Annotated in this window: 44 protein-coding genes and 1 tRNA gene; 27 read left to right on the forward strand and 18 right to left on the reverse strand. The window is 48.2% G+C overall.

What is annotated here, in order from left to right; genetic code table 11:
• Positions 1-180 precede the first annotated feature (180 nt).
• On the forward strand, positions 181-837 hold the full coding sequence (locus H7F08_RS08850; RefSeq protein WP_193640352.1) for a hypothetical protein: 657 nt from the start codon (positions 181-183) through the stop codon (positions 835-837).
• The gene (locus H7F08_RS08855) at positions 834-1,016 is read left to right on the forward strand and encodes a hypothetical protein (RefSeq protein ID WP_193640353.1); all 183 of its coding nucleotides are present in this window, start codon (positions 834-836) and stop codon (positions 1,014-1,016) included. Before H7F08_RS08850 ends, H7F08_RS08855 begins: the two co-directional genes overlap by 4 nt.
• 67 nt (positions 1,017-1,083) lie before the next feature.
• On the opposite strand, the gene H7F08_RS08860 is transcribed toward H7F08_RS08855, so the two are convergent.
• The 4 genes from H7F08_RS08860 to H7F08_RS08875 are packed head-to-tail and all read right to left on the reverse strand — an operon-like array spanning position 1,084 to position 3,225.
• Positions 1,084-1,296: a hypothetical protein gene (locus H7F08_RS08860; RefSeq protein WP_193640354.1), complete on the reverse strand. Its 213-nt coding sequence runs from the start codon at positions 1,294-1,296 to the stop codon at positions 1,084-1,086.
• Positions 1,297-1,355: 59 nt separating this feature from the next.
• Positions 1,356-2,072 carry a hypothetical protein gene (locus tag H7F08_RS08865; RefSeq protein WP_193640355.1) on the reverse strand — a complete coding sequence of 239 codons (717 nt, stop codon included), beginning with the start codon at positions 2,070-2,072 and terminating at the stop codon, positions 1,356-1,358.
• Between the two features lie 8 nt (positions 2,073-2,080).
• Complete coding sequence (locus H7F08_RS08870; RefSeq protein ID WP_193640356.1) at positions 2,081-2,839, reverse strand: hypothetical protein; 759 nt, start codon at positions 2,837-2,839, stop codon at positions 2,081-2,083.
• A 5-nt stretch (positions 2,840-2,844) separates the two neighbouring features.
• Entirely contained in the window at positions 2,845-3,225 is a 381-nt protein-coding gene (locus tag H7F08_RS08875) for a hypothetical protein (protein ID WP_193640357.1), read from the reverse strand.
• Positions 3,226-3,529: 304 nt separating this feature from the next.
• Between H7F08_RS08875 and H7F08_RS08880 the strand changes: the two genes are divergently transcribed.
• The 20 genes from H7F08_RS08880 to H7F08_RS08975 all read left to right on the forward strand — a co-directional run bounded on the left by H7F08_RS08880 (position 3,530) and on the right by H7F08_RS08975 (position 21,479).
• Complete coding sequence (locus H7F08_RS08880) at positions 3,530-3,754, forward strand: hypothetical protein (RefSeq protein WP_193640358.1); 225 nt, start codon at positions 3,530-3,532, stop codon at positions 3,752-3,754.
• 285 nt (positions 3,755-4,039) lie between these two features.
• The gene (locus H7F08_RS08885) at positions 4,040-4,645 is read left to right on the forward strand and encodes a DNA N-6-adenine-methyltransferase (RefSeq protein ID WP_193640359.1); all 606 of its coding nucleotides are present in this window, start codon (positions 4,040-4,042) and stop codon (positions 4,643-4,645) included.
• Between the two features lie 71 nt (positions 4,646-4,716).
• Positions 4,717-5,016 carry a hypothetical protein gene (locus H7F08_RS08890; RefSeq protein WP_193640360.1) on the forward strand — a complete coding sequence of 100 codons (300 nt, stop codon included), beginning with the start codon at positions 4,717-4,719 and terminating at the stop codon, positions 5,014-5,016.
• Positions 5,017-5,074: 58 nt separating this feature from the next.
• Entirely contained in the window at positions 5,075-5,407 is a 333-nt protein-coding gene (locus H7F08_RS08895) for a hypothetical protein (protein ID WP_193640361.1), read from the forward strand.
• Between the two features lie 83 nt (positions 5,408-5,490).
• A complete protein-coding gene (locus H7F08_RS08900) occupies positions 5,491-6,072 on the forward strand; it encodes a hypothetical protein (protein WP_193640362.1) in 582 nt (193 codons plus the stop codon).
• 153 nt (positions 6,073-6,225) lie between these two features.
• Positions 6,226-9,042: an autotransporter outer membrane beta-barrel domain-containing protein gene (locus tag H7F08_RS08905; protein ID WP_193640363.1), complete on the forward strand. Its 2,817-nt coding sequence runs from the start codon at positions 6,226-6,228 to the stop codon at positions 9,040-9,042.
• 159 nt (positions 9,043-9,201) lie between these two features.
• The gene (locus H7F08_RS08910; RefSeq protein WP_193640364.1) at positions 9,202-9,480 is read left to right on the forward strand and encodes a hypothetical protein; all 279 of its coding nucleotides are present in this window, start codon (positions 9,202-9,204) and stop codon (positions 9,478-9,480) included.
• Between the two features lie 51 nt (positions 9,481-9,531).
• Entirely contained in the window at positions 9,532-9,762 is a 231-nt protein-coding gene (locus H7F08_RS08915) for a hypothetical protein (protein WP_193640365.1), read from the forward strand.
• A 13-nt stretch (positions 9,763-9,775) separates the two neighbouring features.
• Positions 9,776-10,369: a hypothetical protein gene (locus H7F08_RS08920; protein WP_193640366.1), complete on the forward strand. Its 594-nt coding sequence runs from the start codon at positions 9,776-9,778 to the stop codon at positions 10,367-10,369.
• 11 nt (positions 10,370-10,380) lie between these two features.
• Complete coding sequence (locus tag H7F08_RS08925; protein WP_227487846.1) at positions 10,381-10,656, forward strand: hypothetical protein; 276 nt, start codon at positions 10,381-10,383, stop codon at positions 10,654-10,656.
• Positions 10,657-10,712: 56 nt separating this feature from the next.
• On the forward strand, positions 10,713-14,087 hold the full coding sequence (mobF, locus tag H7F08_RS08930) for a MobF family relaxase (RefSeq protein ID WP_193640367.1): 3,375 nt from the start codon (positions 10,713-10,715) through the stop codon (positions 14,085-14,087).
• 78 nt (positions 14,088-14,165) lie between these two features.
• Complete coding sequence (locus H7F08_RS08935; RefSeq protein WP_193640368.1) at positions 14,166-14,354, forward strand: hypothetical protein; 189 nt, start codon at positions 14,166-14,168, stop codon at positions 14,352-14,354.
• 2 nt (positions 14,355-14,356) lie between these two features.
• Positions 14,357-16,450: a type IV secretion system DNA-binding domain-containing protein gene (locus H7F08_RS08940; RefSeq protein ID WP_193640369.1), complete on the forward strand. Its 2,094-nt coding sequence runs from the start codon at positions 14,357-14,359 to the stop codon at positions 16,448-16,450.
• Positions 16,451-16,510: 60 nt separating this feature from the next.
• Positions 16,511-17,011, forward strand: a complete 501-nt coding sequence (locus H7F08_RS08945) for a hypothetical protein (RefSeq protein ID WP_193640370.1) — start codon at positions 16,511-16,513, stop codon at positions 17,009-17,011.
• Positions 17,012-17,102: 91 nt separating this feature from the next.
• Positions 17,103-18,938, forward strand: coding sequence for a type IV secretion system DNA-binding domain-containing protein (locus H7F08_RS08950; protein WP_193640371.1), 1,836 nt, complete (start codon positions 17,103-17,105; stop codon positions 18,936-18,938).
• 3 nt (positions 18,939-18,941) lie between these two features.
• Positions 18,942-19,751: a hypothetical protein gene (locus H7F08_RS08955; RefSeq protein WP_193640372.1), complete on the forward strand. Its 810-nt coding sequence runs from the start codon at positions 18,942-18,944 to the stop codon at positions 19,749-19,751.
• A 115-nt stretch (positions 19,752-19,866) separates the two neighbouring features.
• A complete protein-coding gene (locus H7F08_RS08960) occupies positions 19,867-20,064 on the forward strand; it encodes a hypothetical protein (protein WP_193640373.1) in 198 nt (65 codons plus the stop codon).
• Positions 20,065-20,152: 88 nt separating this feature from the next.
• The gene (locus H7F08_RS08965) at positions 20,153-20,533 is read left to right on the forward strand and encodes a hypothetical protein (RefSeq protein WP_193640374.1); all 381 of its coding nucleotides are present in this window, start codon (positions 20,153-20,155) and stop codon (positions 20,531-20,533) included.
• A 482-nt stretch (positions 20,534-21,015) separates the two neighbouring features.
• Entirely contained in the window at positions 21,016-21,267 is a 252-nt protein-coding gene (locus tag H7F08_RS08970) for a hypothetical protein (protein ID WP_193640375.1), read from the forward strand.
• A gap of 29 nt (positions 21,268-21,296) precedes the next feature.
• A complete protein-coding gene (locus H7F08_RS08975; RefSeq protein WP_193640376.1) occupies positions 21,297-21,479 on the forward strand; it encodes a hypothetical protein in 183 nt (60 codons plus the stop codon).
• A 72-nt stretch (positions 21,480-21,551) separates the two neighbouring features.
• Here the strand turns inward: H7F08_RS08975 and H7F08_RS08980 are convergent, their stop codons facing one another.
• The 4 genes from H7F08_RS08980 to H7F08_RS08995 all read right to left on the reverse strand — a co-directional run bounded on the left by H7F08_RS08980 (position 21,552) and on the right by H7F08_RS08995 (position 24,248).
• A complete protein-coding gene (locus H7F08_RS08980; protein ID WP_193640377.1) occupies positions 21,552-21,998 on the reverse strand; it encodes a hypothetical protein in 447 nt (148 codons plus the stop codon).
• Positions 21,999-22,063: 65 nt separating this feature from the next.
• The gene (locus tag H7F08_RS08985; RefSeq protein WP_193640378.1) at positions 22,064-22,714 is read right to left on the reverse strand and encodes a hypothetical protein; all 651 of its coding nucleotides are present in this window, start codon (positions 22,712-22,714) and stop codon (positions 22,064-22,066) included.
• Positions 22,715-23,088: 374 nt separating this feature from the next.
• Positions 23,089-24,072 carry a site-specific integrase gene (locus H7F08_RS08990; protein WP_193640379.1) on the reverse strand — a complete coding sequence of 328 codons (984 nt, stop codon included), beginning with the start codon at positions 24,070-24,072 and terminating at the stop codon, positions 23,089-23,091.
• Positions 24,073-24,163: 91 nt separating this feature from the next.
• Positions 24,164-24,248: transfer RNA gene (locus H7F08_RS08995), tRNA-Leu, on the reverse strand.
• A gap of 55 nt (positions 24,249-24,303) precedes the next feature.
• On the opposite strand from H7F08_RS08995, the gene H7F08_RS09000 reads away from it, so the two are divergent.
• Positions 24,304-24,909, forward strand: coding sequence for a nucleotidyltransferase (locus tag H7F08_RS09000; RefSeq protein ID WP_075322897.1), 606 nt, complete (start codon positions 24,304-24,306; stop codon positions 24,907-24,909).
• A 41-nt stretch (positions 24,910-24,950) separates the two neighbouring features.
• Here the strand turns inward: H7F08_RS09000 and H7F08_RS09005 are convergent, their stop codons facing one another.
• From H7F08_RS09005 to H7F08_RS09020, 4 genes are all read right to left on the reverse strand, one after another.
• On the reverse strand, positions 24,951-25,871 hold the full coding sequence (locus tag H7F08_RS09005; protein ID WP_193640380.1) for a DMT family transporter: 921 nt from the start codon (positions 25,869-25,871) through the stop codon (positions 24,951-24,953).
• A gap of 89 nt (positions 25,872-25,960) precedes the next feature.
• A complete protein-coding gene (locus tag H7F08_RS09010) occupies positions 25,961-27,034 on the reverse strand; it encodes an NADH:flavin oxidoreductase/NADH oxidase (protein WP_024894423.1) in 1,074 nt (357 codons plus the stop codon).
• Positions 27,031-27,759, reverse strand: coding sequence for a dienelactone hydrolase family protein (locus H7F08_RS09015; RefSeq protein WP_193640381.1), 729 nt, complete (start codon positions 27,757-27,759; stop codon positions 27,031-27,033). The genes H7F08_RS09010 and H7F08_RS09015 overlap by 4 nt, the downstream gene beginning before the upstream one ends.
• A gap of 54 nt (positions 27,760-27,813) precedes the next feature.
• Positions 27,814-28,422 (reverse strand): TetR/AcrR family transcriptional regulator, encoded by a 609-nt coding sequence (locus tag H7F08_RS09020; protein ID WP_193640382.1) that lies wholly within the window; start codon positions 28,420-28,422, stop codon positions 27,814-27,816.
• A gap of 127 nt (positions 28,423-28,549) precedes the next feature.
• Here H7F08_RS09020 and H7F08_RS09025 point away from each other — a divergent pair, with 127 nt between their 5' ends.
• Positions 28,550-29,785: a hypothetical protein gene (locus tag H7F08_RS09025; protein WP_010638610.1), complete on the forward strand. Its 1,236-nt coding sequence runs from the start codon at positions 28,550-28,552 to the stop codon at positions 29,783-29,785.
• A 1-nt stretch (position 29,786) separates the two neighbouring features.
• Here the strand turns inward: H7F08_RS09025 and nadC are convergent, their stop codons facing one another.
• Genes nadC through H7F08_RS09055 form a run of 6 tightly spaced genes read right to left on the reverse strand, consistent with a single transcriptional unit; the run spans position 29,787 to position 37,839 of the window.
• Positions 29,787-30,614, reverse strand: a complete 828-nt coding sequence (gene nadC, locus H7F08_RS09030; RefSeq protein ID WP_193640383.1) for a carboxylating nicotinate-nucleotide diphosphorylase — start codon at positions 30,612-30,614, stop codon at positions 29,787-29,789.
• Positions 30,611-31,978 carry a Na+/H+ antiporter NhaA gene (nhaA, locus tag H7F08_RS09035; protein WP_193640384.1) on the reverse strand — a complete coding sequence of 456 codons (1,368 nt, stop codon included), beginning with the start codon at positions 31,976-31,978 and terminating at the stop codon, positions 30,611-30,613. The genes nadC and nhaA overlap by 4 nt, the downstream gene beginning before the upstream one ends.
• A 2-nt stretch (positions 31,979-31,980) precedes the next feature.
• Positions 31,981-34,803, reverse strand: coding sequence for a valine--tRNA ligase (locus H7F08_RS09040; protein ID WP_193640385.1), 2,823 nt, complete (start codon positions 34,801-34,803; stop codon positions 31,981-31,983).
• Between the two features lie 9 nt (positions 34,804-34,812).
• Positions 34,813-35,889 carry a hypothetical protein gene (locus H7F08_RS15490; RefSeq protein ID WP_226831114.1) on the reverse strand — a complete coding sequence of 359 codons (1,077 nt, stop codon included), beginning with the start codon at positions 35,887-35,889 and terminating at the stop codon, positions 34,813-34,815.
• Positions 35,890-35,903: 14 nt separating this feature from the next.
• Entirely contained in the window at positions 35,904-36,329 is a 426-nt protein-coding gene (locus tag H7F08_RS09050) for a DNA polymerase III subunit chi (protein WP_193640386.1), read from the reverse strand.
• Positions 36,330-36,339: 10 nt separating this feature from the next.
• Positions 36,340-37,839 (reverse strand): leucyl aminopeptidase, encoded by a 1,500-nt coding sequence (locus H7F08_RS09055; protein ID WP_010638618.1) that lies wholly within the window; start codon positions 37,837-37,839, stop codon positions 36,340-36,342.
• A gap of 109 nt (positions 37,840-37,948) precedes the next feature.
• Between H7F08_RS09055 and lptF the strand changes: the two genes are divergently transcribed.
• From lptF to H7F08_RS09070, 3 genes are all read left to right on the forward strand, one after another.
• On the forward strand, positions 37,949-39,082 hold the full coding sequence (lptF, locus tag H7F08_RS09060; RefSeq protein ID WP_193640387.1) for an LPS export ABC transporter permease LptF: 1,134 nt from the start codon (positions 37,949-37,951) through the stop codon (positions 39,080-39,082).
• Positions 39,069-40,142, forward strand: a complete 1,074-nt coding sequence (gene lptG, locus H7F08_RS09065) for an LPS export ABC transporter permease LptG (RefSeq protein ID WP_010638620.1) — start codon at positions 39,069-39,071, stop codon at positions 40,140-40,142. The genes lptF and lptG overlap by 14 nt, the downstream gene beginning before the upstream one ends.
• 134 nt (positions 40,143-40,276) lie before the next feature.
• Positions 40,277-41,863: a dynamin family protein gene (locus tag H7F08_RS09070; protein WP_227487847.1), complete on the forward strand. Its 1,587-nt coding sequence runs from the start codon at positions 40,277-40,279 to the stop codon at positions 41,861-41,863.
• The last annotated feature ends 146 nt before the right edge of the window (positions 41,864-42,009 follow it).

A 42,009-nucleotide genomic window follows, 5' to 3' on the forward strand; every position in this document is an offset into this window, starting at 1 on the left:
GCCAAATCCAGGGCACGGGGCTATCGCACCCACAAGAATTTTATTAACATGGCTTACCTCGTACTGGGTAAGCTGGATCTCAAGCTACCCACTTAAAACAGCGAGGAACCCAAGCCCTTTACTCTTGCGGCATAATCCACCACGGGCGGGAAACCGCCCATTTTGCATGAGAATGAAACCATGGAAAGTTTAGATGATATAAATATTTTTGAATTTTTGGCTTCAAAGTATCCAGACGAAACCGTAAAAGGGCACCGCCAGCAACTTTATGCCGCTGCTTTCGATATTGCGCAAAAAATGATTAATTATGAAAAATTGACAAGATTAGATGGATTAATTATGCGCGATGCTTGGGAATGTTCACGCACGGGACACCAGAATGTTATGTGTGGGGCATTAGCGGATGCAATCGAATTTGAATATCCGTATTTTGAACATGTTCAATCAATTATTAATTCAGACGGATTTTTAACAAAAAAAGAGTTGTGGCATACAGCCCGCATGCGCAAAAAAGAAATCATGGTTTTTCGTGGATGCTCTACAAAAGAGCTAGAAAATGACGAATTTGGATACTCTTGGACACTTGATAAAGAAGTTGCCCATTTTTTCGCGGATGCGCATGATGGCAAAGTTGTTACCGCTAAAGTATCCGGGTTATCGCATTTTGCCGTTTGGATGGATACCGCTGAATCTGAAATGATTATAACCGGAATAGATGAATCAGACATTTTATCTATTGAAAATACAAATTATCAGATAACAAACATGGAATGGACTAAACGCAAACATTTGACACCATTGCAACAAATCAAAGCAAAAAAAGGACTAACAGCATGACAACTGAAACAGAAAAACCAAAACGCGGACGCCCTCGCAAACACGAAGACTTAAAAGCAGCCCGCCGTGCAGCATCAGCAGCTTTTCGTGAGAGACAAAAAGCACGAAAGGAAGCGCCGGAAGTGCAGAGTAAAATTATTGATCTGTCTGTTTTGCCGGTATGGAAAGTAAAAAAATGAATGTTCCAAGCGCGTCATGGCTAAGTCATTGTTTTATATGACGCGTACTATTAGTAAGGGTGGTTTTTTACAACATCTCGCAGGACGCCGCCTTATCCACAAACTCCACAGCCTTGTTTACAGTTTTGCTACGCAAACCAGCCAGCGCACGCGCCAGCTTACTGCAAACAACCCGCGCGGCCATGGGGTTTTGTTGAACCCCGTTGCGCGGGCAAGGGTTGTGGATTTTGCCGCTACGCTTGGATAAGGCTTTATCGTGCCGTTTTCTTTTTTTCGGCATGCCATGCATAAAAAAGCCCCGCAAAATTACGGGGCAACATGGGATGACTACACATACAATCACAGAAAATGCGTTGTAATCAATGCACCGACAACCACGCCAACGATAAATATTGCCGAACCGCCAATCGTGTTAAAATAAAAGTTCACCGCTTTATGCTTCGCCAGCGCCAAATTTGCCGCTTCATTCGCACGCTGTACCCAGAGTTCTACCCCTTCATCTTTGCGAATCTCAATCTTCCGCGTCAAATCGGCATCCAGTGTCGATGCTGCCTGTTTTAACTTTTCCGCGCCTGCATTGGCTGAATCGACAATCATATTTTTCAAAATACCGATAAATTCACCACCGCTTTTGCCAAGGATTTCCCGAACTTGCCCGTTAAAGTCCTTCGATGCTAACAATAACGCATCCTGCATTGTTTTGGGCAATTTTTGCACATCTTCATGTACCAGTTTTGCAGCATCACCAGCCGCAAAAGCCGCCGCCGCTGAATCGATGACGCTACCAACCAGTAACCATGCAATGTCATCATCGCCAGTAATTCCTACCTTACCGCCCGCTTCAATGAGTTTTTCGCGCCATTCCGCAGGCAAACCTTTCAATGCTTGCGCTTTCAGTGAATCATGAAAAAACACCGTATCAACACGATCATCTGTTTCAACCTGAACCATCTTATCGACGTTTTCAGATTCACTATCCACCGCATCCCCGCCCATTGCGGGCGGGATGTTGTTTTCGATACCTTGTTCCAGTGCATCTAGTATTTCATCTGACATAAATCACCTCACTTCACATCAAAAACAGAAACGGATTCAAGCGCAGGAAGCAACCATTTATGCTGCAGAATAACTCGCTCCCCAAGTGTCAAAGGTGAATCCCTGCCAACTAATGCAGTAAAACGGCCATTAAATCCCAACACTTTGAGAGCTAAATCAGGCGGCAAAATCGCCGGAATGACAATTTCAGGAATATCAAACTTATCCCGATTACCGGAAATCACCCAATCGAACTTATCCGGTGTACCTTGGAAAGCCGGATAAACGATGCAGCGGTTTTCTGCCGCCATTAGCCCCAACAGCCCCCCGTTCAATGAACGCAGCGCATTGCGTGTACCGACTGCCTGATGCCCCAATGAATAAAACGCGAACGGTTCAAATCCGATAATGCTTGCCGCATCGACAATTGCCGGTGCCAACTCTTCCAGAGTATCCCCTGCACCACTTGGCAAGTTGATGACAACATCCTGAACACCTTCATCAGCCAAGTTGCTCAACTTATCGACAAAACCCATAACGGCTTCATTGCTTGCCCCCGCACGGTTCAAGTTTTCCGCTTCAACCTTGATCAGTCCCGCGAAGCGTTCCGCAATGTCAACGCCCTTATCGCCTTCAATCACAGCGACATTACGTCCAATTTCCAAAAGATGATCCACCAACAAGGCGGACAACATGGATTTACCCACACCGCCTTTATCGCCATGACTAAAAAACAGACGATTGCTGCTTACTGCTTCATTTACTACTGCCAATTCACTTTTGCTCATGTCAATTACTCCTCATCTTCCATCGTTGAAACATCAATACCAAGCGCTTTCAATCGCGCAAGCCTGTCATCTTTTGAACCATCGCCAATCTTTCTTGTAACGCTTGGCAACGGCCTTCTTGTGCCCGTATTCCCATGAGTATGTTCAATTGCAACATTGGATGTAATTGTGGACATAGTGGATTTCTTAACTTCCCGTTCCGGTAGTGGCAATTGTTCACACGGTTTGTATCTACCATGATCCATGGCTTTGCATACCGTCCAAAAATACTTTTCATTGGCATTAAATAAAGCCGCCAATTGCCCCCAAGTCACCCCCGCATCTCGTGCTGCTTTTATAGCATCACGATAACTTGCAACACGCGCTGATAACTTTGTGCTTTCCATTTTTTGCCTCCTTTACTGTCCTTCTCATCCTATACAGTTATCAGTCAAAAATATTCTTAACATTTCCATGATATTTCCCTAGAAAATCCCTAATATCTTCTCTTGTACCTCATATATTCATAATAAACCCTTTTCTTTCCTCTACGAAACATCTCATAAACACCTAACAATTTCCTAAATAAACCCTTATTTAGTATTTTAGTAGGGAAAAGTCAGGTTAAAAATAGGGGTAAGACGCACACCTTCGGTATGCTACTACAACACACAAACCCACCTGAAGGTTTGTGTCGCGGCGCGGCCATTGATGAGCAAACTTTTTATGTTTGGAGCATCCATTATTCAGGTTCCGCGTTTCATTTCCGGCAAACTTATTTTCATGGGTGCCCGTATTTCACGGCCTGCCGTTCATTTTCCGGTGCCCTTCATTTCCGGTTCACTCTCTTTTTTTACGATGCCCTTACTTTTCCGTCATGCCGTTTCCATTCATGCGTTTGCCCGTCATCCCAAGCGCCGCATAATTTTAGGGTAGGCGTTCATTCTGGTTATATTCATTCTTACATAACCAAACACCCAAGGATGAATGTATATATATAATGTCATCCCCGTTTTTATGTTCCCGCACCCTATCGCAAACGAACACATATATATAATGTCATCCCTGCATCCCGCATAAAGTCATAATCGTTATCTGCATCAATAAGTTATTCATCATTTCATTGAATCATCCTGTATCCATTCATGCGATCGTTTTCATGTGCCGTCATTTTTTTTGACATATCGCTGTAAGAGATAGAACCGCACAAAAGGAGCGTTCATGATGGCATTTGAATTACTTACCGAAGATTTATCTATTCCCTCACAAGCGCAAAAGCAGGTGCATGTTGCACAAAGCACAGGCAATAACGAATGGTACACACCCCCTGAATTTCTTTTTGCCGCCCGCGCAACCATGGGCAGCATTGATCTTGATCCAGCGTCATGCGCAATCGCCAATGAAAATGTAAAAGCCACCAAATATTTCACCGAAACCGACAACGGCCTTATTCATCAATGGCATGGCAATATTTGGCTGAACCCCCCGTATGCACAACCGCTCATCAGCCAGTTTTGCGAAGCGGTAGCGTATAAATATGAATCCGGCGAAATCCAGCAAGCGTGCGTACTTGTAAACAATGGAACAGAAACCAAATGGGGGCAACGGCTTTTATCGGTAGCTAATGCAATTTGTTTTCCATCATCCAGAATTTGTTTCATTCGGCCAAACGGCAGCAAAAAGGGCACCCCATTGCAGGGGCAGATGATTGTTTATATGGGCACCCGTACAAAAGAGTTTGCCGCCAATTTTGAGAAATTCGGGGTTGTATTACCGATTGCGCGTTTCGAAAAGAAAGTTGAAAAAGAACAGTTGGCATTTTTCTAATAATATTTTTGACAGAGTGCTGTAAGGAATGGAAGCAGTAAAACAGTAAACCCAAACATGGAGATTTAAAGATGGAAAAGGAAAGTCAGGAATACGTTGAAAATTTGAGGCAGGCAGCAAAAGAGTACAACGATCGCAAAAAGAGGTACACGCACCCATCCGGCGCGTTTGATCGTGCAGGCAGATGGGAACCCGATGAAGATGAGCGGCAGGACTGTTGCGATGATGTGCGGGAACCATCGCGGGCTTACCCATATTCTTTAATGGTTCATTGCCGCACCATGGAGCATGTCGCCAATTTGTATGATGTGGATAAGGCGGATTTGCAGCAGCAAGTGCGGAAACATGAGCAATTGGAAATGGAGCGTTAATTAATTATTGCGGGCGGTATTCATTTACCGCCATTACACAAAAAAAGGAGCATGAACAATGAATGAAGAAGAAGACAAGATATTTAAACCTGATCCAGAAAAGTTCGGCAATGACAAAGCGCTCTATGATCGTATGAGTTTAATGTACGAGCGTTGCGGCGTAACTGAAAAAATGATTGCTGATGGTAAAAAGGATGCGGAATTATCGAAAAGCAATCCCGCTGCTTACAAACAACTGATGGAATCAAGACATGGCAAGGATTGGGATAAAAACGACGATGCAGACATACCGATGCGCAGGGTTTGTACGGATTTTGTGAAGCAAACATGGGAAACCGTTGGTAAGTCATCATTTCGCTTTGAAAAAGGAGGTGATGAACACGAAAAATAAAATCATCAGTTTTTTTGACACATCGCAGTAGGTTATGTAGCACAGTAAACAAACTTTCTTTTCTATTTATAGGGGTAAACATCATGAACAAATCAGGTTTTATTTTCGCACCACTTTTTGTTATCGCAGCCGGTACATTGGCTACATTTGCACATGCGGGCACGATTACAGTGTCTAATTTTTCCACACCGGAACGCACAGCGGTAATTCTCGGGGCGGCTGAAAAGCAGGTTTTGACGGACAAAACGGGTACTATTTCAGCGGTTTGCGGTAATCGTAAGATGGGCATCCCGCCTTTTTTCAATTTCGAGCAGGACAACAACTTTTTGTTGACGAGTTGTGCAAAAGGGCTGGTGGTTAAAGTAACTAATGTTGGTTACAAAAGCAGTCAATACAACAATGCTTTTAAAATGCGGATGTTGCCTGCAGGTGCGCGGGAACCGAGTACTGCCACGGTTTCCGACTTTTCAGCGCCGTACCGTGTCACAGCAGTAGTAAACGCTCTTAAAAAAGTAGTTTTTGCAGATGGCCGTGTGGGAACCATTACCGCATCTGGTGATGGTGAAAACATGCATGTAACGAATGCATATGCTGTCCCCGCCGATCAAAGCGTAACATCCGTGTATAAGGGTAATCGCATGAATGGCGTTAAAACATCCAATTAAAACATTTTCACATCATCACCAAATTCAGGGGCTTCGCGCCCCTTTTTTTATGTCTGTTTCATCGTTCTGTAATTTTTCCTCTATTTTTTTTTGACAGATAACTGTAGAGGATGAGGGCAGCAACGGGCAGCCCATCAACACGAGGATTTAGATATGAAAAAGCAGATGAAGATTAAAGCAATTATTGCGGCGGTTGCATTGGCGGTTTCGCCGGTTGCACTGGCTACTACGAATTACACAGGAACAACTAATGTCAGCAGCACGGTGACATTAGCAACCGGCGACACGATTACACAACCGAGCGAATTTGTGATGGGCAGTGATTCAACGCTTACAGATAATGCAGCCAACAGCACAAATGATGGCGTATGGAATTTGGGAACGGTTAAGGATTCATCGTCTGATTTTGACGCAACAATTGCACCGGGTGCGGCAGGTATGGAAGCATCTGGCGGAACAGGCGTTTTGTCGAGTGCAACCAGTGCAAACCCCGGAAACCCTCTAGGTATGGGTTTGAATATAACGAACGAATCACCGAACACCGGCACTGAAAACTTTTATGATGTAGGTGATCAATCACTGGAAACAGCCAGTTTAGCGATCAACGAAAGTGCTGATGCGCTGGTTGATATGTATATGGGTGTGAATCCAGATGATACGCAATACAATGGGAATACGGATGAAACCTTGGAAACATTCGGTTTTTCAGCAGCATCTGCAGCTACCGGCGCACTGATCATGAGTAATACGACATTGAATATTGATTACACATTAGAACTTGAAAATGATAGTCCTGATGTTGTGCTTGATCCTGCGGATGATAGTAATAGCAGTGACGATACATCAACAATTAACTTGAATTCTGGCACCACGCTTCAGCTTGCTACCGTTAATTCTGGTAATGCATCGTCTTTATCGCTTTATGCAAGTCCCGGCACGACACTAGATTTTAACGCAGATTCTGGTAATTCAGTAGTTTACGGGCCGGAAGACGAGAACGGCGGCGGCGGACTTGATTTTACAGCAGCAGGCGACGGGGTTGATTTGCCCGTGTTCGGGAATGTAGATAATGGCCCCGCAGGCATCGTTAATCTTGATCTGGAAGGTTTGAACTTTGTCGGTGAAGACGGGGGTAGTATTGCGTTATCTGCTGAAATCGGCGCTTCACCGACAACCGGACAAGTGGTTACGCCTACCACTGCAGATGAAATACCGGAATTGACAGCAAATCTTGACGATGTGGTAGATAACGGTGATACGGGTAATCTTACTGTGCATGATGATGTAGGAAACAGTGTTTCTACACCGAATATCAATGTCAACGCAAATTCAGCGCAATTTGGCGGAGGCGTAGATATTGAAGGTGACGGTATTTTGTTTGACGCTAAAAACAGCGAATTTGGCGATAGCTCAAATGTGTTCGGCGGTGCGGACACTACCGCAAATTTAACGGATGATAGTGGTGGTTCATTGTTTGTTGACGGAGGTACAGTCAATATCAATGATATTAATTTGTCTGGATATAACGACGTTGGTTTGGAAGCCAGCGGCGGCAACATCAATGTATCTGGCAGTAACAACGTTTCGAACTTGTACATGCAAAACGCGGAAAGCAGCGGCGCATACACGGGTAATGTTGTGCCATCACCGAATTTGACGTTTTACATGACGCCGGACGCTATATCCAGCATTTATGCTGCAGACGGGTACAGCATCGAAAGTGGCAATGTGTTGATCAATGCAGCTACAGGTAAATACAGCGCCGGATTATCCAGCCCGTTTTTACAAAGTGCATCTGGTGTAAGCAATACTTTTAACCCTACGGCTGTTTATTATGTGTATAATGGCGCGGATAGCAGCAAAATTGATGGTTTTGGCGCATCAATTTATTCAACCAGCGATTCAGAAAGTGTGTGTTTGGGTGGCGATTGCGGTACTACCACACCGACGCCTGCACCATCCAGTCCATCCACACCATCTACACCTACACCTACACCTACACCTACCCCTGCACCGATTCATGTACAGGTTGTAACGCCGGTTCAAGAAGCAAACAATACGCTTTCGAACACGCCCGCACTTTCGATTAAACAAGCGCATGACACGCAAAACGCGATCATCAGCACCGGAATTGTTGGCGGTGGGCCACGCGGACTTTGGGTAAAAGGCTTAGGCGGATTTTCATCGCAGGGTAATTATTCCGGCGCTAATTATGGTTTACTGGCAGGTTATGGGGTGTCAGTCGGAATGCAAAAACGGGATGTGGCTGGTATTGCGTTTAGCACTGGCAATGCAGCGATCGGTACGAATTCCAGCAATTACACTTCTGGAACGGACTACGGTTTGTGGCTGTATGGGACATATTATCCGAACGCTAGTAAAAACTGGAAAATCACCGGTACGATTGGTGGCGGGCTGTTATCGAACACGATTGATACTACAGCACTTGGATTGCCCCAAATAGCCCATTTTGGCGGAAGTTTTGCGGGCGCGGAAGTGCGGGCAAGCTACTGGAAAAATCTGGATGGTTTTGTATTAAGCCCGCGTTTATCAGTTGGCTATGATCAATCATGGACGAATGGTTACACGACGCATGGCGGAAGTTTTCTGGATGTGCATGTTGCATCACAATCAAGCGGCCAGTTCATGATTTCACCGGCTGTATTGATCGGTAAAAAATTCAATTACCGGACAACTGCGGGAAACCATACATTATTCCCACAAATCCGTTTGGGAATGGTTGAAAATATCGGAGCGAATCCATCATCCACAGTATCCAGCGGGCAAGATGTGGGGCAGATCGAAGGTTTGCAATACCCGCACACGCAAGGGATGGCAGAGGTTCGGTTAAATATCATTTCTCACACGCAATATACAAAAGGGCTTTCCGCGAATGTTTCAGCCAAAGAATTGTTCGGCGGCGGAGCATCAAGCACGGAATTCGTCGCGGCTTTGAAATATCGCTGGTAAACCATCACATATCATCACCAATTGGGGCAGAAATGCCCCTTTTTTTATGCCTGTATTTCATTCAAACCAAATCATGCGCAAATTTTTGACAGATAACTGTAATAGATGAGAGGCAGAAAATCGTTTCTCACCTTTTTTACATGATCAGGAGATATTCTAATGGAAGCAATAGCAAGTAAGAAAAATTCAGCAGGAAATGATGTTGTCATTGTTCAAATCGACAAAAACAAAGACGAAGGTCCAAGCGTTATTCGTGTCGCAGAGATTAATCAAGGGAAACATAAAAAGATCATCGATTTTACTTTTCACGAAAGCCGTGGCGACAAATCCCGCCGCGATGCAATTAAATGTGCTGGACGTGTTTTAGATGTTGTAACGAAACCATCTGATAAAACCGCTGAATTCACTTTTGAAAAAGGCGACGGCAACGAGCGTTAAACTTTAACCTTACGGGCGGTTCATCGCCGCCCCAATTCTCAGGAGGACAACATGATTTTTACATACACACCAGCAGGCACTAAACGCTTACTTTTGAGCGAATGGTACGCATTGGAAAAATGGCCGCATCATTGCCCGACTGATCGCAATCATAGGCATTTTATTGTGTATCAGGGCAAACGCGCATATCGTTGTGGAATGGCAATAGATGCATTATCGGCTCAAGTTTCGGCGATGGTTTTTACAGCAAAACCTTTCATCATCAAACCAAACATTAAATAAAAGGAGATATATCATGGCTAAGAATTATAAAGGCGAAACACTCACGGAATCCGAAAAATATGTACAACCGTGCGTACCAATCGAAGTATCAAAAGGTGTTTTTATGTCCAGAGATGCAGTCTGGACGCGTGCAAAAAACATCATAAAAACTCACCCGCGAATGGATGGATCAGGGCATTTACTGCAAAAGAACCCCGACGACAGGTTTAAAGCGCCTGATTTAAATGAGATGATTTCTTATGTAAAAGCTGAATTAAAGAAGCAAAACATCAATCCCGATAAATGCCGCATCGAGCCACTCATTCAAAGTTGCTTACCGAAGCTAGTAGGCCGCAAAGATTGGCATCACAAAAAGGATTTTGCGGAGAAAGCAAAGCGCAAAGAACGCTTGAAAAAAGAAGCGTTGTATAAAGCCAAAAGGATGCAGCAAAGACAGTCTAAACCAGCGCAAAAAGTGGAAAGGGAACCGGTAAAGAATGAATCGCCATTTCCTACGCTAACGCTTAAAAGTAATCTAAGACAGGAAACACGGGTGGTTACTGTAACTGTAAAAAAGGCGCGTAATTTTCATTATCCGCTTGATCTACCATCAGGCGGTGAGAAATGAGGATCGCGGACATGGAGAGTTATGAAAAAGGTTTGCAAAAAATAGCGGATATGGAAAGTTATGATGCACAAGCAGATCGGGATTTAATAGCAACTGTTTTGCTGGATGCCGTTGAGCAATCGTTTAAACCGCACGAATACAAAGCGAGGCGTTGGTTAAAGACTATATATGCAGAATCTTTACTGATTTTGCTAGATATATCGCCCAGTTCAGCATTGCAGCATTTGTCTAAAAAATGGCAAAAGATTGATGCAGATTATCCAACACCCGGCCAGCGGTTACATTAAATAGCCAGTTTTTTTGACAGATCGCTGTACATAATGAAAGGTTAGGAGGATTAAACATGAGCGTAAAAGAAAGCCATTTGTCCGGTTCGGCAACAACTATTGTAAAGTATGTGGAAGAAGAAAAAGAGGCGCATCGCACAAAATCCGGCGAAGAATACACAACCGGTTACTATTCAGAAAATAATAAAGTGCAATCGATGTGGATCGGTAAAGGCGCAGAATCGCAAGGGCTTTCCGGTGCTGTTAAATCGGAGGATTTGGAAAAACTATTGTCCGGCACAACGATGGATGGCGAAGACATAAGTAAACGCGGCGGACACGATAAAGAACGCCGCATGGGTTCAGATTGGACTTTCTCAGCGCCGAAAGCCGCATCAATAATAGGCATTGAGGATGAACGCGTAAAGCAGTGGATGCTTGAATCAACAGCCGAAGCCATTGAAGAATATTACGCGAAAGAGATGACATATGCCCGTTTGGGAAAAGGCGGAGCCATTTCAGAATTCAGCGAAAACATATCCGCAGCCGCTTATTTACATGAAACAGCGCGTGCAGCCGATGGCACGATTGATCCGCAGCTTCATGTCCATTGCGTTGTGCCGAACATGGTTCAAAGATCAGATGGTGAGTGGGTATCTCTACGGGCGGATTATGGGCAAAACAACAGCAAGGTTTATACATTGGGCGATGTGCAAGTAGCCAAGCTCATGCAAAAAATGCAGGCAGCGGGCTATGAACTGGAAACCCGTCTTGAAAGAGATGATAAAGGTATTGAGCATTTATCGTTTGGCGTAAAAGGCATTTCAAAAGAAGCAGAAGATGCCTTTTCAGGACGCAAAAAACAAATCAATACTTACCTTGAAAATAACGGTATTGATCCCAAATCTGCAACACGCGCTCAAAAAGATGCGGCGGCACTAAATACCCGCGCAGATAAAGATAAGAATGTTGATGCGGTAAATTTAAAGTATCAACAAAGACAGCGTGCGCGTGATGCAGGTTTAGATTTATCCGGTATCAGAGCTAATGCTGATCATCGTGAAAAGAATAAAAATGAACAACAGAACGAAAAAATAACGGGTAAGGATGTGGTTAAATCCGCGATTAAGCATCTGGCGGAGCGTGATGATGTATTTTCCCGTTCTGATCTACTGGCGGAATCTATTAAAGCCGGTGCGGGTTCGGTGGATTTAAAAGACATTCATAAAGCCATTGATGATCGCACAGGCGGTTTAATTCGGGCGGCGGATGTGGACAGGGACGGAACCGGTAAAAATGAACAGTATTTTACGACAAAATCAGCTGTTTATCGTGAAGCCGAAATCTTACAACGAGCAAAAGACGGACAGGGTAAAGCAGAAGCCATTATTGAGACTCAGCATATTACGCGGAGTCAGGAAAATCGGGGAGTTGGAGATGTAAATGATGTTTCATTCACAGTACAGGAGATCGAAGATGGAAAACGAATCAGCAGTAAACAGCAAACCAGAAATAAAATCAGCAGTCTTGAAAAAACTTCAACACTCACCGGACACCGCTTGCGCAGTCTGTCAGAACGCGGTTTGGATGCGCACGAAATCGGGCAAAGTACAGGTGTTTTGTCAGATCATGCACAGCCTGATAGATCAGGAGATCACGATTTGCGACGGGCAACTGATGACGAACGAATAGCCGGAATATTGCAAAAACAGGAGGATAAACAGGGTTTTAAATTTAGCCAAGGGCAACGGGAAGCGGTTGCTCTTGCACTCACAACAGATGCCAGACATGCGGGCGTTGTGGGTAGTTCAGGTGCGGGTAAAACAACCAGCATGAAAATTATTGTGGAGCAATATAGGGAAGCGGGTTATCAGGTGATTGGTGTTGCACCAACCGCCAAAGCAAAAAGGGAATTGGAAAGCGCAGGATGTGATGAAACCATCACACTTGCATCTGCATTACTGAAAAAGCGTGATGCAGAAGATACGCAAAAACGCATATATATAACCGATGAATCCGGCATGATCAGCAGTAAAGATATGGACAAATTTATCAGGAAAGTAGACAACGAACAAAATGCCCGTTCGTTTCTTGTTGGTGATCCGTATCAAATTGATGCCGTGGAAGCGGGTACGCCGTTTGCACAATTACTGGAAACGGAAAGTATTCCATACGTCAAAATTGATGAAGTACAGCGGCAACGGGCAGCACCCGAACTCTTAAAAATTGCTCAAGCCTATGCGCGTGGTGATGCGGAAACCGGTTCTGAATTGGTGCGTCCGTATGTTACACAAGTGAAAGTGGAAAAAGGACAGGATAAAGATGTGGAGTTAGCCAAAGTTGCGGCTAACAGATATTTGCAGATGACACCGGAACAGCGTGAAAATGCCTATTTCATCACAGATACCAACAAAAAGCGTCAGGAAATAAACGGACAAATCCGCGATGGATTAATCAATGAAAAAGCATTGGGTGAAAAGGCTGTAAACATTTCTGCACTGGATAAACTGGATTTAACGGCAGAAGCGGCAACCAGATCAGAAAAGTACACCGCAGGCAAACAAAATCCTGACGCACAAGTTATTGTTGAATTTAATAGGGAATACATGGACAAAGACACGCTGGTATCCGCTAAAAAAGGTACGCAATGGAATGTGCTTGAAACAGATGGCGGGAAGTTGACATTGCAAAGCCGCGATAATCCCGATGATTTGCTGAAAGTTAATCCGGCAAAAATCAACATTTCAGCTTTCACCGAAAGGAATATGGAATTACGGGATGGTGATCAGGTATTTTTTCGTAAAAATGATAAGGAAAGAGGCGTGATCAACGGTACTAGCGGAACCGTTGTTATTGATGACAAAGGGCAGGCTGCAGTCAAAACCGACACCGGCGAAACGGTAGAGATTGATCAACAAAAGGCCGAAGCTCTGGATTACAATTACGCAGTAACCACCCATGCGGTACAAGGCGGTACCCGCAAAACATCGATTCCTGTTTTTACCGCTGGCGGTTCTGTATCTGCAAAATTATTTTATGTAGCAGTTACGCGTGAAACGCATGAGCTTGAAGTAATAACCGATGACACAGATAAAATGCTTAAACAAGTCAGTAAATATGTCGAAAAAGAATCGGCTATGAAAGCAGCTAAAGCCAAAGCGCCTGAAAGTCTGGAAGAAATCCAAAAGGCACGAATGGCGGCAGGTAAAGAAATCGGAAGCGTTGGCGATCTGGCACAAGTCCGTGCGTCTGGTAATGCACAAAATGCAGAATTGCCATCGCAAACGCAAGCAGCTGAAAAAGAAGCGGATAAAATGTCAGGCATTGCACAAAATGGCGATGCGCATGATTCGCAAAACAACAGCGAAAATGAAACGCCGGAGCAGAAATTACAAGAGCAAACCGAACAACAAGAACAGGCACAAGAGCCAGAAATGGAAATGAGTTCGTAAAATTTTGACAGATAGCTGTTAGTCATGAGGCGGGATACTTTATTTCATCCACCACACCCGCCCAAAAGGATAACCACCATGAACATAATCGACAAAATCAAATCACATTTCATAAAGAATGAAAGCATTATTAAATGGGCACGCCGTACGGGAAACGCAAAAAAGATTGAAAAATTGTACAATCCTGCCAATCCATCGCCGGAAGATAAAGAATATCTTGATCGCCTACACAATAACAATAATGACGGAAAAGAACGGGGTGATTAATCATGGCTACTACATTAAAAAGATACAGTGGCCCAAATGATCCGCGTTTCGCTACCGGTTCAGGCTTTCTTGAACTAATCGGGATCGGCGGCATAGGCGGTACATTATTAGGCTATGCAGGCGCATGGGAAAGTATTGCACTCGTAAAAACAGGCGCGTTATTAGCCCCAAAGGCAATTTTAGAGGCCGTTCGCATCGCCGGATTAATGCCGCCTGATTATATGCCATACCTTGCTGCAGGGGCGGGAATTGGAGCTATTGCGGGTGCGGTTGCAGGTTATTTTATTGGTGATTTAAAGCAGGAAATACATATCAGAGGCCGTCAGCTTGAAACCATAAAACAAGCCGCAAAAGCGTTAAAACCCCGCAAAAAAGCAACAACCGGTGTTTCTATTCATCCTCAAATTCCGATAAGTGAGCAGCAGGAGTGTAGGCACTTTCTTTTGTTGGGTGGATCAGGATCGGGTAAAACATCGATCCTTTGGCCAATGATTAACCAAGCCGCCAACCGTGGCGATAAATGCCTTATTTTTTCGTTTAAAGGCGATTTTCAGCAAAAAGGGGATTTTCCGTTTACACTTTTAGCGCCGTGGGATTCACGATCTGCAAAGTGGCAGTTAGGGCGTGATATTCGTACGCGTTTGCATGCGGAATCGTTAGCAAAAACGCTGATTCCGACGCCTGATCGTGATCCAATTTGGGCACAAGGCGCTCAGGGACTTTTAACTGCCATAATTTCCGAAGTACAGTCAAAATATGGCGAAAAATGGGGGTTTTATCGGTTAGCTCAAGCATGCAGCATGGCTTTATCAGATTACGATTCATTAGTAAATACGGTTATGAATGAATCGCCTTTAGCCAGATCGTTTCTTATGGGAAAAGATTCAAAAACTACCGCAAGTTATCTTGCACAAATGGCGTCAAACTTATCTGACATTATTAATCTTGGCGTAGCAGATTTTAGCAATCGCGGCCAGCCGTGGAGTGTGCGGGATTGGTTGGCGGGTAAAACGCCAAACGCCGCAATATTGGGTTATTTGCCGGAATCAGAAAATTTATCGGCTGCTTATTGCTCAAGCATTATTGAGCAGACTGTAAAACAAATTCTTTCTTTTCCTGATGCATTGCCGGAAGCACGCAGGATGTGGTTATTTCTGGATGAGGTGCCACAAGCCGGTAAAATCCCAAGCATTACCAGCGCATTAGAAGCCGCCAGATCGAAAGGTTGCAGAGTGGTTTTAGGCATGCAAGGCGTTGCCCAATTGGAAGAACATGGCTATTCAAAAAACACGCTCAGGATTTGGGCGGGACAATGTGGTGTCAAAATTGTTGCTAATCTTTCAGATCCAGATGATCAAAAGTGGGCAAGCAACCTTTTAGGAGACAGAGATTTAGAGCGGTATCAGGCCAATATTTCTGTAAATAATAATGGCGGGAATGGTGGCAGTAGCGGGCAATCGGGCGGCTATCAAAGAGCAACAGAAGCAGTGATGCTTCCCGCAAGTTTTGGTACTGATCTTTACGTTGATGAAAGTAAAAATGGTGGCCCGCAAGCTTTAATTTTGACATCCAAAACCGCAGCTATCATCAAATGGCCTTTTCCCGAAATCCACGAACAGCGCCACGCATTTTGTGAGGCGTCATGGATGCAGCACGGTTTCCAGCGCCCAAGATGGGGCAAAACGCCGCCCATGGTTCAGATGCCCGAAGATATGCCGAAAAAGTCAGCAAATACGCAGCAAAACAAGGCAAAACAGGATGAAGTGCAGCAGCAAGATGACATTACTTATATGTCATCTAATCCGCAGCCACAGATTCAAGATACAGAAGATGCAGGCAGCATTTTAGAAGATGCCATATCAGATCATGCAATTTCAGCGGCTTTGGATGCAGCATTAACAGGCGGTGCAGGGCAGCTTTTTGAACTCATGAAAGGGGTTTCGGAGATCGCTGGAAATTCGGGCGGCGGCAATGGCGGGGCGAACTTTTTACCAAAGTTGCCCCAGAATCAACAACCGCGCCGAAAGCAGGAAGACGAATACTTTCAAAAACGAGATGCAGCCGAAGCAGACGATGAAGAAGAATCCGAACCGTGATCAATAAAATGTGCGGTTTTTTTTTGACAGAGTGCTGTAAGAGATGGAAGCAGTAAAAACATGAAGCATCACGAACGAACAGGAGTAATTGATATGGGCATTTTGGACGAAATTGAAAGTGAAAACGTAAAAAGCACGGTAGCGGGAAGTATGCTAGATGGCGTTGAACAATTAAAAACGATGGTAAAAATAGAGCGTTTTGGGCTTTATTCAAACATTGGGTTTATTATTCTGGCGTTTGTTGCTGGCGGTTGGGTATTGCCGTTTGCACCAGTGGTTGCGCCTTTTACTTTCAACGGCACCTTATCCGGCGCTGGCGGAAAACTGTCCGCAAAAGCGCGAAAAAACTTGTGGTTAATTTCATATGCGCGGGGTTTACAAACAGCATCAATTTTAATGATTGCGTTGATGATTACATGCTGGTTGCTTGGTTTTAATGTAAATCACACGGCTGGCGATATTGGTATTTTTGGCACGGCTGGAATTATGCTGTTCATGATTTACCGGAATATTCGTGCAGGAAGCACTTACAAAAAGTTGATCAAGATTATGCGGGAATAGCAGGCAAACATCGCCTGAAATTTTGACAGATGACTGTAAAGAATGAAGCAGTAAAGCACATCACATCACGAACGAACAAGGAGTATTAACCATGTTTAAGAGCATTTTATCGAAAGCAAAAGATGTTGCGGGGCAGGTAATCACGCAAGAAAACATTGATAAAGCAAAAAGTGTTGCATCCCAAGCTGCACAAAAAGCCCAAGATGCTGCACAAAAAGCCAGCAAGACGGTAGCAAATAAGCATGCAATGCATATTGCAAATAGTCATGTTTCGCACGCTTTATCGCAGAGCGTTGGGGCTAACATTCATCGCGGAACAGTCGTGATGGATTGCACAACGCCTGATATTGTTAGTCGCTTGAAAGCAAAAATGACAGATAAAACAATCGCAATTGGTGGAGTGCCCATTTCTGACGCTGACGAACAACAACATTTTTTATTGTGCGGTGCGCCAGGTACCGGCAAAAGCGTTGAAATTAAAAAAGCGCTTCGTGCAATTCGGAAGCGTGGGCAAAGGGCAGTTGTTTACGATGTAAGCGGCGAATTGGTGAGTTTGTTTTATCGTCCGGGGATTGATCATATTCTCAATCCAATGGATCAGCGCGGCGAAGTTTGGAACCCATGGTTGGATGCTGAAAGTTTTGAATACGCCGCTCTTGCTAAGTCCTTGATACCAGACGCAAAAGGCAACGCTGATGCTTTTTGGACGGAGAGCGGCAGGGCTACTTTTGAGGCTTTGCTTATGCAATGCCCCGATCTTGATTCAATAGTAAGTACAGGACTTTCAGCCCCATTGCCGGAACTTGCCGGATTAGTTGCTGATGCAGGCTTTGCAGGGATGATCGGCCCTGAAAAAACATTTCAGTCCACCCGTTCAACGCTTGCTGTTTATTTGCGGGCATTAGCTCTTTTGCCGAATGTCAAAAGGGATGATTCACAAGCGTTTTCTATCAGAAATTGGCTGGAAAAAGATGACGGCAGTTGGCTGTTTTTGAGTGTTCCATCACGCGCCCGTGAATCTTTGCGGCCTTTGGTTTCAATGTGGCTTGATACCGTGGTACGACAGGCCATGGGTATGCCGCCCGATCCCAACCGCCGCATTTTTTTAAGTTTGGATGAGTTGCCATCTTTACAGCGGATTCCAAGTCTCGCACCGGCTTTAGCAGAAGGCCGTAAATTCGGACTGTCAGCAATTATTGGCGTGCAGGCGTTTGGACAACTCGCGGAAATTTACGGTAAAGAATTGGCGTCAGCTCTTTGGGGTTTGCTTAAAACGCGGTTATATCTTCGCATTGCTGATGCAGAAACAGCCGAAACCGTCAGTAAAGAAATTGGCGATCAGCAATTGAAGCGCGAAACCAGCAGTTCCAGTAATAGTTACAGCAACAGCCATGGTGGCCAAGGCGGCGGTAGTAGTTCTGAAAGCAGCAGTACATCAGAACAGATCGTCATTGAACGGGCGGTACTTCCATCACAAATTGCCGGTTTGCCTGATCTTTACGGGTATTTACGGACTGGCGGAAGTTCCACAGTTGCGCGGGTAAAAGTAGATTTTGACGGCCTTCCGCGTAAAGGCGATCAACCGGAATTTGTCCATCAACCACAGCGGGCGTTGCCCAAATATCAGGCACCCGATCAAGAAACGGGCACTGTTTCGGATACAGCGGCGCTTGAAAATACGGATGCGCGTATTGAAACGCCAACCGTTCAAAATCATGAAGCATCAACACCAACACAGGAGACACAAAGCATGGAAAGTTTAATGCAGCAATACAGCAACAGTATTACCAACGAAACCCGCAATTTTTGTACGGAATACGGCGATGAGTTCTTAGCATCACTGACTGACGAAGATATTGATGCTTTCGCTGATGTGCTCGTTTCTAAAGTCGAAGCCTTACACGATCTCAACGCAATGGAGGGCTAACCCATGGAACAGCAAAACATTTTAGAAGAACAAGCCCGCCGTGCCGCTGAAAATGCCCGTAAAATTGAGCTTTTAGCACAACAAAAGTTTGCCGAAAAGATGCGGGAAGCTGATCAAAAACGGCAGGCGGATTATTCGAGGCAACGTCAAGAAGATGATCGCCGGAAAGCAGAAGCCGCGCAGAAAAAAGATCGTGAACAGCAGGAATTACGAGCAAAAGCGCGGGAAGAAGCCAAGAAACAGGCTATGGAAATGCTGAAAAAGGAGCGTGAAAAAGCGAAAGAACGGCTTGCTGAAAAAGCCAAAGATGGCGAAAAGCAGGATGATAAGCAAATGCATGGTTCATCCAGCGGGCTTACGATGCGGCCATCGTCCGGTGATAAAGATCGGGATAATCTGGAAATGATGGTTGAAATGGATCATCCCGGCTTAACCGATGCGCAAAAAGCCGCAGTTCAGCAGCGGTACGGTGTCCAAGGCGGCGAAGGCTTTCAGAATCGTGAATCCCAGAGACAGAAAGAAGCCGAAGCGCGGGAATCACGCAAAACGCCCGCAGATAAAGCCCAAGATGCGGTGTGGTTTAAGCAGGGTGTATCTTACGATGAACGCCAACGTCGTGAAAGTGAGCGCGATAAAAAGCGGATAATGCAAATTGAACAAGCTAAAGTTCAGAAAATTCAGGCGCAACAGCAGCAGAAAGTAACATCAAAAGCGCCTGAAAAAACGGTTGAAAAAGCGCCACCGCCTAAAGTGCAGAAAGCGCCTACCAAGTTTCAGTTTGAACAAGAGCAGGAGCCACAAAGGACGCATTGAGTGTAAATAAAAGGGGTTGGCGTTGCTATGGGCGCATTGGCTTGTAAAAACGCCGCTTTAATGAGTGGGTGCCCTGTTATTGATGGGGTGCCCTTTTCAAGAAGGAGATTGATTCATGGATTTGGCAGAAGATGATCAAGAGGAAATGCGCATTAAAAAGGCGCGTATGCGTAAACAAAAGCGTCAACAAATAACGCGGGAATTCATGCAAATGATGCAGGATTCGGCAACAGAAAGTGCGGCGGAAACGGTTCGATGGATTGGAGGGATTGCGGTTTTTATTGTTATCATGTGTTTAATTGTGCCGCATTAAAATTATAGGTTTTTCGTTGTTCGTGGTGTTATTGGGGGCTGATGGTTTCGCCCCTTTTTTGTTGGGTGGATGCTTAGGATTTGGGTGGATGCTAAATATTTTTGTTAATGCTTCGAAGTACGATGAGAAAAGGAGCCGCTGGCGCGTCTCTTTTCTCTGCACTTCGCAACAGCAGCTATCGCCGCCGTTGCTCGATGAAAGCCTGTGCCCAACCAAAAAACAAAAAGCAAAAGCTGTACATGAAACAAAAGCGGCGGGCTTGCGCCCTTGCTTTTTTATATTGTGCCTATGCAGGGCAGCGATGGGCTACGCCATCGCGCCCATGCCCGCAAATTTGTGCCAGAATAAAAGCCGCAAACAACAAAAATGTGCAGGATTCCGAATTTGTGCCCATATCCTGATCGGTACCCTATCCCATGCCGCTGTTCACCAAAAAACCAAACAAGGGCGGAAATTGTGCCTAAAATAACCCCAAAACAGCCCCAAAATCCATTAAACCGCCATACAAGCCCCACAACGCATTTTATTGTGCTTCTGGTATGGTAGGCTATCCCGTATCGTTTTAATGCCGTACAGAGCTTACATGGCGGCAATTTTTTCAGGCAAGGCATCAAAAATCATGATTTCCCAACTTTCCATGGCTGGACAGCGGATAAATCAATAATTGTGCTCTGAACATCCGGTGATTCTTTTCGTGCCTTTTGCCGTTCCCGATAAGCCGCTTGTGCTGCTTTAACCGCTTCTTTTCGCGTTGCATATTTACGCGGGCGTCCAACTTTGGGCTTCCTTGATTTATATGACTCGTACTATTAGTAAGGGTGATTCCCCATCGCCAATAAACCATCGAAAACCATCAAATAATGCTTTGCACATCAATATAAATACTGTATAGTAGTAATCAGAGAAACAAAGCAGTATAACTTGTTGCTCATTGTTAAAGGAGATGCACCAATGTTTGAATTTATCCTTGATTTAATCCGTCGCCATATTTTTATTGCTATGGCCTTACCGTTTGCCATTGTACTTACAGGGCATCTCTTGACAGCCCATGATTTTAATGATGAAAACGCGGTATCGCAAATCGCTACACTTATGCATAAGCAGGATGAAAACGGCGGTATGCAGACACAGAGTTTTACGCAGATTGCAAATCAAATGAATGATAAAATTCGTTCGATTATGCCAGAGCGAGATGATTATTGATGATTGACGAACAAAAAGGAGTGTAAATAATGGGTAAATTAACGGAATACAGGCGATCGCAGATCAGGGAAAACGCAAGGACATTTCGGCAAAAACAGATGGATAAGGGGTTAAATCAATATTCATTTTGGCTGACGGATGAACAGGTGCGGGCTATTCGGAAGTGGTTAAAGAATGGCGATGGGGCAGAGCTTCCATCGCCGGATGATTGATCGTGATTAAACCGTGAATGGGTGATGAAATGTATGTATCTTTAGAACAAATGGGGCAAATGCCCCTTTTGTTTAATTCATCGAAAGGTTATTTGATGTGCTTGGGGCTGTTTCTCCACTGAATTCCGCATCCAACTCTGCAGATACCGCATCAATTTTTTGATTGGTTCTACCATTGATTTCTTTATCGGCAGAAAACTGATCCTGCTCTGCATAAATCTGTTCTTCCGTAACGCCACGGTTCAATAAAGACAGTTTGCGAAATTCTGCCGATTTTTGCCAACCCTTACGTTTTTGGCGCTCCTTAAAAAAACGTTTTCTGGTAATAGCTAATTCTTCGCGGGTATTTTTGAGTTCAACCGCAATGGCTAGTGCCGCGTTATGGGAGTAGTCCACTTGCATCTCGGCAACATCGGCATCATGACGCGCACTACGCACAGCCGTATCCGCATTTTGCTGTTTATTCCGTGCCTGTTGTGTCCCAATTTCCTTACCTACCAAAAAATCCATAATACCCATTTTGTGCTCCTTAGCGTGTGTTTGGAAATGTTTGTTATGACCGAAAAGTTGTATTTAGTCTCTTTTCAATCAATAGAAAATAAATATTTAAATACATTAATGCCGGTTACAACTGGATGATATGTCAGTAGCAACAAATCTATTTCCTTATTCTCATTGCAATACTCATATTTACTTTGTATTTCTCTTGTGTAGAGTTTACCAATATCTCCATATATCAATTTACCAAGACATTGGTTGTCGTTTTGTGGATTAATAAGATACGATCCAATTGTCGCATCGATAATTATTCTATCTTCAATCGTGATCCAGGCATGTGCGCTGATTACGGGCATATTTACCTTTTCATCCATTGGGATTTGCGTTGTACCTTGAATATAATTAAGAAGCGGTGCTTCAAAATAACTTTTCCCATCATATTCTATACTACCTAATGTTATTGTTGAATTGATATGCTCTGTTTGTAAGTATTCGTAAATTAACATATGAATTCCAAAACAGTCTGTTCTAAATTTATTGACCGGAGAAAAACCGAGTTCTTTATATTTATCAAAAGTTCGGTATAATGTGTTAACTATTATTGAAGTTTCTTCATCAAGTAATTCCTGAAAGCCTGTGGATATTGTGTATTTTTTTAAATTGTCTAATTGGTAACCAAGATCGCAGGTTTTCTGTTGCGCAGCCTTGAATTCGCTTGAATACTGATATGTTTCCATTATGTGCTTCCTTATTTATTGACATGATCTATGCACAATTTAATCTTTACGAATTAACAAACCTTAAAAATTCGTAACATCGAATATATAAAGTTGATACCCTGAAATGTTAGGAGGTTCGTTTGATTCAATAACCATTGATATTGGATTTATTATTCCCTGATTATTCTGTATGAGCTCTTCTGGGCAAAACTTGCAATCGGGAAATGATTCCTTATTCGTCAATATCCAATTATGCGCTTCTTGTTTAGTGTTAAACATCATAGGTTCCCCTGATAATGTTCCAACAGCACCATTATTCTTGTTGCATGTTATTATCCACACCATTTTTACCGTCCTTGTAAATGTTATAACAGAATTCAACCTGCAGTGATTTACCCCATCCTTTTTGCCAAATCCTCAGCCTTCAGGTGCGTGTACCGCTTGAGCATCTGCAAAGTTTTATGTCCTGTTATAGCACTGACTTCCACAGGATTAAAGCCTTTCTCAAACAGTCTGCTGGTGGCCTCATGGCGGAGATCGTGAAAATGTAAATCCTCGATATCCGCCCGTTTGCGTGCCGCAGCAAACGAATGGGAAATGTCTGCACCCGGAAACACTTTATCGCCGGTATCGCGTGGTAATGCTTTCAAAACAGCAAGGGCACGACTGGATAATGGAATAAACCGATCTTCGCCATTTTTGGTGTCAAAGAGTTGTGCGGTACATTTTTCAAAATTTACATCTTTCCATAGCAGTTTTCGTATCTCACCCCGCCGCATGCCGGTTTCCAGAGCAAATAATACAATAGATTTTAATGACGGGGCACATTCGGCTAACAGCTTCTTTTCTTCAATGAGAGACAACCGCCGATCCCGTGCTTTGCCCGGTGATGGTTTTCGTACCGCTAACACCGGATTCCGCAAACCTTCCATGCGCCACTCTTTCATGGCGACCGTGTACAGATTGGAAATGATGGCAAGTTCAAGACGAACAGAACTCACGGAAAGTCCTTCTGCCAAACGACGATCGCGATATTCAGCTAAATCAGCCCCGCGAATTTGCGACAAATACAGCTTGCTGATCTTGTCTGTTTTGAGTTTGCCGATGCGGTACAATTCAATCTTGCCGGATTTCTTCAAGATGGAAACTTCTTTGCCGTATCGATCAAGTGCCTCGGAAAGCGTTGTACTATCCGCTTCCGCCATGTCGATCCATGAACCGCGCAACATTTGCGATTCAATGGTAGCAGCCCATGTTTCCGCTTCGCGTCGTGTACGAAACATCTTATTCTGTTGGGGAAACCCCTTGCGGGTAATGCGAACTTGCCAGCCTATGTGTTCGCCTTGATCGTCATATCGTGGACGGATGGATGCCATATTTCATGCTCACTTTGTGCCGATGAAAACCTATCTTACACAAAATTTACACGCAAATTCAAATTTCACAGCCCATCTTTCCGTAAGTATTTGGTGCGAAAGGGGAGACTCGAACTCCCACGCCGTGCGGCGCTGGAACCTAAATCCAGTGCGTCTACCAATTCCGCCACTCTCGCTTACGCGCTATCTTATGCGGAATAGTCTCTGGCGACAATCATCGGAGTACCGAGCATGAGCAAGTCACAGCAACCCCATCGTTTACGCCGTTTGCTGGCTGTGGAGTCGGCGCGGATCATGGCGGAGGAGGGCGTCGTGGATTTTCGGGTGGCCAAGGAAAAAGCGGCGCGGCGTTTGGGTGCGGGGGGGGATGCTCAGCACCACTGGCCGAATAATAGTGAGATAGAATCGGAATTACATGCCCGCCTGCAGCTTTTTCACGGACCTGCCCATGCGGTGGATTTGCGCGAACTGCGCGAGCGGGCGCTGAAAGCCATGCAGTGGCTGGAGGTGTTTCAGCCGCGTCTGACCGGCCCGGTGTTGAATGGTACGGCTACGCGCCATGCGGCAATTACCCTGCATTTATTTGCGGATGCCCCTGAGACGGTCATTTTCTTTTTGATGGACCAGAAAACACCTTATGAAGAAAGCTGGCAGCGCCTGCATTTTGGCGATGCCCCGGCGCAAGATTATCCCTGCCTGAAAATTGACTACGCAGACACGGAGATTCGTCTGGTCATTTTTGCGCTGGATGAAGACCGGCGCAGTCCCGCTTCGCCTGTGGATGGAAAACCGGTGAAGCGTGCGACTGGTCAGCAATTGCGCAAAATGCTGGAATAAGAGCAGACGCGAAAAGGACTTTAACATCCAAAATTTTCGATTTATTCCTGACCCGTTGGCAAAATAGCGTTTTCCTGTTCACGGGGGCGCAGGTGTTGCCAGCTGACCAAAGCCAGTGCGACAAAAATGCAGACCATTCCCACACCTTCCCAGCCTCCCGGAGTTTCTCCCAATTGCAGCCAGGCGGCAACGACGCCAATCAGCGGCGCTGCCAGGGTGCCCATGCCCGCGATTCCCGAGGGCAGTTTCTGCAAGGCGTAGGCCCAGAGAAAATAGGCCAGAGCAGTACCGGGAATAGCATTATAAAGCAGGGCACCGACAAATACGGGTGTCCAATGAACCGTCAGCGGGTCAATAAACAAGGTCATGGCAATCAGCCCGAGTCCGCCGAAAATGGTTTGCCACAAAGTACTGTTGAATAAATCCATGTCGGGGGGCGCATAACGCTTTTGCCAGAGGGCGGAACTGGCCCACAAAATGCCCGAAATCAGTGCAATCACGCTGCCAGTCCATTCGCCGTCGAAACTCCAGGGCTTCAGAATGGCAATCAGACCCAACAGGGCCAATAGCACGGCGGGCCATTGTAATCCGTGCAATTTCTCGCCGAGTAGAGGCCAGGCAAACACAATCAGCCAAAGCGGCATCATGTAGACCAGAATGGCCGTTTTTCCGGCGCCGCCGTATTCCAGCGCCCAGAGGGCAAGCCCAATAAAGCCGGTGGTTTGCAACAGGCCGAAGGGAATGATATAGCGGGCTGAGGGCATCCGCAGTGGTCTTTTCAGCCAGATGATCAGGGGAATCAGGACGATGACACTTAGCCAAACGCGCAGAGTGGCAAACAGCAGGGGTGGGCAGTCGCTTATGGCGACTTTCATGACGACCCAGTTATATCCCCAGATTATGGACAACAGGGCCAGTGCAGCCAAAGGCCAGAGTGTCACCGGTTTTTTGGGGGAAGGCATCAGGCTGTGGCTCCAGAATGTAAAAACCGGGATGGCAACCCATCCCGGCGATTCACTTAACCCCTCCCTGTGGAGAGATAAGCGACGTTTTAGCGCAATTTGGCCCGATCGTATTGTTCTGGCCAAGGCAAGTCTACTCCCAGTTCCCGGGCGGCGTGCAGGGGCCAGTAAGGATTGCGGAGTAATTCCCGGGCAAGGGCGATACCATCGGCTTGTTCTGTAAGCAGAATATGTTCGGCCTGCATGGCTTCGGTAATCAGTCCGACGGCAACAGTGGGTAATCCGGTTTGTTCGCGTATTTGTTGTGCGAAGGGCGTCTGAAAGCCAGGGCCAGCCGGAATGACCGCATCAGGGGTCATTCCGCCGCTGCTACAGTCAATAACGTCCACAGCTCTTGCCTGCAACTGCTTGGCCAGGGCGACGGATTGTTCCAGATCCCAGCCACCGGGTACCCAGTCTGTGGCCGAAATGCGAACCCACAGAGGCAGATGGTCGGGCCAGACCGCGCGCACGGCATCGGTGATTTCCAGGGGCAGACGCATCCGGTTTTCGAGGCTGCCACCATAGGCGTCATCCCGATGATTACTGATGGGCGAAAGAAAGCTGTGCAGGAGGTAACCATGGGCCATGTGCAGTTCGAGAACTTCAAATCCGGCATGGAGCGCTCTTTGTGCAGCAGCCACAAAGTCCTTGCGGACCTTTTCGATATCCTGAGCAGTCATGGCCTCGGGTACCGTGTGAGCCGGACTGAAAGGCAGCGGGCTGGGGCCATAAGGTTGCCAACCCTGTTCCGCATCAGGCGCGATAGGTGCGCCGCCGGCAAAGGGGGCCTGAGTAGAGGCCTTGCGTCCGGCATGGGCAATTTGTATGGCAGCTACGGCCCCCTGTTTTTTCATGAAGCGGACGATGGGTGCCAGAGCTTCGGCTTGGGAGTCGTTCCAGATACCCAGATCGCGCGGAGAAATGCGACCCTCGGGACTTACAGCGCTGGCTTCGGCCATGACCAGTCCGGCGCCACCCACCGCGCGGCTGCCGAGGTGAACCATGTGCCAGTCACCGGCTACCCCGTCCGGGGTGGAGTACTGACACATGGGGGCGACGACAATGCGGTTGCGCAGCGTGATGCTGCGCAGGGTCCAGGGTGTGAACAGTTTGTGACTCATGCCTGCCCTCCAAGATGCTGACTGAAATGATCCATGGTAAGGCGCCAGCCTTCGGCGGCAGCTTCGGGACGATAGCTGTCACGCGGGTCGGCAAAAAACCCGTGGGGAGCACCGGGGAACAGCGTAAGGGTATAACGCTTTTTGGCGGTGCTGAGGGCTGCGGCAATGCGTCCATGTTCTTCCGGGGTGATGGATTGATCTTCGGCCCCGTAAAGGAGTAGCAGCGGGGCGCGCATCTGCTCGACCAGATGCAGGAGCGGTTGGCGTCCGGCCGGATCCTTATCCGGGGCAATGCCACCGCCATAAAAGGCGACGGACGCGCCGATTTTGTCGGCATGTACGGCATTGGCCATGAACGCAAAGCGGCCGCCCATACAAAAGCCGACAGCGCCGATGGCGTGCTTCATGACTTCGGGACGTTTTTGCAGTTCGGCAATGGCCAGCCCCGCTTCCTGCATGGCCAGATCATCTTTCAGGGTTTTAAGGTGCGCGATGGCATTTTCAAAGTCGGCATATTCGTACACCTTGCCATGATACAAATCGGGGACGATGGCGCAGTATCCCGCCCTGGCAAATCGTTCGGCTACTTCCTGAAAATGGCTGTTTACGCCAAAAGCTTCAATAAATATGACGACGCCAGGATGCGGGCCGTTGCCGCCGGGGCGGGCGTACCAGGCGCGGGGACCATTTTCCAGTTGTAGCCATTCGGAATGAATTTCAGACATCACTCTACCTCCTTATTCGAGCATGAAAAAAGGGAAGGGGGGATTGTTACGGGATCAGACCGCTAAAGACTGAATATAAACTTGTAGTTGCCGGAGGCAACGTTGGTAGGCGTCGATGGATTGGGCGTTTTTGCCCAGCCCGACACAGCCTTCAATGGAAGCAACAACATAAAGGGCGATATCCTCGGGATTCGAGTCCTGACGTACCTGACCTGCGGATTGACCTTCCTTGAGTGCCTGTGTGACGACTTCTACCCAACGTTCAATGATTTTTTGCAGACCCTGCCGAAAGGATTCATCCAGAGGACTCATTTCCTGAATCAGGTTGTTGAGCGGGCAACCATAGCGAATAACGGATTCATCCGCTTGGGAAATTTTCTCTGCGATGAGATTGTACAGACCAATGATGGGATTATCGTGTTGGGCGAGCATGGTAAACCAGCGCTCTTCCAGTTGCGGCCCGATCACTTCTTCAATGACCGCGAGCCCGAGATCGCGCTTGGTACCAAAATGATGATAAAGCGCCCCTTTGCTTACAGAAGTGTTGGCGAGGATACGCTCCAGACTCGCAGCCTGAAAGCCGGATTCCAGAATTTCGTGGTAAGCAGCATCCAGAAGATCGTTGCGGGTCTGTTCGGGATTACGCGTTTTACGTTGGCTCATAGTCATCATAAGCTTGGAAGATACCGACCAAACGGTATCTTGTCAATAAAGCATACGTCCGGTTTGGGAAAATGAGTTCAGCGCGTTAAACTGACAAGCAGTGTTTGAAGGCGAATCGGGGTGGTGGATGAAAGCATCAATAGATTTTCAGCGGCAGGGTGACAAGCAGAATTCGGCTTTTTTTGAAGAATGGTTAGGGCGCCTGTTGGAAGATCGCGATCGCCAGGGGCTTACGGAAAATATTGGCCGCATCGATGCGCTGATGATTACGGTAGAGCCGGGACATTCTGCCGCTTATGTGCATGAATTGTGTTTGATGACGCCTTACAATTATCTGGTCACCCTCGAAACCGATCAGCATTCCACCCACATTCTCCGCATTGATATGAATGCGCCCGATGTGTTGGTTCGTGAAGTGAAAGATCCCAATCTGCATGGTATTTTCCGCAGCCTGAACGAGGTGTATCCAGTGGGGGCCAAGCGTCCCAACTCGCGATACATGGGAGAAGTCTTTCAGGTCAAAAATCTCCATGAAGTAGTTGCCGTACAAAAAAACCGCGAAGTTCGGTTTTTTAATCAGGAGCAGGTGCGGCACCTGGAGTTGCCGGGCAATATGGTTATCGTCAAACCTTCTCCCTATACCCACAATATTGTCGGTTACTGGGAACGGCCTGATGATGACATCCGCGTTTATTCCCTCGGCGTGTCTTCCATTCGCGATGATATGCAGGTGGCTTTTGAACAAGCCAAAGTGTTACGAGAACAACTGGGTCTGGAGCAATTACTGCTGCCCATCGATCATCTGGCAACCCGGGTATACAGTCAGAACCGGGAAGCCGCCATTCTCGAATATCTGACTCTGTCCAGTTATTACTACTGGGGTTCTTACGATATTCCCGACCAGAACTCTTCTACCAATGTTACCAAAAGCGTGCATTATGAAAATGTGTTGAATAGTCCTGCCAAGGTGTTTACCGCTGCCAATCATCCTTATTTTTGCAATCATTTGATTGGTCAGCCTTCGCCCACCGAGGCCTTTGTGCGTAATTTTGGCCCCCGCCTGCATCACATTGCCGTGGGCGTGCAAGACGGACGTACCCAGGATCAGATCAACATTGATTATGTGGTGGACGCTCTGCGAAATTGCGGGCAGAAGTTTCTGTTGCAGGTCATCGGTTCGGAGCAGGAAGGCTTGAAACAGATTTTTTCCAGTGCTTCCGAGCACTCTTCCCTGATTATTGAATACGTGCAGCGTTTTGGTGGATTTCAGGGGTTTTTCACCAAGGAAAATGTCGCTGACCTGACCGCTGCTGCGGGCGCCGATGAGACGCTGCGCAGCCTTGATGCAGAAGCCCGCGCCTGAGCTAAAAATAGCGCAGGGATAAATCCAGGCTCTGTAAATTCCGGGTAAGGCTGCCGACAGAGATAAAATCGACGCCGGTAGCGGCCACAGCGGCTATGTTGTGGATGCCCATATTCCCCGAAGCTTCCAGAGGAATTTTTCCGGCCACTCTCTGCACGGCCTGGCGCAGGGATTCCAGCCCGAAATTATCGAGCAGGATCATGTCCGCCCCTGCCACCAAAGCTTCTTCGAGTTGTTCCAGATTTTCCACCTCAATTTCGGTGCGGGTCAGGGCCGGAGCAAGGGACCTGGCAGCACTCAGCGCCGCCGTAATGCCACCACAGGCGGCAATGTGATTTTCCTTGATGAGAATCCCGTCAAACAGCCCCAGCCGATGGTTGTGCCCGCCACCCACACGCACCGCATATTTTTGTGCCTGACGTAAGCCGGGTATGGTCTTGCGGGTGTCCAGCAGGCGGGTCCTGCTGCCCTTCAGCAATTCTACAAAATGATGCACGGCCGTTGCGGTGCCCGACAGGGTCTGGAGAAAGTTCAGGGCGCAACGCTCGGCGCTGAGGAGGGCGCGGGCTGGGCCTTCGAGGTGGCACAGCACCTGATCGGCGGCGACGGCGCTCCCTTCAGCAACCTCCCAGTGTAGCTTCAGTTGCTTGGAAAGTGCCGCAAACGTGGCCGTGGCGTAGGGTTGTCCACAGAGAACCCCCGGCTCACGACTGATGATGCGGGCCTGGAGTGTCTGCGCTTCGGGAATGAGTGCAGCGGTCAGATCACCGCTCCCGAGGTCTTCGCGAAGGGCCTGTTTGACGACATCTATGAGGTCTTCAGGAATCATTCCAACTCCTTGGTTTTGCTGCCTACCCAAAACAGCCAGATTAATCCTGCGCAGGCGGCAGTCAATGAAGCCAGTAAAATGCCCAACTTGGCTTCTTCTACCAGCAATGCATCTTTAAAGGCCAGGTCACTGATAAATAGAGACATGGTGAAGCCGACCCCGGCCAGACCGGCAGCACCAAGAAGATGGGGCCAACTCACCCCGCTGGGCATGCGGGCCATTCTGATTTTGATGGCCAGCCAGCTTGCCAGGGAAATGCCGACAAATTTCCCGAGCACCAGTCCCAGAAAAATACCCAACGTGACCCGGCTGAGCAGCATTTCAATGCTGATGTGGGCGAAATTGATGCCGGCATTGGCCAGCGCAAAAATGGGAATCACGGCAAAAGTTACCCAGGGCTGGAGGCGATGTTCCAGATGTTGTTGCGGGGCAATGGCCTCGGCACTGCTGTGTTCAATGCTTTGAATGATGCCCGCGAGCTTGCCGTTGACCAGCGGATCAAGCCGTTTGCTGTGAATGATGGTATCGCGCAGGTTTTCACTGCGGGCGCTGAGGGTGTCCGCCAGTTGGTCAGGACGAACCCGTCCCCGTGCAGGGATGGTGAAGGCGAGCAGAATGCCGGCGACCGTGGCATGAATGCCGGAGAGCATCACAAAATACCAGAAAGGCAGCCCCAGAATCAGGTAAGGCAGAACTTTGCGAACGCCACTCTGGTTAAGCAGAATCAAGGCCAGCAGAATCAAGCCGGCGATGATCAATGCCGAAACATTCAGTGATGGCGTGTAAAAAATAGCAATGACCAGTACTGCGCCAAGATCATCGGCAATAGCCAGAGCGGTCAGAAATACAATCAGGTTACGCGGGATCCGCCAGGCCAGTAAAACCAGGATGCCAATGGCAAAGGCAATGTCTGTGGCCATGGGAATTCCCCAGCCTTCGGCGGCAGGCCCGCTGGGATTGATTTGGTGATATATCAGTGCAGGTACCAGCATCCCGCCCCCTGCGGCAATAATGGGCAGGGCTGCGTCCCGTAGGGAAGATAATTCTCCTACCAGAAATTCCCGTTTTAATTCCAGACCGACCACAAAAAAGAACACGACCATCAGTCCGTCATTGATCCAGTGGTGCAGACTCTGGTCGAGTATCCAATGACCCCAATGGATGCCGAAATGATTTTCCCAAAACAGGTGATAGGACTGATGCCAGGGGGAATTGCTGAGGAACAGGGTCAGCAGTGTCGCGACAATGAGAATAATTCCACCTGCTGTCGCGCGTCGCAAAAACTGCTCGAAAGGCGAAAAGACCTTGCCAAAGAGCAGTTCGAGGGGGTAGTAATGTGTTTGGCGAGACTCGGAATCCGCCATGTTCAGAGCAACTCCAGTCGTGCTGCCTGTTCCTCCAGTTGCTGCAGGGCCGCTTCAATTTCCCGCAAACGCTCTTCTTCCTTGGCGACGACTTCGGCGGGAGCACGGCTACGAAAACTTTCCTGGCCCAGTTTACCGAGGGTTTTACCCCGGTCGGATTCCAGACGTTGCTGTTCCTTGTGCAAACGTGCCCGCTCAGCACCCACATCTATGACCCCGGCCAGAGGGACCAGGACTTTCAGATCTCCCAGCAGTTGCAGAGCGGCCGGGGGGGCTTCTTCGCTGTCTGACAGCCATTCCAGACTGATTAAACGGGCCAGGGCAAACAGCCAGTGTTGGTAGTGCTCTGCACGGGTACGATCCCGGGCAACGCCGCCTTGCAACAAAACTGGCAGTAATTTGCTGGGCGGGATGTCCATCTCACCACGAACGGAGCGTACGGCGCGAATGGCATTGATGAGCCACTCCGTATCGGCATCGGCCTCGGGATCCACACGTTGCAGATCGGCTATGGGGTAGGGCGCTACAGCAATGCTGCTACCGCCTTTGTCGAGCATGGGTGCAATGCGCTGCCAGAGTTCTTCACTGATGAACGGCATCACCGGATGCAGCAGACGTAAACCGGCTTCCAGTACCCGCAACAGGGTGTTGCGGGTTCCGCATTGCTGCGCCGCCGTAAACGGGCTGTCTTCACGCAGCACCGGTTTGCAGAGTTCAATGTACCAGTCGCAGTAATCATTCCAGAAAAATTGGTACAGTGCGTGGGCAGCATCGGCAAAGCGATACTGATCAATGGCGGTGTTTACCGTTGCTTCACAGTGCTGCAGGCGTCCGATAATCCAGCGTTCCGGGGCCATCAGTTCTCTCTCGCCGTGCAGCAGGCTGATTTCGGGAACCTGCATCATGGCAAAACGCGCGGCATTCCAGAGTTTGTTGCAGAAATTACGGTTACCTTCCACGCGTTTCAAATCAAATTTGATGTCCCGACCCTGGGTGGCCAGAGCAGTAAAGGTAAAACGCAGGGCGTCAGTTCCGAAGGCGGGAATCCCCTCGGCAAATTCCTTGCGCGTGGATTTTTCGATTTTGGCAGCCATTTGCGGCTGCATGAGTCCCCTGGTGCGTTTGGCAACCAGATCTTCCAGGCTGATTCCATCGATCAAATCGATGGGATCCAGCACGTTGCCCTTGGATTTACTCATTTTCTGGCCTTCGGCATCGCGGACCAGGCCATGGATGTACACTTCCTGGAAGGGTACTTCATCCATGAAGCGTAAACCCATCATGATCATGCGTGCGACCCAAAAGAAAATAATGTCGAATCCGGTAACGAGAACGCTACCCGGATAAAAGCGCGCGAGATCCGGTGTTTTTTCCGGCCAGCCAAGAGTTGTAAATGGCCAGAGGGCGGAGCTGAACCAGGTGTCGAGCACATCGGGATCCCGTTCGAGGACCACGGGCATCCCGTAATGGCGGCTGGCCTGACTGTGGGCTTCCGCTTCGTGGCGTGCGACAAATATGTGCCCGTCGGGTCCATACCAGGCCGGAATCTGGTGTCCCCACCAGAGCTGCCGGGAAATACACCAGTCTTCAATCCGGTTCATCCAGTCAAAATAGGTTTTGTTCCAGTTTTCCGGCACAAAGCGAATCCGGCCTTCTTCTACGGCCTTGATGGCGGGTTCAGCCAGTGGTGCCACTTTTACATACCACTGATCCGTCAAATAGGGTTCAATGGCCGCCTGGGAACGATCGCCACGCGGCACCATCAGTTTGTGCGCGTCTGTCTGTACCAGCAGTCCTTCGCTTTCCAGTTGGGCCAGTATCTGCTTGCGCGCAGCATAGCGGTCCAGTCCTTTGAGTGCGCTTGGAATTTCTTCGGCCGGAGTGGATTCTGCGCTGCTGAATATCTCAAGGCTGTCCCGAATACGGGCATCGGGGGTGAATACGTTGATCAGGGGTAAATGGTGACGCTGACCCACCTGATAGTCATTGAAATCATGGGCCGGGGTGATTTTGACACAGCCCGAGCCAAATTCCGGATCCACATAATGATCGGCAATGACCGGAATTTCTCGCCCCATGATGGGCAGACGCAGAGTTTTGCCAATCAGGGCGGCATAACGTGGGTCGTCGGGATGCACAGCAACAGCGGCGTCTCCCAGCAGGGTTTCCGGACGGGTGGTCGCCACCACCAGAGAACCACTGCCATCGCTCAGCGGATAACGAATGTGCCAGAGAAAACCGTCTTCTTCCTCACTGAGTACTTCCAGGTCCGATACTGCGGTGCGTAGGACCGGATCCCAGTTGACCAGACGTTTGCCACGATAGATGAGGCCTTCATCGTGAAGTTGCACAAATACTTCGGTGACCGCTTGCGATAAACCGCTATCGAGGGTGAAGCGTTCCCGCGACCAGTCACAGGAGGCGCCCAGACGGCGCATCTGTCGGGTAATATGCCCCCCTGACGCATGACGCCATTCCCAGACTTTCTCTAGAAAAGCGCTGCGCCCCATCTGATGACGGTCACCACCCTCCTGCACAATCTGGCGTTCCACCAGCATTTGTGTGGCAATTCCGGCGTGGTCGGTGCCGGGTTGCCAAAGTGTTTCTTCGCCGCGCATCCGGTGAACCCGGACAAGAATATCCATGAGGGTATCCTGAAACGCATGCCCCATATGCAGGGTGCCGGTGACATTGGGTGGCGGCAACATGATGCAGTAGGGGTTTTGCCCGGGCTGAGGCTGGAATATTCCAAGTTCCTCCCAGCGTTGGTAACAGGTCTGTTCTATTTCGGCGGGGGCGAAGGGGCGGTCTAAATGGTCAGTCATGAGCCTTCATCAGTCAGGTTCGGTGGGGGTGATTTGTTCCAGGCCATTATGCAGTACCCGCTGAAGAATTTCAGGTAGGGAAGCGCGCATTTCCTGGGCAAGACTTTCGCGCAATTTAATGCCTTCCAGTGCCAGCGTGCGCATCAAGGTCAGACTGACCTGTTCTTTCCAGACTTTCTGCAGATGCTGAATCATCTGTTCTTCCATCTCGTTAATGACCCGTCTTTCTATTTCCTGAAACAGTAATTGCTCAAAATCTTTCAGGAAATCAAGATCAAGAGGAGTTTTTTCTGGCACAGGTGATGGCTCGGGTTCCTGTACTGGATGTCCTTCCACAAATTCTTGATGTTCTTCTTCTTGATGTTCTTCGACGGATGGCTTAATTGCCGCATCTGCGGCCGTATCTGTAATGGAAGCCTCCGGCTCAACCCTGGTAGCATCTACAGTTACTTCCTCAACAGGTTCTTCGGCGGGTTCGGGATTGCTCTCTGCAGTTTCATTGATAATGTGCTCAGGTTGCAAGGCTTCAGACACTGGCGATTCGCCAATATCCTCTTCAAACCGTATTGGTTTTTCAGCGGGTTCCGGATTTATTGGTGCAGGCTTCAGGTGTTCGCTGACCAGACCGGTAATGGATTGATCTGCGAAATCGGAATCACTTTTTTCTCCAAATGTAGGCTCGGATCTGGAGCTGGTAAACTGCATGAGTCCCTGGCGCATACGCTTAAGTGCTGCTTCCAGGTCGCGGTCTTCAAAGTCCTGCTGCGGATTGGCTGTTTCTGCTGGCTGCCAACGTGCTTCACTTTGCGTGTACATTTTAGCCTGTTCTGTGTCAGCGACGGCTGTAGAGCCAGATTCAGCTTCTTCCCATTGCATCGAAAATTTATCGGCCTGTCCGGCATCAAGGGATGCTGGTGTTTTATGGGATTCGCTATTGGGTTCCGGCATGAAAGGTGATTCTTCATGGCGCCAAAGCTGCGGAGGTAAACCTTCGCGTACAACCTTGGTAAGCAGCAAGGGCGCGTCGTCGTTGTCTTCCAGTGATTCTTCAAGCACTGGTTCCTTGCGATCAGATTGTTTATTCATTGTGGTATCTCCGGTTAGGCTTCCAGGGTATGTACCTGCAAAGTGTATCCGATGTTCTTCAATGTTTTATATCTCTCTCTTGCCAGGTTGCGAGCGTTGCTCTCGGCTGGAATAAAATCTACCAGTCTTTCACACGCCGGAAGTGGCTCAGGAAGATTCTGCAAGGCACACAACACGGCAACCACGCAGGCATCCGGCCATGGTTGTTGGTAGTGTATGCGCACAGAATACTTTGCCCCCAGTCCATGAGGAATAAAAGCATCCGCTTGAAAAGTCCAGAGCATGTCGTCCACGCTCTGAGCGGTTACCAAATCTGCGCAGAGAATATCTGCTTCCCCAACAACTTGCCAGACCTTGTTGATGACCCGACAAATGGCGCGTAATTGTTCCTGCGGTGTCAGCAGGGTAGCTGGCAGGTCATAGAAGGAAGCAGCCGGCAAGGTGCTACCCTCAGGCAGTTTGACGGGATCGGTTGAGAAGATATTCGACCAGCAAAGGGACGGGGCGCCCGGTGGCACTTTTATTTTCGCCGCTTTTCCAGGCTACGCCCGCAATATCCAGGTGTGCCCAATGATAGTTTTCCGTGAAGCGCGACAAAAAGCAGGCGGCAGTAATGGTTCCGGCCGGACGACCACCGACGTTGGAAAGATCCGCAAAAGGGCTCTTCAGCTGTTCGTGGTATTCTTCAAAAAGAGGTAATTCCCAGGCGCGGTCCATACTTTCCTTGCCAGCGCTGATCAGATCATGAACCAGCCCTTCGTGGTTACCCAACACAGCGGCGGTTTGGTGCCCCAGGGCAATAACACAGGCACCGGTCAGGGTGGCCATGTCAATGACGACATCGGGTTCGAAGCGTTCAACGTAGGTGAGGGCATCAGCGAGAATCAGGCGACCTTCAGCATCTGTATTAATGACCTCTACCGTCAGCCCTTTCATGCTCTTGTGAATATCACCGGGTTTGGTGGCCTGGCCGTCAGGCAGGTTTTCAGACGCAGGCACTACCGTGATGATGTTCAAGGGCAGTTTCAGTTCGGCAGCCGCCTGGATAGCAGCAAGAGCTGCAGCACCTCCACACATGTCATATTTCATTTCATCCATTTTGTCAGCAGGCTTCAGAGAAATGCCCCCTGCGTCAAAAGTCAGGCCCTTGCCTACAAAAACAATGGGGGCCTGTTCATCGTTTCCTCCCCAGTATTCCAGAATAATCAGGCGTGGTTCCTGACGGGATCCCTGGGCAACACCCAGTAATAAGCGCATATCCAGTGCTTCCATGGCATCTGGACCGAGAATGGTGCTTTTGATTCCGGTTCGTTGCGCCATGGCTTCGGCCTGTTGTGCCAGCCAGGTGGGGGTACAGATATTGCCGGGTTCATTGGCCAGATCTTTCGCCCAGGCGACTGCCCGCGCGGTCGCCAGCGCTTCGGCACTGGCCTGTTTTACAGCCGCTTCTTCTTCCGCGCCACCAGCTACATTTAAATGCAGATGGGTCAGGCTGCGCCGGGGCTTTTCCGATGGTTCCTTATGATGATCAAACTGATAATCGGCATCCATGACTGCCTGCACTACAATTTTGCTCAAAGCTGCGGGTGAGCGACGGGCAACGGGTGTTTCCAGCAGATAAAAACTGACCTGGCTGATTTGCGCCTGCTGCAAGGCTTTGCCAGCACTTTGTACCGCTTTGCGAAATTTGCTGTCCTTAAGCTTGCCATGGGTGCCCAAGCCCAGCAGCATCACGCGCTGGGTAGCCAACCCGGGTAGCTGATAGAGAATTTGGGTTTCCCCACACTGGCCACTGAAGTCTCCCATCGCCATAAATTTCTGCAGGCCGCCGTCACAGGCTATATCCACCAGGGTGGCTGCAGGGCTCAGGATACCGTGTTCATAAACACCGACGACGATGCAATCCACTTTGTCGGTATTGGGCTTGAGGGCATGAATGGCTATCTCCACGGTAAATCTCCTGATAATCTGTGACTGAGGAATTCAATATGAACGAAAGTGTACAAAGTAAGCCCCAAAGGCGCCGTGAATCAAGTGATGGATTACAAGAGAATCGTCCATGACCCGCATCCATCTGCAGATTATCCGTAATATTTCAGTCACCTTTCTGCTGACCTGTCTGGTCATTCTGGCCATTCTGGCGATTGGTCAATTGACCCAACTGCTGAAGCAGGTCGCATCGGGGCAGTTGCCGTTACCGGTTGTCCTGCAATTGTTGGGGCTGGCACTACCAACACTGCTGGTGACAGTGTTGCCCCTTGCGTTTTTTTTCGCGGTATATCTGGTATTCAACAATTTGTATCGTTCCAATGAAATGGTGGCAATTCGCAGTACAGGCACTGGTTTGACAGGATTATTGCCTGCAGTAGCCGTGGTGGCTGGGGTTGTTTTTTGTCTGGAGCTGGGTTTAGCGTTGATTTGGGCGCCTGCAGCCCAACGCACGCTTCAGTCGGAGTCTGAAAGGCTGGCCAATGTCGCTGCAGAAGCGATGCTGCAGCCCGGCAGTTTCACCTCCTTATCGGGGGGGCGGGTGATTTATGTGGGTTCTGCCATCGGAAAAAATACCCACCGTTACCATGAAATTTTTCTCTCCATCGCCCAAGGTACACAATCCGATATGGCAACCGCAGCTTATGGGGAAATCAAACCGGGTGATGATGGCGCACTCAGTCTGGTGCTTATTGATGGGCAGCGCTATCTCGGTCAACCCGGACAAAATGGTTTCAAGGTGCTGTCATTTGCGCGTTACCGGGTGATGCTTGGCAATTCTGCTATCAATGGTAGCAACCAGGCTGGCGGAATCAGCTGGACTAATGCATCCTTGACCCAGTTGGTGGATCATTTTTCTGGTCTGGACAGGCGCTATGCGGTGACGGAGCTGCAATGGCGTCTGATATGGCCTATTGCCCTGCCGCTTCTGGCATTGTTAGCTATTCCACTGGCTTACAGCGAGCCGCGCGGTGGTGGTCGAGCCGCCGGAATGTTGCTTGGCGTTCTCTTCCTGCTGGCGATAAATAACGTTCTGATCTATATAAAAGAGCACATGATGGCGGGCAAAATGCCGCTTTTTCCGGGATTTCTCTGGGTAGTGCTGGGCATCGCCTTGATCGCTTTTTATACGTTTCTCCGCCGGAGTCGGGATTTGGGTTTGCTGCCTGTATTGTTCAGTCAGAGTGCGCATGAAACGCGCTGATCGGCTGCTGTTTCGTGGCATGCTGGCCTACAGCAGTATTGTATTGCTGTTGTTGTTGGCGCTGGTCTATGTTGCCCAATTGATTGCCAAAGCTTCAGGGCCGGGGCACGGTATCTGGAATATGACGCGACTCATGCAGTACGCGGCTTTGCAAATGCCCGAAGTTGCCTATGATGTTATACCTCTGGCCCTGTTGCTTGGCGCCTTGGTCTGGATGAGTATTCTCAGTGGCCACTCTGAGGTGATTGCCTTGCGCATGTCCGGCTGGTCCCTATGGCGTCTGGAGCAGCCCTTGTTGCTGGTTGGCTTGCTGGGGACGGTTTTGATGTTCGCCCTTGGAGAATGGGTGATTCCTGTTACGGCTCCGGCATCTGAAGCCATGTGGGCCAATGCCAGTCAGCCCGGCGCCGGTTTTCATAATATGGGAAATGAGGGGCTCTGGTTGCGGCGTGATAAGCAACTCATTCAGATTGGTGCAGTGGGTGATTCAGGCAAGATACTGCAGGATGTACGCATCGTCTCACTAAGTCCCGGGATGGTGGGACTGAAGACCATGACCCACGCAGCTTCTGCATATTATGAGGCAGGTCATTGGGTATTGCAGAATGTTGAGTTGACCACGATTTCGCCGCAACAGTTACAGATGCGGCATGAACAAAGCTTGCTCTGGAACATCAAAATGCCGCCTTCTACGCTCAGCAGTTTTGCCCATCCGACGCGCACCATGACCCTGCCCACGCTCTGGCGCAACTACCAGAATCTGCAAACCGGGGTAATTAAAATGAATCGTTTTGCCTTGGCGTTCTGGCGACGCTTGAGTTATCCGTGGGTAGGCCTGATCATGATTCTGTTGGCGGTCCCATTTGTCACCCGCAATCCCCGTGGTGGAGGGCTAGCCGCCAGGGTGATGGCCGGACTGGTGCTCGGGCTGGGGTTTCACTTTTTGACGGAGATGTCTGGATATATCAGTGTGTCTGGAGGGATCAGCCCGGTAATGGCTACGCTGTTTCCCATTGTTCTATTTGTTCTTATCGCCGGTTTTTTGCATCGTATTACTTAAAAGAAATTATTGGCTGGTTTTTTTCGTTGTTACCCCGCCTTTTTACATTATAATGTGGCCAACTTCCTAGGAATTGTACAAGACGATTTCAGATGCCCCGGATGTTGGATGGAGAGATGATCATGGCCTTACCGTTGCTGATTGAACACCTGAGAGAATATCATCAATGGCGCATGCGTATCGCAAATGCTGTGGATCAAATAGCAAAGCTTTCTGTCGATTTGGAAATTCTTCCTAGTGGTACCATGTTGCGGATGCAGAATCTATCCCGGGAAATCGCCGGAGATCAGCTGCGTATTTCATTTTTTGGTGAGTTTGCGCGGGGTAAATCCGAACTCATTAATGCCCTGTTTTTTTCAGATCTTGGTGCGCGTCTGATGCCCTCTGGTCCCGGGCAGACCACTATGTGTCCGGTTGAAATTACTTATGGCTTGGCGCCGCCTTCGCTTCAATTGTTACCAATACGCAGTAGAACACTCAATGATTCAATAGAAAAATTAAAGAAAAATTCTGGTCTGTGGACTTTTTCTCCATTGAATCCCGATGACCTGAACGATTGTGCAAAGCTTATGGGACAGTTGACAGAAACTCTTTGTGTTTCAGTGCAAGAAGCCCGAAGTTATGGATTATGCCCGCAGATTAAAGAATTGGGTTCGAATATAGCAACAACGCACTGTGCTTCTTGTGGGGAAGGGATGGTGAAGATTTCCCGTTGGCGTTACGCCTTGTTGCAATGGCCGCATCCGGTTCTGGAGGCCGGATTGGTCATCTTGGACACACCGGGTCTTAACTCTTTGGGCAGCGAGGCGGATTTGGGCCTGGAGGCAGCGCGTAGTGCGGATGCTCTGATATTTGTGCTGAGCGCCGATACTGGTGTAACTCAAAGTGATCTCGCAATATGGGAACAATCGCTCGGACGCCATGCCTTACAAAATCAGTTGGTGGTATTGAATAAGGTAGATACGCTATGGGATGACTTACGAGATCCCGGACAGGAGTCTGCAGTTGTTCAATCCCAACGTGAAAAGACTGCAGGGCAGTTAGGTCTAAATGTTGATCAGGTCATAGCCGTTTCTGCTCAGAAAGGCCTATTAGGTCGCATCCGGCATGATGATCAATTGTCTGCCAGAAGTGGACTGAAAGAGCTGGAAGAGGCTATAGCAGAAACGCTTATTCCAGGAAGGTGCAAATCCATTCTTGATAGTGCGCAACGACTGATTAAAAGAGTGGTTATTGATCAGCGGGTGCTTTTGGAGGAGCAAATCAAGAACCTCGGCGGCGAGATTGAAAGTATGGAACGGCTTCAGGCGCAAACTGGCGAGCAGCTGCCGCGATTGCTGGAAAGGCAGCAAAAACTGTTGCGATCATTTGCCGGTGATCGTGATTCTTTTGTCTTGAAAGAACAAGAATTTCTGGAATCGGCCAATTCCTGGTTATTACAGGCGCTTTCTTTGGAACAGCTTGATCAGATTGTCATGTCTGCACGTACCGAGTTGTTGGCTGCCTGGACTACGGTCGGTATTTATGACCGGTTTTCACGGTTTTTTGAAGAAACTATTGCACAATTTGATAATGCTCTGGAACGGGCTAATCGCCTTTCAGCACTCATGTTGGATGCCTATAGAATACTTGAGCAACAGTATGGTTTGCCCAAACTTGACACTATTCCCTATGCTATTTTACCCCGGCGTGCCGAGTTGCTGGGTTCCTCGCTGTTTTAAGTGGGTAGCTTGAGATCCAGCTTACCCAGTACGAGGTAAGCCATGTTAATAAAATTCTTGTGGGTGCGATAGCCCCGTGCCCTGGATTTGGCGGACTGGAGCAGACTGTTGAAACCMTGTCTCTTATACACATCTCCGAGCCCACG

This window comes from Acidithiobacillus sp. HP-11 (assembly GCF_015100075.1).
Lineage (GTDB): Bacteria > Pseudomonadota > Gammaproteobacteria > Acidithiobacillales > Acidithiobacillaceae > Acidithiobacillus > Acidithiobacillus thiooxidans.

What these genes read in the sequence shown, in the direction of transcription:
- H7F08_RS08940 (WP_193640369.1), top strand. Translation starts at nt 14,357, where the DNA reads ATGGCTACTACATTAAAAAGATACAGTGGCCCAAATGATCCGCGTTTC.
- H7F08_RS08945 (WP_193640370.1), top strand. Translation starts at nt 16,511, where the DNA reads ATGAAGCATCACGAACGAACAGGAGTAATTGATATGGGCATTTTGGAC.
- H7F08_RS08890 (WP_193640360.1), top strand. Translation starts at nt 4,717, where the DNA reads ATGGAAAAGGAAAGTCAGGAATACGTTGAAAATTTGAGGCAGGCAGCA.
- H7F08_RS08985 (WP_193640378.1), bottom strand. Translation starts at nt 22,714, where the DNA reads ATGGAAACATATCAGTATTCAAGCGAATTCAAGGCTGCGCAACAGAAA.
- H7F08_RS09015 (WP_193640381.1), bottom strand. Translation starts at nt 27,759, where the DNA reads ATGTCTGAAATTCATTCCGAATGGCTACAACTGGAAAATGGTCCCCGC.
- H7F08_RS09005 (WP_193640380.1), bottom strand. Translation starts at nt 25,871, where the DNA reads ATGCCTTCCCCCAAAAAACCGGTGACACTCTGGCCTTTGGCTGCACTG.
- H7F08_RS09020 (WP_193640382.1), bottom strand. Translation starts at nt 28,422, where the DNA reads ATGAGCCAACGTAAAACGCGTAATCCCGAACAGACCCGCAACGATCTT.
- mobF (WP_193640367.1), top strand. Translation starts at nt 10,713, where the DNA reads ATGAGCGTAAAAGAAAGCCATTTGTCCGGTTCGGCAACAACTATTGTA.
- H7F08_RS08965 (WP_193640374.1), top strand. Translation starts at nt 20,153, where the DNA reads ATGCTAAATATTTTTGTTAATGCTTCGAAGTACGATGAGAAAAGGAGC.
- H7F08_RS08855 (WP_193640353.1), top strand. Translation starts at nt 834, where the DNA reads ATGACAACTGAAACAGAAAAACCAAAACGCGGACGCCCTCGCAAACAC.
- H7F08_RS08850 (WP_193640352.1), top strand. Translation starts at nt 181, where the DNA reads ATGGAAAGTTTAGATGATATAAATATTTTTGAATTTTTGGCTTCAAAG.
- H7F08_RS08970 (WP_193640375.1), top strand. Translation starts at nt 21,016, where the DNA reads ATGTTTGAATTTATCCTTGATTTAATCCGTCGCCATATTTTTATTGCT.
- H7F08_RS08920 (WP_193640366.1), top strand. Translation starts at nt 9,776, where the DNA reads ATGGCTAAGAATTATAAAGGCGAAACACTCACGGAATCCGAAAAATAT.
- H7F08_RS15490 (WP_226831114.1), bottom strand. Translation starts at nt 35,889, where the DNA reads ATGAATAAACAATCTGATCGCAAGGAACCAGTGCTTGAAGAATCACTG.
- H7F08_RS08885 (WP_193640359.1), top strand. Translation starts at nt 4,040, where the DNA reads ATGATGGCATTTGAATTACTTACCGAAGATTTATCTATTCCCTCACAA.
- H7F08_RS08870 (WP_193640356.1), bottom strand. Translation starts at nt 2,839, where the DNA reads ATGAGCAAAAGTGAATTGGCAGTAGTAAATGAAGCAGTAAGCAGCAAT.
- H7F08_RS08895 (WP_193640361.1), top strand. Translation starts at nt 5,075, where the DNA reads ATGAATGAAGAAGAAGACAAGATATTTAAACCTGATCCAGAAAAGTTC.
- H7F08_RS08925 (WP_227487846.1), top strand. Translation starts at nt 10,381, where the DNA reads ATGGAGAGTTATGAAAAAGGTTTGCAAAAAATAGCGGATATGGAAAGT.
- H7F08_RS08860 (WP_193640354.1), bottom strand. Translation starts at nt 1,296, where the DNA reads ATGCCGAAAAAAAGAAAACGGCACGATAAAGCCTTATCCAAGCGTAGC.
- H7F08_RS08935 (WP_193640368.1), top strand. Translation starts at nt 14,166, where the DNA reads ATGAACATAATCGACAAAATCAAATCACATTTCATAAAGAATGAAAGC.
- nadC (WP_193640383.1), bottom strand. Translation starts at nt 30,614, where the DNA reads ATGATTCCTGAAGACCTCATAGATGTCGTCAAACAGGCCCTTCGCGAA.
- H7F08_RS08865 (WP_193640355.1), bottom strand. Translation starts at nt 2,072, where the DNA reads ATGTCAGATGAAATACTAGATGCACTGGAACAAGGTATCGAAAACAAC.
- H7F08_RS08955 (WP_193640372.1), top strand. Translation starts at nt 18,942, where the DNA reads ATGGAACAGCAAAACATTTTAGAAGAACAAGCCCGCCGTGCCGCTGAA.
- lptG (WP_010638620.1), top strand. Translation starts at nt 39,069, where the DNA reads ATGAAACGCGCTGATCGGCTGCTGTTTCGTGGCATGCTGGCCTACAGC.
- lptF (WP_193640387.1), top strand. Translation starts at nt 37,949, where the DNA reads ATGACCCGCATCCATCTGCAGATTATCCGTAATATTTCAGTCACCTTT.
- H7F08_RS08905 (WP_193640363.1), top strand. Translation starts at nt 6,226, where the DNA reads ATGAAAAAGCAGATGAAGATTAAAGCAATTATTGCGGCGGTTGCATTG.
- H7F08_RS09040 (WP_193640385.1), bottom strand. Translation starts at nt 34,803, where the DNA reads ATGACTGACCATTTAGACCGCCCCTTCGCCCCCGCCGAAATAGAACAG.
- nhaA (WP_193640384.1), bottom strand. Translation starts at nt 31,978, where the DNA reads ATGGCGGATTCCGAGTCTCGCCAAACACATTACTACCCCCTCGAACTG.
- H7F08_RS08915 (WP_193640365.1), top strand. Translation starts at nt 9,532, where the DNA reads ATGATTTTTACATACACACCAGCAGGCACTAAACGCTTACTTTTGAGC.
- H7F08_RS08960 (WP_193640373.1), top strand. Translation starts at nt 19,867, where the DNA reads ATGGATTTGGCAGAAGATGATCAAGAGGAAATGCGCATTAAAAAGGCG.
- H7F08_RS08950 (WP_193640371.1), top strand. Translation starts at nt 17,103, where the DNA reads ATGTTTAAGAGCATTTTATCGAAAGCAAAAGATGTTGCGGGGCAGGTA.
- H7F08_RS08980 (WP_193640377.1), bottom strand. Translation starts at nt 21,998, where the DNA reads ATGGGTATTATGGATTTTTTGGTAGGTAAGGAAATTGGGACACAACAG.
- H7F08_RS09025 (WP_010638610.1), top strand. Translation starts at nt 28,550, where the DNA reads ATGAAAGCATCAATAGATTTTCAGCGGCAGGGTGACAAGCAGAATTCG.
- H7F08_RS09000 (WP_075322897.1), top strand. Translation starts at nt 24,304, where the DNA reads ATGAGCAAGTCACAGCAACCCCATCGTTTACGCCGTTTGCTGGCTGTG.
- H7F08_RS08910 (WP_193640364.1), top strand. Translation starts at nt 9,202, where the DNA reads ATGGAAGCAATAGCAAGTAAGAAAAATTCAGCAGGAAATGATGTTGTC.
- H7F08_RS08880 (WP_193640358.1), top strand. Translation starts at nt 3,530, where the DNA reads ATGAGCAAACTTTTTATGTTTGGAGCATCCATTATTCAGGTTCCGCGT.
- H7F08_RS08990 (WP_193640379.1), bottom strand. Translation starts at nt 24,072, where the DNA reads ATGGCATCCATCCGTCCACGATATGACGATCAAGGCGAACACATAGGC.
- H7F08_RS08975 (WP_193640376.1), top strand. Translation starts at nt 21,297, where the DNA reads ATGGGTAAATTAACGGAATACAGGCGATCGCAGATCAGGGAAAACGCA.
- H7F08_RS08900 (WP_193640362.1), top strand. Translation starts at nt 5,491, where the DNA reads ATGAACAAATCAGGTTTTATTTTCGCACCACTTTTTGTTATCGCAGCC.
- H7F08_RS08875 (WP_193640357.1), bottom strand. Translation starts at nt 3,225, where the DNA reads ATGGAAAGCACAAAGTTATCAGCGCGTGTTGCAAGTTATCGTGATGCT.
- H7F08_RS09010 (WP_024894423.1), bottom strand. Translation starts at nt 27,034, where the DNA reads ATGAGTCACAAACTGTTCACACCCTGGACCCTGCGCAGCATCACGCTG.